Origin of the sequence: Agrobacterium sp. LY4 (assembly GCF_001526585.1) — a bacterium.
Taxonomy (GTDB): domain Bacteria; phylum Pseudomonadota; class Alphaproteobacteria; order Rhizobiales; family Rhizobiaceae; genus Agrobacterium; species Agrobacterium leguminum.
The window spans coordinates 57,672-100,576 of the sequence record NZ_ASYA01000016.1; the positions used below are offsets into that span (position 1 = coordinate 57,672).

39 protein-coding genes, 1 tRNA gene and 2 pseudogenes (1 of these 42 only partly in view) are annotated in these 42,905 nt (G+C 60.3%); 17 read left to right on the forward strand and 25 right to left on the reverse strand.

Annotation, left to right across the window (positions count from 1 at the left end):
* A protein-coding gene (locus L904_RS15650; RefSeq protein ID WP_020810165.1) for a GntR family transcriptional regulator crosses the window boundary here: on the reverse strand, positions 1–108 show its start. Its footprint begins 549 nt before the window's first position; 108 of the gene's 657 nt are visible here — the first part of the coding sequence; its start codon is at positions 106–108; the stop codon falls past the left edge of the window.
* 21 nt (positions 109–129) lie between these two features.
* Positions 130–1,014 carry a dihydrodipicolinate synthase family protein gene (locus tag L904_RS15655; protein WP_020810166.1) on the reverse strand — a complete coding sequence of 295 codons (885 nt, stop codon included), beginning with the start codon at positions 1,012–1,014 and terminating at the stop codon, positions 130–132.
* A gap of 306 nt (positions 1,015–1,320) precedes the next feature.
* Here L904_RS15655 and L904_RS15660 point away from each other — a divergent pair, with 306 nt between their 5' ends.
* From L904_RS15660 to rutF, 7 genes are all read left to right on the forward strand, one after another.
* Positions 1,321–1,932 carry a biliverdin-producing heme oxygenase gene (locus tag L904_RS15660; RefSeq protein WP_020810167.1) on the forward strand — a complete coding sequence of 204 codons (612 nt, stop codon included), beginning with the start codon at positions 1,321–1,323 and terminating at the stop codon, positions 1,930–1,932.
* Between the two features lie 462 nt (positions 1,933–2,394).
* Entirely contained in the window at positions 2,395–3,486 is a 1,092-nt protein-coding gene (rutA, locus tag L904_RS15665; RefSeq protein ID WP_003492073.1) for a pyrimidine utilization protein A, read from the forward strand.
* Positions 3,483–4,223: a pyrimidine utilization protein B gene (gene rutB, locus L904_RS15670; protein WP_003492071.1), complete on the forward strand. Its 741-nt coding sequence runs from the start codon at positions 3,483–3,485 to the stop codon at positions 4,221–4,223. Before rutA ends, rutB begins: the two co-directional genes overlap by 4 nt.
* A 25-nt stretch (positions 4,224–4,248) precedes the next feature.
* Entirely contained in the window at positions 4,249–4,635 is a 387-nt protein-coding gene (rutC, locus tag L904_RS15675; RefSeq protein ID WP_020810325.1) for a pyrimidine utilization protein C, read from the forward strand.
* 13 nt (positions 4,636–4,648) lie between these two features.
* Complete coding sequence (rutD, locus tag L904_RS15680) at positions 4,649–5,440, forward strand: pyrimidine utilization protein D (RefSeq protein WP_020810326.1); 792 nt, start codon at positions 4,649–4,651, stop codon at positions 5,438–5,440.
* A 16-nt stretch (positions 5,441–5,456) separates the two neighbouring features.
* Positions 5,457–6,047, forward strand: coding sequence for a malonic semialdehyde reductase (locus L904_RS15685; protein WP_020810327.1), 591 nt, complete (start codon positions 5,457–5,459; stop codon positions 6,045–6,047).
* 26 nt (positions 6,048–6,073) lie between these two features.
* Positions 6,074–6,598 carry an NADH-dependent FMN reductase RutF gene (rutF, locus tag L904_RS15690; protein ID WP_020810328.1) on the forward strand — a complete coding sequence of 175 codons (525 nt, stop codon included), beginning with the start codon at positions 6,074–6,076 and terminating at the stop codon, positions 6,596–6,598.
* Positions 6,599–6,870: 272 nt separating this feature from the next.
* Here the strand turns inward: rutF and L904_RS15695 are convergent.
* From L904_RS15695 to L904_RS15705, 3 genes and pseudogenes are all read right to left on the reverse strand, one after another.
* Positions 6,871–8,315: pseudogene (locus tag L904_RS15695) on the reverse strand (NAD(P)(+) transhydrogenase (Re/Si-specific) subunit beta).
* A 19-nt stretch (positions 8,316–8,334) separates the two neighbouring features.
* Positions 8,335–9,909 carry a Re/Si-specific NAD(P)(+) transhydrogenase subunit alpha gene (locus L904_RS15700; protein WP_035263686.1) on the reverse strand — a complete coding sequence of 525 codons (1,575 nt, stop codon included), beginning with the start codon at positions 9,907–9,909 and terminating at the stop codon, positions 8,335–8,337.
* A gap of 198 nt (positions 9,910–10,107) precedes the next feature.
* Complete coding sequence (locus L904_RS15705) at positions 10,108–11,991, reverse strand: MFS transporter (protein WP_020809333.1); 1,884 nt, start codon at positions 11,989–11,991, stop codon at positions 10,108–10,110.
* Positions 11,992–12,499: 508 nt separating this feature from the next.
* Here L904_RS15705 and L904_RS15710 point away from each other — a divergent pair.
* Entirely contained in the window at positions 12,500–13,534 is a 1,035-nt protein-coding gene (locus L904_RS15710; RefSeq protein WP_003522626.1) for an aspartate-semialdehyde dehydrogenase, read from the forward strand.
* 223 nt (positions 13,535–13,757) lie between these two features.
* Positions 13,758–14,573, forward strand: a complete 816-nt coding sequence (locus L904_RS15715) for a lytic transglycosylase domain-containing protein (RefSeq protein ID WP_003522625.1) — start codon at positions 13,758–13,760, stop codon at positions 14,571–14,573.
* Positions 14,574–14,746: 173 nt separating this feature from the next.
* Here L904_RS15715 and L904_RS15720 read toward each other — a convergent pair whose 3' ends face one another.
* Positions 14,747–15,388 (reverse strand): carbonic anhydrase, encoded by a 642-nt coding sequence (locus L904_RS15720; RefSeq protein ID WP_006312112.1) that lies wholly within the window; start codon positions 15,386–15,388, stop codon positions 14,747–14,749.
* Between the two features lie 175 nt (positions 15,389–15,563).
* Positions 15,564–16,439: a pyridoxal kinase PdxY gene (pdxY, locus tag L904_RS15725; protein ID WP_031233580.1), complete on the reverse strand. Its 876-nt coding sequence runs from the start codon at positions 16,437–16,439 to the stop codon at positions 15,564–15,566.
* A 225-nt stretch (positions 16,440–16,664) separates the two neighbouring features.
* On the opposite strand from pdxY, the gene L904_RS15730 reads away from it, so the two are divergent.
* Together L904_RS15730 and L904_RS15735 are read left to right on the forward strand one after the other, a co-directional pair.
* Positions 16,665–18,125, forward strand: coding sequence for a phosphatidylserine/phosphatidylglycerophosphate/cardiolipin synthase family protein (locus tag L904_RS15730; protein WP_031233581.1), 1,461 nt, complete (start codon positions 16,665–16,667; stop codon positions 18,123–18,125).
* Positions 18,126–18,174: 49 nt separating this feature from the next.
* Entirely contained in the window at positions 18,175–19,020 is an 846-nt protein-coding gene (locus L904_RS15735; protein ID WP_020809336.1) for an endonuclease/exonuclease/phosphatase family protein, read from the forward strand.
* A 57-nt stretch (positions 19,021–19,077) separates the two neighbouring features.
* Here the strand turns inward: L904_RS15735 and L904_RS15740 are convergent, their stop codons facing one another.
* The 4 genes from L904_RS15740 to L904_RS15755 form a co-directional block, all read right to left on the reverse strand.
* The gene (locus L904_RS15740; RefSeq protein ID WP_031233582.1) at positions 19,078–19,269 is read right to left on the reverse strand and encodes a hypothetical protein; all 192 of its coding nucleotides are present in this window, start codon (positions 19,267–19,269) and stop codon (positions 19,078–19,080) included.
* Positions 19,270–19,563: 294 nt separating this feature from the next.
* Positions 19,564–22,758: an efflux RND transporter permease subunit gene (locus L904_RS15745; protein WP_020809338.1), complete on the reverse strand. Its 3,195-nt coding sequence runs from the start codon at positions 22,756–22,758 to the stop codon at positions 19,564–19,566.
* A gap of 131 nt (positions 22,759–22,889) precedes the next feature.
* Positions 22,890–24,080 (reverse strand): efflux RND transporter periplasmic adaptor subunit, encoded by a 1,191-nt coding sequence (locus L904_RS15750; RefSeq protein ID WP_003522618.1) that lies wholly within the window; start codon positions 24,078–24,080, stop codon positions 22,890–22,892.
* A 181-nt stretch (positions 24,081–24,261) separates the two neighbouring features.
* Positions 24,262–25,068: an alpha/beta hydrolase fold domain-containing protein gene (locus tag L904_RS15755; protein ID WP_020809339.1), complete on the reverse strand. Its 807-nt coding sequence runs from the start codon at positions 25,066–25,068 to the stop codon at positions 24,262–24,264.
* Between the two features lie 249 nt (positions 25,069–25,317).
* Here L904_RS15755 and L904_RS15760 point away from each other — a divergent pair, with 249 nt between their 5' ends.
* Positions 25,318–26,217, forward strand: a complete 900-nt coding sequence (locus L904_RS15760) for a LysR family transcriptional regulator (RefSeq protein ID WP_003522616.1) — start codon at positions 25,318–25,320, stop codon at positions 26,215–26,217.
* A gap of 9 nt (positions 26,218–26,226) precedes the next feature.
* Here the strand turns inward: L904_RS15760 and L904_RS15765 are convergent, their stop codons facing one another.
* Complete coding sequence (locus tag L904_RS15765; RefSeq protein ID WP_020809140.1) at positions 26,227–27,126, reverse strand: LysR family transcriptional regulator; 900 nt, start codon at positions 27,124–27,126, stop codon at positions 26,227–26,229.
* Between the two features lie 221 nt (positions 27,127–27,347).
* Between L904_RS15765 and L904_RS15770 the strand changes: the two genes are divergently transcribed.
* Positions 27,348–28,529, forward strand: coding sequence for an MFS transporter (locus tag L904_RS15770; RefSeq protein WP_031233494.1), 1,182 nt, complete (start codon positions 27,348–27,350; stop codon positions 28,527–28,529).
* A gap of 61 nt (positions 28,530–28,590) precedes the next feature.
* Entirely contained in the window at positions 28,591–29,424 is an 834-nt protein-coding gene (locus L904_RS15775) for an aldo/keto reductase (protein WP_020809142.1), read from the forward strand.
* Between the two features lie 150 nt (positions 29,425–29,574).
* On the opposite strand, the gene L904_RS15780 is transcribed toward L904_RS15775, so the two are convergent.
* Positions 29,575–29,649: transfer RNA gene (locus L904_RS15780), tRNA-Gly, on the reverse strand.
* A 384-nt stretch (positions 29,650–30,033) separates the two neighbouring features.
* On the opposite strand from L904_RS15780, the gene L904_RS28160 reads away from it, so the two are divergent.
* Positions 30,034–30,255, forward strand: a complete 222-nt coding sequence (locus L904_RS28160) for a hypothetical protein (RefSeq protein ID WP_004443464.1) — start codon at positions 30,034–30,036, stop codon at positions 30,253–30,255.
* 79 nt (positions 30,256–30,334) lie between these two features.
* Here L904_RS28160 and dps read toward each other — a convergent pair whose 3' ends face one another.
* The 10 genes from dps to L904_RS15835 all read right to left on the reverse strand — a co-directional run bounded on the left by dps (position 30,335) and on the right by L904_RS15835 (position 40,084).
* The gene (gene dps, locus L904_RS15790) at positions 30,335–30,823 is read right to left on the reverse strand and encodes a DNA starvation/stationary phase protection protein Dps (protein ID WP_003522611.1); all 489 of its coding nucleotides are present in this window, start codon (positions 30,821–30,823) and stop codon (positions 30,335–30,337) included.
* Between the two features lie 122 nt (positions 30,824–30,945).
* Positions 30,946–31,704 (reverse strand): ABC transporter ATP-binding protein, encoded by a 759-nt coding sequence (locus L904_RS15795; protein ID WP_020809143.1) that lies wholly within the window; start codon positions 31,702–31,704, stop codon positions 30,946–30,948.
* Positions 31,701–32,669, reverse strand: a complete 969-nt coding sequence (locus L904_RS15800) for an iron chelate uptake ABC transporter family permease subunit (protein ID WP_020809144.1) — start codon at positions 32,667–32,669, stop codon at positions 31,701–31,703. Before L904_RS15800 ends, L904_RS15795 begins: the two co-directional genes overlap by 4 nt.
* A complete protein-coding gene (locus tag L904_RS15805; protein ID WP_031233497.1) occupies positions 32,662–33,627 on the reverse strand; it encodes an ABC transporter permease in 966 nt (321 codons plus the stop codon). The genes L904_RS15800 and L904_RS15805 overlap by 8 nt, the downstream gene beginning before the upstream one ends.
* A gap of 192 nt (positions 33,628–33,819) precedes the next feature.
* The gene (locus L904_RS15810; protein ID WP_020809146.1) at positions 33,820–34,758 is read right to left on the reverse strand and encodes a siderophore ABC transporter substrate-binding protein; all 939 of its coding nucleotides are present in this window, start codon (positions 34,756–34,758) and stop codon (positions 33,820–33,822) included.
* A 359-nt stretch (positions 34,759–35,117) separates the two neighbouring features.
* A complete protein-coding gene (locus tag L904_RS15815; protein ID WP_020809147.1) occupies positions 35,118–35,375 on the reverse strand; it encodes a hypothetical protein in 258 nt (85 codons plus the stop codon).
* A gap of 127 nt (positions 35,376–35,502) precedes the next feature.
* A complete protein-coding gene (locus L904_RS15820; protein WP_020809148.1) occupies positions 35,503–37,020 on the reverse strand; it encodes a tripartite tricarboxylate transporter permease in 1,518 nt (505 codons plus the stop codon).
* Between the two features lie 106 nt (positions 37,021–37,126).
* Positions 37,127–37,621: a tripartite tricarboxylate transporter TctB family protein gene (locus L904_RS15825; RefSeq protein ID WP_020809149.1), complete on the reverse strand. Its 495-nt coding sequence runs from the start codon at positions 37,619–37,621 to the stop codon at positions 37,127–37,129.
* On the reverse strand, positions 37,618–38,562 hold the full coding sequence (locus L904_RS15830; protein ID WP_020809150.1) for a tripartite tricarboxylate transporter substrate binding protein: 945 nt from the start codon (positions 38,560–38,562) through the stop codon (positions 37,618–37,620). The genes L904_RS15825 and L904_RS15830 overlap by 4 nt, the downstream gene beginning before the upstream one ends.
* A 424-nt stretch (positions 38,563–38,986) precedes the next feature.
* On the reverse strand, positions 38,987–40,084 hold the full coding sequence (locus L904_RS15835; RefSeq protein WP_020809151.1) for an ABC transporter substrate-binding protein: 1,098 nt from the start codon (positions 40,082–40,084) through the stop codon (positions 38,987–38,989).
* Positions 40,085–40,136: 52 nt separating this feature from the next.
* On the opposite strand from L904_RS15835, the pseudogene L904_RS15840 reads away from it, so the two are divergent.
* Positions 40,137–40,816: pseudogene (locus L904_RS15840) on the forward strand (response regulator).
* Positions 40,813–42,207, forward strand: a complete 1,395-nt coding sequence (locus L904_RS15845) for a sensor histidine kinase (protein WP_020809152.1) — start codon at positions 40,813–40,815, stop codon at positions 42,205–42,207. The pseudogene L904_RS15840 and the gene L904_RS15845 overlap by 4 nt, the downstream one beginning before the upstream one ends.
* A gap of 13 nt (positions 42,208–42,220) precedes the next feature.
* Here the strand turns inward: L904_RS15845 and L904_RS15850 are convergent, their stop codons facing one another.
* Positions 42,221–42,526, reverse strand: a complete 306-nt coding sequence (locus L904_RS15850; protein WP_035263682.1) for an addiction module antidote protein — start codon at positions 42,524–42,526, stop codon at positions 42,221–42,223.
* Between the two features lie 4 nt (positions 42,527–42,530).
* Positions 42,531–42,827 (reverse strand): type II toxin-antitoxin system RelE/ParE family toxin, encoded by a 297-nt coding sequence (locus L904_RS15855; protein WP_035263680.1) that lies wholly within the window; start codon positions 42,825–42,827, stop codon positions 42,531–42,533.
* Between the last annotated feature and the right edge of the window lie 78 nt (positions 42,828–42,905).

Sequence of the window (42,905 nt, forward strand, 5' to 3'; positions counted from 1 at the left end):
GCGGCGTTGCGAGATGAACTGCCCCGGGCGAACGTCGCGCGAGAGAAGGTGATGCGTAAAGCTTTCATACGCCCGTTCCCGCAATGTCTGTTCGCCGGTATCTTCCATGCTCAACCTTTCAAGGTCCGTTTAGGCGGCCTGTTTGCGAAACAGCGCGTCGAATGCGCCTTCGATCCGCCGCCGGTCTTCAGCCGAAATGGCGACGAGCGGCGCGCGTACATCCGCCCAGATATTTTCTCCTGTCGTGTGTGATACCAGCACCTTGACCGCTGGCGTAACCGGGAATTTCAGAAGTTCCACAACAAGATCTTCGACGCGCTTGTCGTCCTTGCCGTCAACAGCCATGGCGCGGACTTCCTGTGTCAGGAAATTGGCGACGCCGGAGATCGCGCCCTGGCCGCCGAGGCGAACACCCTTCGCCAGATCGCGCTCATCGCCGATCAGGATGGCGAGATCGCCATGTTCTTTCAGCAGGCGCTCGGTATGGCTCCAGTTGCCGGAGGAATCCTTGACGCCGGTGACGATGCCGGGGAATGCCTTTTTCAGCCGTCCAACCAGCTCGACCGACAATGTCACCATGGTCACGGAAGGGATGTTGTAGACGAGAATGTCGCGAGCGCCCTTGCCGATCTTCTCGAAAACCGCCGAGAACCAGGCAAACAGGCCGTCATCGCCGACATTCTTGAAATAGGAGGGTGGAGCAAGAAGAATATTGCGGGCGCCTGCCTTCAGGGCCTCGGCCGACTGGTCGGCCGCATCCTCGATGGAATCCACCAGAACGCCGGTGACCAGACGGGAAGGCGCAACGCCCGCCTCGATGAAGCGGGAAAGAATGACCTGCCGTTCACGGCTGCCGACGGAGCATCCTTCGCCCGTGGTGCCGAAGAGTGTCACGCTGTCGCAGCCATTTGCGAGGCAGCGTCGGGCATGGGCGATCATGGCGTCGATATCGACCGTTCCGTCCTTTTTGAAAGGGGTGGTCAGGGCTGCCGAAAGGCCGAATTTCTGGGTCAAGTAAGATGCTCCTCGAAGGTGATTGCGCATTGATAACGCACTGACATGTTAGTTGTAAAGAGGTAATTGCAGTTTGATTGTTCGGAAGATGGGAATCGAGGAATTCGCTTCGTCGTGCGTTGAGCGGCAATGCTGCGAGGCGTTGGGATGGAAGGGTTGTACATGGGCAGGGGGGCTGCTTTACCGTGGCGACAGCGGGCTTATGCTCTTTGCAGGGCGAGCGGATAAATGCGAAAATAAAATTTGACTGTTGGAGTAAAGATTTTTATCAGCAATCTGAATATTAGGGATAAAGGGACCATCATCATGACCATTGCGGAGCCGTCAGCGCCTGTAGCAGACATTGAGCAGAGCCGCGTCAAGCGCCTGAAAGCTGCGACGCGCGGCGCGCATGGCGATCTCGATGCTTTCATCATGGCATCGAAGCCGTTCGAGAGCCGGGAGAACTTCGGTAAATTCGTGGAAACGCAATATCTTTTCCATCGTGACCTCGATGTCTTCTTTTCAAATGCGACGCTCGATGGCCTGCTTCCCGATCTCAAGGGCCGCCGCCGTCTCTCCATGATCGAGCAGGACCTTGCCGATCTCGGCCTTTCCATTCCCGAAACGGCGGAGCCGCGCTTCACCGGTGAAACGCCGTTCGATCTGCCGGAGGCCATGGGTTGGCTTTATGTGGTCGAAGGCTCCAATCTGGGCGCTGCTTTCCTGCTGAAAGATGCGGCCAAGCTTGGTCTGAATGAAGACTTCGGGGCACGCCATCTGGCCGGTGCTCCGGAAGGACGCGGCCTGCACTGGCGCACTTTCACCGCTGCGCTCGATGAAATTTCGCTGACGGTCGAAGAGGAAGAGCGGGTCATCGCCGGTGCGGAAGCCGCTTTCCGGGCTGTGCATGCTTATGCGCAGCAGCGCCTCGTGTGAGATTTCGGCATAGCTTTGCGGCAGCTCATCTGAGAGTGCTTGGAATGCTGCGTGTGCATGGATGTTTGGCCGGGTTTTGGCACCCTCACGGCGTCACCCCGGACTTGATCCGGGGTCCAGCGCGATCAAGTCCTTGATCGCAAAAGACTCATTCCTCACGGCGCAGACGCGCCGTGGCTGGATGCCGGATCTAGTCCGGCATGACGGAGAAGAGCTTCCGGATTTTGTACGACGCTCCGCGACCGATGTAAGAGCCACCCATTCCCCGCAGATTGCGTTCGATATTTGCCGAATAAACAGGCAAATAATTTTATCGAATGATAAAATTTTTATCTTTTGGTAAAAATAATTCGCCTCCAAAATTTTATCCATTTGATAAAATTATTTTATTTGGTCTGGCACAGAACCTGCTACTCTTTTGCCAAGTCAGGAGACACCTGATGCAAAAAAGGGAACAGCAAGATGGAAGTTGGTGTTTTTATCCCGATCGGGAACAATGGTTGGCTGCTGTCAGAAAACGCGCCGCAATACAAACCGAGCTTCGACCTGAACAAGGCCATCACATTGAAGGCGGAGCAATATGGTTTCGACTTCGCTCTTTCGATGATCAAGCTGCGCGGCTTTGGCGGCAAGACCGAATTCTGGGACTATAATCTGGAATCCTTCACGCTGATGGCGGGCCTTGCCGCCGTCACCTCCAAGATCAAGCTGTTCGGCACGGCCGCTACGCTGGTCATGCCGCCGGCCATCGTTGCTCGCATGGCGACGACCATCGATTCCATTTCCGGCGGCCGTTTCGGCATCAATCTTATTACCGGCTGGCAGCGTCCGGAATATAGCCAGATGGGCCTTTGGCCGGGCGACGATTATTTCGGCGACCGCTACGAATATCTCGGCGAATATACCTCCATCTTGAAAGAGCTGCTGACGGAGGGCCAGTCGGACTACAAGGGCAAGTTCTTCCAGATGGACGATTGCCGCATGAAGCCGGTGCCGCAGGGCGACGTCAAACTCATCTGCGCCGGTTCCTCCAACTCCGGCATGGCGTTTTCGGCCAAGTTCGCCGATTACAGCTTCTGCTTCGGCGTTGGCGTCAATACGCCGAAGGCCTTCGCGCCCACCAATGAGCGGCTGCTGGCGGCAACGGAAAAGACCGGCCGCGAGGTTAAATCCGTCGTGCTGACGATGGTGCTCGCCGAGGAAAAATCCGAGGATGCCTGGGCGAAATGGGAGCATTATAAGGCAGGTGCGGATGAGGATGCGATCAAGTGGCTCGGCCTGCAAAGCGCTGTCGATACCAAATCCGGCTCCGACACCAATGTCCGCCACATGTCCAATCCCGTCTCGGCGGTCAACATCAACATGGGAACGCTGATCGGCTCCTATGAGGAAGTGGCGGCGATGCTGGACGAGATGAGCGAAGTGCCGGGAACGGGCGGCGTGATGCTGACCTTCGACGACTTCCTCGAAGGCGTCGAGAAATTCGGCAAATATGTGCAGCCGCTGATGAAGAGCCGCGCGCATGTTCAGGCTGCACTGGAGGCTGCGGAATGAGTGAAGCCGTTGTGGCGGGTTACAAGGGGCCGGAAAGCCGTTCGGAAAGCGTGACGCTTCCCGCAAGGCCGGAGCCGATCACCTTGAAGCCCAGCGAGACCGCCGTTGTCGTGGTCGACATGCAGAACGCCTATTCGACCGAGGGCGGTTATGTCGATCTGGCCGGTTTCGATATTTCCGGGGCCAAGGGCACTATTGCCAACATCAAAAAGACTCTGGATGCCGCGCGCGCGGCGGGCGTTCAGGTCATTTATTTCCAGAATGGCTGGGACAAGGATTATGTCGAGGCGGGCGGCCCGGGTTCGCCCAACTGGCACAAGTCCAATGCGCTGAAGACGATGCGCAAGAGGCCGGAGCTGCAGGGCCAGCTGCTGGCCAAGGGCACGTGGGACTATGCCATCGTCGACGAGCTGCAGCCGCAGCCCGGCGATATTCTGGTGCCGAAGACGCGTTACAGCGGTTTCTTCAACACCAATATGGACAGTGTTCTGCGCGCCCGCGGCATCCGCAATCTGGTCTTCGTCGGCATCGCCACCAATGTCTGCGTGGAAAGCTCGCTGCGCGACGCCTTCCATCTCGAATATTTCGGGGTGATGCTGGAGGATGCCACACATCATCTCGGGCCGGACTATATCCAGCAGGCGACGGTCTACAATGTCGAGAAATTTTTCGGCTGGGTCGCCACCGTCAATGATTTCTGCGGCGTCATTTCGCAGGCCGCACCCGTCAGCGCTTGATATCCAACCACAAGAGGAGAACGAAATGCCGAAGAAGATCGTCGTGCCCGCCGGCACCAGCAGACCCATCGCTCCCTTTTCGCCGGGAACCCTTGCCGATGGCGTGGTTTACGTTTCCGGTACGCTGCCTTTCGACAAGGACAATAATGTCGTGCATGTGGGCGACGCCAGCGCGCAGACCCGCCATGTTCTGGAGACCATCAAGTCCGTCATCGAGACCGCCGGCGGCACGATGGAGGATGTCACGATGAACCACATCTTCATCACCGACTGGGCGAATTACCAGGCCGTCAACACGGTCTATGCCGAATATTTCCCCGGCGACAAGCCGGCGCGTTATTGCATCCAGTGCGGCCTCGTGAAGCCCGACGCGCTGGTGGAAATCGCTACCGTCGCCCATATCGGCAAATAAGGCGAAACGGCAGATGATGCATTTCGAGGTTCATGGCCGGACTGATCCTGAGGCGCCCACAATCCTGCTGTCATCGGGACTGGGCGGATCGGGCGCCTATTGGACGCCGCAAATCGAAGCCCTTTCCGATCATTTCCGGATCGTCACCTACGACCATCGCGGAACCGGCAGGACCGGCGGCGAGATGCCGCTGGAGGGCGGCATATCGGCGATGGCGGATGATGTGCTGGAAATCGTCTCGGCGCTGAACCTCGAGAAATTCCACTTCATGGGTCATGCGCTTGGCGGTCTGATCGGACTCGATATCGCGCTGCGCCAACCCGGTCTCATCGACAGGCTCGTTCTTATCAATGCCTGGAGCAAGGCCGATCCGCATTCCGGGCGCTGCTTCGATGTGCGGATCGAGCTTCTGGAGAAATCCGGCGTCGAGGCTTTCGTCAAAGCCCAGCCGCTGTTTCTCTATCCGGCCGCGTGGATGTCGGACCATCAGGAGCGGCTGGCGCGGGACGATGCCCATGGCGTCGCGCATTTTCAGGGCAGGGCGAATGTGCTTCGACGCATCGCGGCGCTGAGGGCCTTCGATGTGGATACCCGCCTCGGTGAGATCGGCAATCCGGTTCTGGTGGTGGGCACGAAAGACGATCTGCTGGTGCCCTACACCCGCTCCCTGCGTCTCGCTGAGGGTTTGCCGCAGGGCGAACTCTGCCTTCTCGATTTCGGGGCGCATGCGGTCAATATTACCGAAGCTGACCTTTTCAACGCTCGGCTTTTGCAGTTTCTGCTACCGGCAACACGAACATTCTGACGGGATTTTTAAGACAATGACCACAGCACTCGACGACAAGGCACTTGCAGCACTTTTCACCGCGGCGCGCACCCATAATGGCTGGGCTGACAAGCCGGTCGGCGACGAGACGCTGAGAGAGCTTTACGATCTGACGAAGATGGGTCCGACCTCGGCCAATTGCTCGCCGGGGCGTTTCGTGTTCGTGCGCAGCCAGGAAGCGAAAGAAAAACTGCGGCCGGCGCTTTCGTCGGGCAATCTTGAAAAGACCATGGCAGCACCCGTCACCGTGATCGCCGCCATCGACCGCGAATTTTACGAGAAACTGCCGATGCTGTTTCCGCATGCCGATGCCCGTTCGTGGTTCACCTCCAGCCCGGCTGTGGCCGAGGAAACGGCTTTCCGCAATGCCACGCTGCAGGCGGGTTATCTCATCCTTGCAGCCCGCTCGTTGGGCCTGGATACCGGAGCGATGTCCGGTTTCGACAAAGGCAAGGTGGATACGGCGTTTTTCGCAGGCACGACGTGGAAGTCCAATTTCCTGATCAATCTCGGCTATGGCGATCCGTCGAAGCTTTTCGGACGGTTGCCCCGCCTTGGCTTCGAAGACGCCTGTGTGCTGGCTTGATGGCCTGTTAAGGAAGGATGGGTTAGATGCAGATGATGTCTCTTGAAAAGGAAGCGGATATGGAGACGAAGACTGCACAGCAGCGCAGCCTCGATTATAGAAACGCCATGGCGCGGCTCGGTGCGGCGGTCAATATCGTCACCACGGACGGGGCGGCAGGCCGTGCAGGCTTTGCAGCGACAGCGGTTTGCAGCGTTTCCGACAACCCGCCCACGCTTCTTATCTGCCTCAACCGCAATTCTTCCGCTTACAGGGTGGTGAAGGCCAATGGCGTCGTCTGCGTCAACACGCTCGCCGCCCATCACGAGGTGCTGAGCACGCTTTTCGGCGGCAAGACGCCGGCGGAAGAGCGTTTCGCCGCCGGGAGCTGGGGTGTGCTCGAAACCGGCGCGCCGGTTCTGGAGGACGCGCTTGTCTCTTTCGACTGCCGCATCCGCGAGGCGCATGACGGCGGCACGCATGATATTCTGATCTGCGATGTCGTCGATATGAAGATCAATGCGGGCGATGAGGCGCTGATGTATTTCAACCGGCGTTACCGGGTGCTTTGAGCGCGGTCTTTTGAAAGTTGGAAGTGGCGGCAGTCTATCGACAAAGTCCCGCGAAACGGTTCCGTTTGGCGCGGCCGTAGCATCCGCACACCGTCACCCCGGACTTGATCAGGGGTCTTACGCGATCAAGTCCTTGATCGCGTAAGACTCTTTTCACGGCGCAGACGCGCCGTGGCTGGATGCCGGATCAAGTCCGGCATGACGGACAAAACGTATCGTCGTTTCTCAGAAATTCGAAGGCGTTTCCGGCCTCCCGGAAACGCCCTTTTCATTTACTTGATCAGCGGCAGAAGATCGTTGATCGACTTCTTGGCGTCGCCGTAGAACATGCGGGTATTGTCCTTGTAGAACAGCGGGTTCTCGATACCGGAGTAACCCGTGCCCTGGCCGCGCTTGGAGACGATGACCAGTTTGGACTTCCACACTTCCAGAACCGGCATGCCGGCAATCGGCGAGTTCGGATCGTCCTGGGCGGCCGGATTGACGATGTCGTTGGAGCCGATGACGATGACGACGTCGGTATTGGGGAAGTCGTCGTTGATCTCGTCCATTTCCAGCACGATGTCGTAAGGCACCTTGGCCTCGGCCAGCAGCACGTTCATGTGGCCGGGAAGACGGCCTGCGACCGGGTGGATGGCGAAGCGCACGGTCTTGCCGTCAGCGCGCAGCTTGCGGGTCAGTTCGGAGACCGCCGCCTGCGCCTGCGCCACCGCCATGCCGTAGCCGGGAACGATGATGACGCTGTCGGCGTCATTCAGCGCTGCGGCCACGCCTTCGGCGTCGATCGCCACCTGCTCGCCCTCGATTTCCATCGCCGGACCCGTCGTACCGCCGAAGCCGCCGAGGATGACCGAGATGAAGGAGCGGTTCATCGCCTTGCACATGATGTAGGAGAGGATCGCACCCGAGGAGCCGACCAGCGCACCGGTGACGATCAGCAGATCGTTGCCGAGCGTGAAGCCGATGGCGGCGGCCGCCCAGCCGGAATAGCTGTTCAGCATCGAAACGACGACAGGCATGTCGGCGCCGCCGATGCCCATGATCAGATGATAACCGATGAAGAAGGCGGCCAGCGTCATCAGCACCAGCGTCCAAGCGCCGGCGCCGTTGCAATACATGATGAGCAGCACGAGCGACAGGATCGCAGCGCCGGCATTGAGCAGATGCCCGCCCGGCAGTTTCTTCGCCTTGCCGTCCACCTTGCCGGCAAGCTTGCCGAAGGCGACGACGGAGCCGGTGAAGGTGACCGACCGATGAAGACGCCAAGGAAGACCTCGACCTTCATGATCGCCAGTTCAACCGGCGTCTTGTGGGCGAGAATGGCGGAAAAGCCCGTCAACAGCGAACGCGCTGTCTCATCGAGCGAGGCGACATGCGCTTCCTCGATATGGGCGTTGAAGCCGATGAAGACGGCGGCAAGGCCGACGAAGGAGTGAAGGGCTGCAACAAGCTGCGGCATTTCGGTCATCTGCACGCGGCTTGCGACGAAATAGCCGAGAACGGAGCCGCCCGCCAGCATCAGCAGCACCACGAGCCACTGCCCGACGCCCTTGCTGATCTCAGGGCCGAAGACGGTGGCGACGATGGCGAGACCCATGCCGACAATGCCGTACCAGACGGCGCGTTTTGCGCTTTCCTGTCCGGAAAGGCCGCCAAGAGAAAGGATGAAAAGAACGGCTGCGGCAACATAGGCCGCGGAAACGATACCAATGGTCATTGAATGTCCCCTACACGGCTCAGGACTTCTGGAACATGGCGAGCATGCGCCGTGTCACGAGGAAACCGCCGACGATGTTGATCGTGGCGATCAGGACGGAAAGCGAGGCGAGGATCACCACCAGCCAGTTGCCGGAACCGATCTGCAGCAATGCGCCGATGATGACGATGCCGGAAATCGCGTTCGTCACGGCCATCAGCGGCGTGTGCAGCGAGTGGCTGACATTCCAGATGACCTGGAAACCGACGAAGCAGGCCAGAACGAAAACGATGAAATGGCTCATGAAGCTTGCCGGCGCGAAAGCGCCCACCAGAAGCAGGATCGCCGTGCCGATGGCGAGCAGGCCGACCTGGCTTTTCGTCTGCGCCTTGAAGTCCGCATGTTCCTTGGCGTGCTTTTCCTCAGGCGTAAGTTCTTTTGCTCTTTCCTTCGGCTTCTGCGCGGCAATCGCCTGAATTTTCGGCGGCGGCGGCGGGAAGGTAATTTCACCCTGATAGGTGACCGTCGCACCGCGGATGACATCGTCTTCCATGTTGTGAACCGGCTTGCCGTCCTTGGCGGGCGTCAGATCGGTCATCATGTGACGGATGTTGGTGGAATAGAGCGTCGAGGCCTGCGTGGCCATGCGGCTCGGGAAATCCGTGTAGCCGATGACGATGACGCCATTGTCGGAAACGACACGCTGGTCGGGAACCGTGAGATCGCAATTGCCGCCGCGCTCGGCGGCGAGGTCGATGATGACCGAACCCGGCTTCATCATCGCCACCATGTCGGCGAGCCACAGTTTCGGGGCGTCACGGCCCGGGATCAGCGCCGTGGTGATGACGATATCGATCTGCGGTGCAAGCTCGCGGAATTTTTCGAGTTGCTTCTCGCGGAATTCCGGCGAGGAGGGGGCGGCATAACCGCCGGTGGCGGCGCCGTCCTGCTGCTGATCGGCGAAATCGAGATAGACGAATTCCGCGCCCATGGATTCGATCTGTTCGGCCACTTCCGGGCGAACGTCGAAGGCATAAGTGATGGCGCCGAGCGATGTGGCCGTGCCGATGGCGGCAAGACCGGCAACGCCTGCGCCGATGACCAGAACTTTGGCGGGCGGCACCTTGCCGGCGGCGGTAACCTGGCCGGTGAAGAAGCGGCCGAAATTATTGCCGGCCTCGATGACCGCGCGATAACCGGCGATATTGGCCATGGAGGACAGGGCGTCCATTTTCTGGGCGCGGGAAATGCGCGGCACCATGTCCATGGCGATGACATTTGCGCCCTTTTCCTTCGCCTGCTCCAGAAGGTCCTTGTTCTGGGCGGGATAGAAGAACGAGATCAGCGTCTTGTCCGAAGACAGGCGATCAATCTCCGACGTTTCCGGCGGACGAACCTTGGCGATGATGTCGGAACCGGCGTAAAGCGCATCGGCGCTGTCGACGATGGTCACACCGGCTGCGCGATAGGCGTCGTCGGAAAAACCCGCCGCCTTGCCTGCACCGGTTTCAAGAATGCAATCATATCCGAGTTTCTGCAATGCCTGGGCGCTGTCGGGCGTCATGCCGACGCGCGCCTCGCCCTCATATAATTCCTTAGGTGTCCCGATTCTCAAAATGGCTCTCCCTCTGCCTGATAATATAGGGGGGTCATAACCTATTCAGGGGGGCTTTGTCTCCATATTGATTTTGTCTTGCCTGCGACGGAATGACAGCCCGCTGCGACAGTCTTGTTCGCTATGCGGACGTACCGCGCAATAAAAGAACCCGGCGCTGAAGCGCCGGGTTCCGAAAATGTCAAACAGGGGTATGGCTCAATCCATGGCGTGGATATCGCGATCCTTGGTTTCCGGCAGGAACAGCAGGCCAACGACCAGCGTGATGCCCGCGAAGATGATCGGGTACCAGAGGCCGTAATAGATGTCGCCCTTCGCCGCGCTCATCGCAAAGGCGGTGGCGGGCAGAAGACCGCCGAACCAGCCGTTACCGATGTGGTATGGCAGCGACATGCCGGAGTAGCGGATGCGGGTCGGGAACAGTTCGACCAGCAGGGCCGCGATCGGGCCGTAGACCATCGTCACGTAGATGACGAGGACGGTCAGGACTGCGATGATGACGACCCAGTTCACGGCGGCCGGATCGGCCACCATGGAGAAGGTGCCGCCGCCGGCTACGGTGTAGACGGCCATTTCCGCGGCACCTGCGGCTTCTGCCGGTGTCAGCAGCTTGTCCGCCACCAGCTTGTCGGTCGCGACCATCTTCTTGTCGGCAGCGCGAACGGCCTCGGCATTGAGGTTAAGCTCCGGGTTTGCGGCAATGAAGGCATCCAGTTTCGCGTCCGGCACCTGCGCCGCGCCGCGCACCAGCGGGTAGCCGCCATCGTGAAGCGCCATGTTGACCTGCTTCTGGAAGGCCTTGTCCTTGGCTGCCGCATCCGCGCCGGCGGCGGCCGCGTCGTAGCTGGCGATGGTCGCATCGCCGATCTTGATGCTGGCCGGCTGGCCGGCTGCTCCTGCAACCACGTCATAGGGAACGGAGTTGCGCGTCAGGAACGAGGTGGCGATATCGCAGGATGTGGTGAACTTCGCCGTGCCGGTCGGGTTGAATTGGAACTTGCAGTCGCCAGGGGCTGCGGTCACGGTGGCGCGAACGGTGGACTGGGCTTGTGCAAGCGCCGGGTTGCCGGCCCATGTCAGTGCCTTGAACAGCGGGAAGTAGGTCAGCATGGCAAGGATGAGACCGGCCATGATGATCGGCTTGCGGCCGATCTTGTCGGAAAGCCAGCCGAAGATGACGAAGAAGCTGGTGCCGAGGATGAGGGCCGCCGCTACCATGATGTTGGCGGACTGGCCGTCGACCTTCAGAATGCTCTGCAGGAAGAACAGCGCGTAGAACTGGCCCGTATACCAGACAACGGCCTGGCCGATGACGGCGCCGACAAGCGCGATGAGCGCGATCTTGGCGTTTTTCCACTGGCCGAAGGCTTCGCTGAGCGGCGCCTTGGATGTCTTGCCTTCTTCCTTCATCTTCTTGAAGGCGGGAGATTCGTTCATTTTCAGACGAATCCAGACCGATACGCCGAGCAGCAGAACGGAGACGAGGAAGGGAATGCGCCAGCCCCAGGCGGCGAAGGCTTCCTTGCCGAGTGCGAACTGCACGCCGAGAATGACCACCAGCGACAGGAACAGGCCGAGCGTCGCCGTCGTCTGGATCCATGAAGTGTAATAGCCCCTGCGGCCGTTCGGCGCGTGTTCGGCGACGTAAGTTGCCGCACCGCCATATTCACCGCCGAGCGCCAGGCCCTGCAGCATGCGCAGAACGATCAGGATGATCGGAGCGGCAATGCCGATCTGCGACGCGCCGGGCAGGACGCCGACGAGGAAGGTCGAAACGCCCATGATGAGGATGGTGATGAGGAAGGTATATTTGCGGCCGACAATGTCGCCCAGACGGCCGAATACCAGCGCGCCGAAGGGGCGCACGAGGAAGCCGGCGGCGAAGGCCAGCAGCGCAAAGATGTTGCGTGTCGTTTCCGGATATTGGCTGAAGAAGTTCGCGCCGATATAGATCGCGAGCGAGCCGTACAGATAAAAATCGTACCATTCGAAGACTGTTCCGAGAGAAGAGGCGAAAATCACCTTCTTCTCTTCACCCGTCATTGGACGGGCGGCGCCGCTCACGGCTGCAATATCTGCCATTGTCTGTCCTCCACAGATGTCCCAATTGGCGCATTGCGGAGCCCATCTCTCTCCTCCGGACTCCCCATAAGGGTGCAATGCGCGGAGTGTCAGAGTGACAGAAAATTAACTGCAATAAGAGCGATGCTTTCGGATTATGACTTTAGTCTAATGCAAGGCGTCCCGAAAATGTCGCGAAGCCGATTTGACGTCTTGCGCAAGGCGTCTCCAAACGCGCCTTTTTTCTTGACACAAACAAGAAACCTTCTAATAGCTTCTCGCGAAGAAGGAGCATCACCTTGCGTATGCATGTTGCAGACATGTTCGTCATGGAAGGACCGGCACAATCCGCCGGCGATGATCCGCGCCTTTCTCATTCTACCCGAATTACGGCCAAAACGACGATTAAAACCGTCTAACGTCTCTGGCCACCGCTCTCTCCCCGGTTTGGCTGGGGATCGAGGAAGCCGCGATCTGATGCGGGTTCCCACCTCACCAAAAAGAGGAGAGACAGAAAGAGAGCTTGATCATGGGTTTCAAAGTTGCAATTGCAGGCGCCACCGGCAACGTCGGTCGCGAAATGCTCAATATCCTGGCCGAACGCGGTTTCCCCGCCGATGAAGTCGTGCCGCTCGCTTCCGCCCGCTCGCAGGGCACGGAAGTCTCCTATGGCGACCGCACGCTGAAGGTCTCGAACCTCGAGAACTACGATTTTTCCGACACGGATATTTGCCTGATGTCGGCCGGCGGCGATGTTTCCAAGAAGTGGTCGCCGAAGATCGGCCAGCAGGGCTGCGTTGTCATCGACAACTCTTCCGCATGGCGCTACGATCAGGACGTTCCGCTGATCGTTCCGGAAGTGAATGCCGATGCAGTTGCGGGCTTCACCAAGAAGAACATCATCGCCAACCCCAATTGCTCCACGGCACAGCTCGTCGTCGCGCTGAAGCCGCTGCATGACTTCGCCAAGATCAAGCGCGTCGTCGTCTCCACCTACCAGTCGGTTTCCGGCGCCGGCAAGGAAGGCATGGACGAGCTGTTCCAGCAGACTCGCGCCGTCTTCGTGGCCGATCCGGTGGAAGCCAAGAAGTTCACCAAGCGCATCGCCTTCAACGTCATTCCGCATATCGATGTCTTCATGGAAGACGGCTACACCAAGGAAGAGTGGAAGGTTCTGGCCGAAACCAAGAAGATGCTCGATCCGAAGATCAAGGTAACCTGCACGGCCGTGCGCGTTCCGGTCTTCATCGGCCATTCGGAATCGGTCAATATCGAGTTCGAAAACGAGATCACCGCCGATCAGGCGCGTGACATCCTGCGCGAAGCGCCGGGTTGCCTCGTCATCGACAAGCGCGAAAACGGCGGCTACATCACCCCGGTTGAATCCGCCGGTGAGGACGCGACCTATATCTCGCGCATCCGCGAAGATGCGACGGTCGAAAACGGCCTCAACCTGTGGGTTGTTTCCGACAATCTGCGCAAGGGTGCGGCTCTCAACGCCGTCCAGATCGCCGAACTGTTGATCAATCGTGGTTTCATCAAGCCCCGCAAGGCGGCAGCCTGATCCACGATACGATTTTTTAAGGTTCGTTAAGTATAACCCGTCTGTTCTGTGTGGGGCAGGCGGGTTTCATAATTGGCGACGATCACGGCCAGTTTATTTGCAGGCCTTGCTGCCGAAAGGCAATTTAGGCCGCCAAAAGACAGTTTTGGCACCTGAATCATACAGTATTGACGGTTTGGTTCTCGGGAAAAATTCCCCCAAAGGATATCGAAGGCAGATTTTGATGCGGGCAATGAAGGTAATTCTGGCTGGTGTGGCCATGGTTTCGGTTCTGGCAGCGACGCCGGTTATGGCTGCGCAATGCGGCAACACTTCGGCGGGCTTCGATGCCTGGGTCGGCGCCTTCAAGCAGGAAGCGGCGGGCCGCGGCGTCAGCGCCTCGGTGCTCGACCGTGCTTTCTCCGGCGTCTCCTACAACCAGGCGACGATCCGCGCAGACCGCGGCCAGCACAGCTTCAAACTCTCCTTCGAACAGTTCATGCAGAAGCGTGGCGGTCAGACGATCATTTCGCGCGGCAAGACCATGAAGAAGAACAACGCTTCTCTCTTTGCTTCCATCGAGCGCGCCTATGGCGTGCCGGCCGGTCCGCTGCTCGCCATCTGGGGCATGGAAACCGGCTTTGGCGGCTTCATGGGCAACCAGCACACGCTTTCCGCCGTGGCGACGCTCTCCTTCGATTGCCGTCGTTCGGATTATTTCACCGAGCAGCTTTATGCGGCCCTCAAGCTCGTCGGCAGCGGTTCGCTGAACGTCAATGCCAAGGGTGCGGCCCATGGTGAAATCGGCCAGACGCAGTTCCTGCCGCTGAACGTCGTGCGTTACGGCGTTGATTTCGACCGCGACGGCCGTATCGATCTCGTCGGCTCGCGCGCCGATGCACTGGCCTCCACCGCGAACTTCCTTGTCGGCCATGGCTGGCAGCGTGGCGCCGGTTATCAGCAGGGACAGGCGAACTACGCCGCCATCCAGGGCTGGAACGCCGCAAGCGTCTACCAGCAGGCCATCGCCTTCATCGGCAAGGCGATTGACGGCCAATAAGGCCGCTTTCCACGGACTGAAATTTCACTTCCGTCATGCCGGTCCCCGGAACAAGCCCGAGGATGATCCGGCATCCAGCCACGGCGCGTCTGTGCCGTGGACAAGTCTTGCCCGATCAAGGGCTTGATCGCGCTGGACCCCGGATCAAGTCCGGGGTGACGAGGCTTTGAAAATCACAGATCCGGGCGACGAAAATCGCCCGTTTTGCTGTCCATCACCCACAATTCGCCGGTCGAAATATCGAACCATGCGCCGTGCAGCTTCACCTTGCCGGCGGTTTCCTGCGCCTTGACGAAGGGGAAGCCGCGCAGATTGGCGATGGAGTTGCGGATGGAAACCCGTTCCAGCGCGGTCTGGCGCTCGGAAGCGGTCATGACATCGTTGCTCTGGATCTGCTCGGCCGCGGACTTGACCATGTTCATCCATTTGCCGATGAAGTCGCCCGGCGACAGCGGTTCGAGATTGGGATCGAGCGCTGCCTGAATGCCGCCGCAGCGGCCGTGGCCCATGACGACGATATCCTTCACCTTCAGAACCTGAACGGCGTATTCGATGGCCGCCGAGGTGGCGTGGTACTGCCCGTCCGGCTCGAAGGGCGGCACCATGTTGGCGACGTTGCGGACAACGAAAAGCTCTCCCGGTCCGCAGTCGAAAATGGTTTCCGGCGCGGAGCGGGAGTCACAACAGGCAATGAACAGGGTCTGCGGTTTCTGTCCGGTGTCGGCCAGAACGCGGTATCTTTCGCGCTCGTCGACATAGCGGCCGCTCATGAAGTTCTTGTAGCCGTTGAGAAGGGTTTCCGGAAAATCTTTCATCTATCGCAGTACCGTTGTGGTTGGACCGAGATCAAGAGAAGAACTCGGTGCGTTGAAGACCAATCCTTTGGAGCATTTTCGCTTTTCTTCGAACCGCGAAACCGCTCCAACTCCTTTTTTGTCGCATTTCCGGACGGAAAACCGAGGGCCACTTTTCCTGGAAATGCTCTAGCCGCTATTTGCGCTTGCTGCGCGAAGGATGCAAGAGATGGCGCATCTGCACCATGGCCATGGGTGTGGAGAGACTTGAAGAGTCCGTCTCCAGCGTCAGTTCGTTCATGTCGCGTTTTTTGGTGCGGGCCAGAATTTCGAACACGCTGGCGGTTGCGAGCTGCAGCGCCTTTTCGTCATCCATGCCTTCCAGCAGGCGGGCGAGGAACAGCGCCGACATCAGGTCGCCGAGGCCGTTCGGCGCATTCTCAATGGCGCGGTGTTCGGCAAGCAGCGCGTGGCGGCCGCTGAGATAAAGATTGCCGGTGCCGCCCGTCATCATCGGCACGGCTGAGGTGACCAGCATTTTCGGCGGGCCGAGGGCGAGCGCGGCATCCATGATGGCATTGTTGGTCTCGAGCTCCGCGCCGCTCATCCATGCGAGTTCATAACGGTTCGGCGTGGCGACGGTGGCAAGCGGAATGAGGTGATCGCGGATGGCTTCTGCGGTCTCGAGCGGAATGTAAAGCCCGCCCAGATCGCCCATGACCGGGTCGCAGGCGTAAATCAGCGACGGGTTCTTTTCCTTCAGATTGCGGATCAGCCTTGCGACGGAGCGCACCTGTGCGGCACTGCCGAAATAACCGGTCAGAACAGCCTTGACCTCGCCGATCCATTTGGCGTTTTCGAGGTCGGTCATGGCCTTGTCGAAATCGTCGTCCTGAAAGCGCATGCGGGTGGAAGGGCCGTGGCCGGGATGCCAGGGCATGACGATGGTGGGAACCGCCCAGACGGGATAACCGAGTGTCTCCAGCGCAAAGACAGCGGCGCGATTGCCGACGGAACCACGCATGACATGGCTGGAAATGACGATGACGGCGCCCTGTGTATTTTCCTGCATCACGGCCTTCTTGCTTTCAAACGAGGCAGAAAGCCCGCAAGTGCACCCCGCCTTGCCACTGCCCAAAGATCAAGATGCGCTCTCATGACATATCGCAAGGCCGGTTTCCACCGTTAATCCCGCAAGGGTCTGTCCCGCAAAAGCATGGCGCGGTCAGGTTCTCTGTCTCTGCCAGCGCTACCTGCCTGTCATTGCGAGATTGCCGAAGTACTCTATAGTTGTACCATGCTCGATCTCGTCATTGCCTATTGGCCGCATATTCTTGCCGTTCTCTCGATTTTGATGGGAACCGTGGCGGCCGTGCATGCCACGATGACGAAGGAGGAGGTCCGCTCCGCGCTCGGTTGGGTCGGCGTCATCGTGCTGTCGCCCATCGTCGGCGCGGTCATCTATGCCATTGCCGGCATCAACCGCATTCGCCGGTCCAACATCACCCAGCAGCGGTCCTTCATGCAGGACGAAATCATGGATCGCGTGGCGCGTCTGGATGCCAGCGGCGAGACGATAGCCGCGCGTTTCGGACGCCGGTTCGAGGCGATGAAGACGCTGGGCGACCGGGTGACGCGCCATGCGCTGACGACCGGCAACGGCATCGAGCCGCTGGTGACGGGGGATGCCGCCTATGCCGCCATGCTGGAGGCCATCGACGAGGCGAAGCGGTCGATCATTCTCGAAACATATATTTTCGACAATGACCGGATCGGCGCCCGCTTTGTCGCGGCGCTCGAAAGGGCGAAGTTTCGCGGCGTGGAGGTGCGGGTGCTGGTGGATGCGGTGGGTGCGCGTTACTCGGTGCCGAGCATCCTGCCGACGCTCAGGGAAAAGGGCATCGTCTGCGATGTCTTCAACGGCAATGTCATCATGGGGCTGCGGCTGCCCTATGCCAATCTGCGCACCCACCGCAAAATCCTCGTGGTGGACGGGCGCATCGCGTTCAGCGGCGGCATGAATATTCGCGAGGGTTTTACTCAGGAATTCGGCGGCGAAAGCCAGTCGCACGATACGCATTTCAAGATCACCGGGCCGGTCGTATCGGATTTTTTCTCCATCGCGGCGGAGGACTGGCGCTTCACGACAAGGGAGCTTCTGGATGCGCCGGTCTGGGATATCGCCATCCCCGATGGCGTGCCGGGCTCGCAGATCGTCGCCCGCGTCTGCTCCTCCGGGCCGGACAAGAGCATCGAGACCAGTCACAAGATGCTGATGGGCGCGTTTTCCGTCGCGCGTTCCTCCATTCTCATCATGTCGCCCTATTTTCTCCCCGATCGGGAGCTTATTTCGGCGCTCATAACCGCAGCAAGGCGGGGAGTCGTGGTGGATATCATCGTGCCGAAAAGCAACAATCTGGTGCTTGTGGACAGGGCGATGACGGCGCAGTTCGACCAGATGCTGAAGAATTACTGCCGCATCTGGCGGGCGACGGGGGCTTTCAATCATTCCAAGCTTCTGGTGATCGACGGGCGCTGGAGCTACATTGGCTCTTCCAATCTCGATCCGCGTTCGCTGCGATTGAACTTTGAGATCGATCTCGAAGTTATGGATGAGGAATTCGCCGCGACAATCGGCGAGCGCATCCGGGATGCACGGGCAACCGCCTTGCCCGTGCGGCTCAGCGAACTGAATGCGCGGCCATTCGTTGTCCGTTTTGTGGAGCGTGTCCTGTGGCTCGCTTCGCCTTATCTTTAGAGTGCGGTGCGTCCGGCAGGGCGCTGCGCGAGACCGGAGGCATCGACGCGTGAAAAAGAACGGTTTGCTGGATGATGAAAAAACGGCTTTGACGAAAAACACCAGCCTGTCCGCCTTCGTCATGCAGTCGCTGCGCGACCGCCGCCAGCGCCAGAATACGGCGCCAGCGACGAAAGATCATTCCTTCCCCGTCATCGCCTCCTACAATGTGCATAAATGCGTCGGCCGCGACCGCAAGTTCGATCCCGATCGCACCAGCCGCGTCATTCAGGAAATCGGCGCTGACATCATCGCCCTCCAGGAAGCGGACAGCCGTTTCGGCGAGCGCACCGGCCTGCTCGATCTCGCACGGCTGGAGCGGGAAAGCGGCCTCATTCCCGTGCCCGTGCAGGCCGGCGTGAAGGCGCATGGCTGGCACGGCAATGTCGTGCTGTTCAAGGAAGGGGCGGTGAGGGATGTGCATACGCTGAAATTGCCGGGGCTGGAGCCGCGCGGCGCGCTCGTCGTGGAGCTGGATCTGAAACGCGGCGGCACGCTGCGGGTCATCGCCGCCCATTTCGGGCTTCTCAGACATTCCCGCGCCCAGCAGGCGAAAGCATTGATCGGCCTTCTGGAAGCACGCAACGAATGCGCGACCATCCTCATGGGAGACCTGAACGAATGGCGTCTCGGCAACGGGTCGTCGCTCAATACGTTCCGGGATGCTTTCGGCGCTTTGCCGCCGGCGGTGCCGAGTTTTCCGTCCAACCTGCCGGTGCTCGCGCTCGACAGGATCATCGCCAATCGTGAAGGGCTGATCGAGCAGGTGGAGGCGCATGACAGCGCGCTGGCGCGCATCGCCTCGGATCATCTGCCGTTGAAGGCGGCGGTGCGGACCGACCTGCTTCCGGTCTGATACCGTTGCGGATGATATGCCGCAAGCAGGAGACCGGAGCCGAGCAGTGGGAAGTCGTTACGCTGCCGTCAGATGGCTGCGCGAACGGGCTTCCAGCAACGATGTGCGAATGGCTTCCATCAGCCGCTCACGGTTGTTTCTGGTCTTGCTTCTGTCCAGGTTCTGCGCGGAAAGCGCCAGATCCAGACCTTCATGCATCACTATCGAATAGGCAACGGTCGTTGCCCAGTTTTCGTATTCCTGCTCCATCGTGCAGCCCCTGAACTAAATCATTTAGTCCGAATCACCCTGTTCTTGAGAATTTACCACAAAATACAAAGCATAAAATAGCATCGTTTCTTGCTGATCCGTCGAGTTGGTTTGGATATATTGATTTTTGGCAGGTTCAATGCGGAACAATATAGGCGATTTTCCCGCTTAAGCATTTGAAACTGATTCTATTTCAGTGAAGTCGCATAGACATTTCCAGCCATAAAAAACGCCGCGCATCGAGGGATGCGCGGCGGGCTTGCTTCGAAGGTGGCGGTGGATGGGAGTGCGGTCTCAGCCGGCCTTTTCGAGCTTGTAGTCCGAATTGGCCGGTTCTTCCTGCTTGTGCTGGATGAGCGGACGATTGCCCGCCAGCCTGCGCACCAGCACGTAGAAGACCGGTGTCATGAAGATGCCGAAGAACGTTACGCCGATCATGCCGGAGAACACCGCGACACCCATGGCCGCACGCATTTCCGCACCTGCGCCGGTGGAGACGACCAGCGGCACCACGCCCATGATGAAGGCGAGCGAGGTCATCAGGATCGGGCGCAGGCGAAGCCGGCTTGCCTCGATGGCCGCCTGAAGCGGCGTTCGTCCCTCGAATTCCAGCTCCCGGGCGAATTCCACGATCAGGATCGCGTTTTTCGCCGAGAGGCCGACAAGGACGACAAGGCCGATCTGCGTAAAGATGTTGTTATCCCCTCCCGTCAACCAGACGCCCGTGAGGGCCGCAAGCACACCGAGCGGGACGATCAGGATGATCGCAATCGGCAAGGTGAGGCTTTCATATTGCGCGGCGAGCACGAGATAGACGAGCAGCAGCGCCAAGGGGAAGACCACGATGCTGGAATTGCCGGCCAGAATCTGCTGGTAGGTCAGGTCCGTCCATTCGTAGTCGACACCTGCGGGCAGGGTTTCGGCAAGGATTTTTTCAATCGCCGCCTGCGCCTGTCCCGAGGAGAAGCCCGGCGCCGGACCGCCGTTGATATCGGCCGCAAGGAAGCCGTTATAACGGTTGGTGCGCTCCGGCCCCGTCGTCGCATTTACCTTCAAGAGCGTCGACAGCGGGATCATTTGACCCGATGCGGAGCGAACCTTCAGGCGACCGATATCTTCGGCGTGGGCGCGGAACTGGGAATCCGCCTGGACCCGCACGCTGTATGTCCGTCCGAAGGCATTGAAGTCGTTGACATAGAGCGAGCCGAGATAGATCTGCAGCGTCTGGAAGACGTCGCTGACGGAGACACCCAGCTGTTCCGCCTTGGCGCGGTCGAGATCGGCGAAGAGCTGCGGCACGTTGATCTGATAGCTGGAGAAGATGCCCGCAAGTTCCGGCGTCTGATACGCCTTGCCGATCACTGCCTTCGTCGCTTCATCCAGCGTCTGATAGCCGTAGCCGGCGCGGTCTTCGATCTGCAGCTTGAAGCCGCCCGTCTGGCCGAGACCGTTTACCGGCGGCGGCGGGAACATGGCGATGAAGGCATCCTGAATGCCCGCATATTTCTGGTTCAGCTGCATGGCGATGGCGCCGCCGGACAGTTCCGGTGTCTTGCGCTTTTCGAAGTCATCGAGAACCGCAAAGACGATGCCGGAATTGGAGCCGATGGTGAAGCCGTTGATCGACAGGCCCGGGAAGGCGATGGCGTGGCTGACGCCGGGTGTTTCGAGCGCGATGTCGCTCATCCGCTTGATGACGCTTTCCGTGCGGTCGAGCGTTGCGCCGTCCGGAAGCTGGGCGAAGCCGATCAGGTACTGCTTGTCCTGCGCCGGCACGAAGCCGCTCGGGACGGTGGTGAACATGCCGTAGGTGGCGGCCACCAGCGCCATATAGACCATCATGACAAGGCTCTTGCGCGTTACCAGCCCGCCCACGGTTTTGCCGTAGCCGTTGGAGGCTGCGCCGAAGGCGCGGTTAAAGCCGCGGAAGAACCAGCCGAGAATCTTGTCCATGAAGCGGGTCAACCAGTCTTTCGGTGCGCCGTGCTCCTTCAGCAGCAGGGCTGCAAGAGCGGGCGACAGCGTCAGTGAGTTGATCGCCGAAATGACGGTGGAGATGGCGATGGTCAGTGCGAACTGCCGGTAGAACTGGCCTGACAGGCCAGAGATGAAGGCAAGCGGCACGAAGACGGCGACCAGAACCAGCGCAATCGCGATGATCGGGCCGGAGACTTCGCGCATCGCCTTATAGGTGGCGTCACGCGGCGAGAGCCCGTTTTCGATGTTTCGTTCGACGTTTTCGACGACCACGATCGCGTCATCCACCACGATGCCGATGGCGAGCACGAGCCCGAACAGCGTCAACGCGTTGATGGAAAACCCGAAGGCATACATGACGGCGAAGGTGCCGATGATCGAGACCGGAACGGCGATCAGCGGAATGATCGAGGCGCGCCAGGTCTGCAGGAAGAGGATGACGACAAGCACCACGAGGCCAACGGCCTCGAGGAGTGTATCGACAACCTTTTCGATGGAGGAGCGCACGAATTTCGTCGTGTCGTAGACGATTTCGTATTTCACACCGTCAGGCATTGCCAGCTGCAGATTGTCCATCGTGGCGCGGACATTGTCGGCGATTTCGATGGCGTTGGAGCCGGGGGCCTGAAGCACCGCGACAGCCACGGCAGGTTCGCCGTCGAGCAGCGAGCGCAGCGTGTAATCGGCCGCGCCGAGTTCGATGCGGGCGACATCGCGCAGGCGGGTGATTTCACCGTTGGCGCCGCTCTTGACGATGATGTTGCCGAATTCCTCCGGCGTCGTCAGACGGCCCTGGGCATTGACGTTGAGCTGCAGGTCGACGCCGTTCGGGCTTGGGGAAGCGCCGATGACGCCGGCTGCGGCCTGAACGTTCTGCTGGCGGATGGCGTCGGAAACGTCGCTGGCTGCCAGATCATGCTCGGCCACCTTCTGCGGGTCGAGCCAGACGCGCATGGAATAGTCGCCTGCGCCGAAGACCTGCACCTGGCCGACACCTTCGATGCGGGCGAGGCGATCCTTGACGTTCAGCGTCGCATAGTTGCGCAGATAGGTGATGTCATAGGCGTCGGTCTTCGAGACGAGGTTGACGACCATGATGAAGTCGGGCGAGCTCTTGACGGTGGTGATGCCGAGTGCGCGCACTTCCGCCGGCAGGCGCGGTTCGGCCTGCGACACGCGGTTCTGCACCAGCTGCTGCGCCTTGTCAGGGTCGGTGCCGAGCTTGAAGGTCACGGTCAGCGTCAGCACGCCGTCAGACGTCGCCTGGCTGCCCATATAGAGCATGTCCTCGACGCCGTTGATCTGTTCTTCCAGCGGTGTCGCGACGGTTTCGGCAATAACGGTCGGGTTCGCACCGGGATAGGTGGCGCGGACAACGACGGATGGCGGAACGACTTCGGGATATTCCGAAATCGGCAGGGCGCGCATGCCGAGTAGGCCTGCCACCACAATCAGGATCGACAGAACGCCGGCGAATACCGGCCTGTCGACAAAAAATCTGGAAATATTCATATCCAGTCCCTCTCCGGGTCTTTGGGAATGCGAAGGCCGTTCCGGCGGCAATCCTGCCGCCGGTGAAGGCCGGTTCTGTCTGAAGGGGCGTCTCGCGAAAGCGCGGGACGCTTGCTGATCAAAGAGGCGGGTTACTGCGAAGCAGCAACCTTGTCTTCCGCCTGCGGTGCGATGGTCGCGCCGGGGCGAATGCGCTGCAGACCGTTGACGACGATCGTATCACCGGCGGCGAGGCCGCTTTCGATGATGCGCTGGCCATCGGCCGGTGCGCCCGGCTTGATCTGGCGGTAGCTCACCTTGTTTTCGGCATCGACCACGAAGACGAAACGCTTGTCCTGATCCGTGCCGATGGCCCGGTCGCTGATGACGATGCGGTTCTCCGGCTTCGGTTCACCCATGCGTACCCGCACGAACTGGCCCGGAATGAGCCTGCCGTCCGGATTTTCGAAGACGGCGCGGACACCGATGGTGCCGCTTGCCGAATCCACCTGGTTGTCGATCAGGTGCAGCGTGCCCTTGATCGGCGTGCCTTCATCCGAAAGCGTGCCGATTTCCACCGGGATCTGTTCGAGGGCGGGCAGGGCGCCGTCCGTCTGCGGCAGTTCGGCAAGCGCCTTGGCCACGACGCCTTCGCTGGCGTTGAAGCTGGCATAGATCGGGTTGACCGATACCAGTGTCGTGAGCGCCGGCGAGGTCGAGCCGGCGGCGACGAGGTTGCCGGCGGTGATTTCGATGCGGCCGACGCGGCCGGAAACCGGGGCGAGGATTTCGGTATAACCGAGATCGAGCTGAGCCGTGGTCAGGGCTGCGCGGGCGGCGCGAAGCTGGGCTTCGGCATCCGCAAACGAGCTTTGCCGCTGGTCGAGATCGCTCTGGGAGATGGTGCGGTTATCGGAAAGCCTGCGGCCACGGTCGAGTTCGGTCTTCGCAAGGCTGACCTTGGCTTCGGCCGAAGCGACCTGTCCTTCAGCTCCCGCAACGGCGGCCTGATAAGGGGCCGGGTCGATGGTGAAGAGAGGATCGCCTTCCTTCACCAGCGCGCCTTCGCGGAAATGTACGGCCTTGATCTGGCCGGCGACGCGGGAGCGGATCTGCACCCGGTCAACGGCTTCGAGACGGCCGGAAAACTCTTCCCAGCGCATGACGTCGCGGCTTTCCACCTTGGCGACGGTGACCGGGATTGCCGGCGTTTCGGCAGGCGTGGAGGCGGCCGTTGCATCGCGGCTGGTGGGGAGGTCGAAAAACAGTGCTGCTGCTGCAACGGACATGGCAAGTCCGATGCCGGCACCCGTCAGGGCCCGGCGCTTTGTGTTCAGCGTCATGGGTTTCTCCTTGGCTCCCGATCAGGAGCCGGTCAGTTTCTTTATCTCTTTGCTTTTTCGCATTTCCGGACAGGAAACCGGGGTCCACTTTTCCTGGAAATGCTCAAACTCTTTAGTTCTGTCGCATTTCCGGACGGAAAACCGGTGGCCACTTTTCCTGGAAATGCTCTCGATGCGGTATTCAGTGTTTCAACTGGTCAACGAAGGTCTTGAACTCCGAACAGACGGATGAGACCCATCCGCCGCCCTCTCCTTGATAAAGCCCCGTCCAGCCGACGCCGGCGGGGAAAACATGCTGCCGGACGCTGACACCGGAGGCGATGAGGCGGTCTGCATAATTGACCGTTTCGTCGCGCAGAGGGTCGTCCTCGGCAGTAAAGATCAGCGCCGGCGCCACCCGGTTCAGCCGCGTACACTGGCAGGGCGCGGCATAGGGGTGGAAAAACCCGCACGCCTTGGCAAGGTAATGGCTCCAGCCATCGGCCCAGCGCTGGCGCATGCCGATCCTGTCCGCGTCGCGGAAGGATTCCGTCGTCATCATCGGGTCGATCATGGGCGACAGAAGAATCTGGCCTGCGAGTTTGCCCGGCATGCGGTCACGGGCCTTCAAGGCAAGCCCCGCCGCCACATTGCCGCCAGCCTCTTCGCCGGCCACGAACAGCAGCGATTTCGCGCCGCCATAATGCTTGCGGTCCCGGCTCAGATGATCGAGCGCCTCATAGGCGCAGTCGATGACCATCGGAAACTCGTTGCCGGACGGCTTGCTGTAGTCGGCTTCCACGACCACTGCGCCGCTTTCCGCAAGCGCGCGGGCCACCGGAAGCTCGGGGCAATTGCCGCCCGGCTCAAGGCCGGGTTCTAGAAACGATCCGCCGCGCAGATAAAGCACGACAGGCGGATGGCTGCAGAGGCAGGAACCTTCATAACGGCGCACGGAGAGCTTCGACGCGGACGTCTCGCTACCCATATTTTCCCAATGCGCGTTCATGACTCCAGATCCTTTGCGCCGCCACTTAAAGCGTGTTGCGATCCTTCGGATACGCTCCTGCGCTTTAAGTTTTTATCTTGCCGCATGTCGTCACCGCAAAACCGCAACGCACTTTTGCGCGACATGCTTGAAGGCGGATCATATTGCAAAATCTGAAATCCATATTATTGTTCGGATCGAAACGATCAAGCATGCAAATTTGAAAACACTATTCCGAAATCACGGATAATCATATCTCCGAGGCAGTGAATGGATCAGCTCTCCGCCATGCGGGTTTTTACGCGGGTCGTGGAAACCGGCAATTTCAGCCGCGCCGCCACCGCGCTGAACATGCCGAAAACCACTGTTACCAATATGGTGCAGGCGCTGGAGGCGCATTTGCACACCACACTTCTCAACCGCACCACGCGCCGGGTGATGCTGACAACGGACGGCGCTCTCTATTATGAGCGGGCCTCACAGATTTTGTCGGAAATCGAAGAACTTGACGGCAGCATGTCCAGCGCTCAGGTTCAGCCCTCCGGCCGGTTGCGGGTGGAAATGGCCGGTGTCTTCGCGGACCTCGTGGTTATCCCACATCTTTGCGAATTTTACCAGCGTTATCCGCAAATCCGTCTCGATCTCGGTGTCGGTGACCGTCTGGTCGATTATATCGCGGAGAATGTCGACTGTGCGCTGCGGGTCGGTGTGCTGCGCGATCAGTCGCTGATTGCCCGTAAAGTGGGCGAACTCCGGTTCGAGACATTCGCCTCGCCGTCCTACATCGAAAATTTCGGCATGCCGCAAGAACCGGAGGATCTGGAGAAGGAGCATTATTCGGTGGGTTACCTCAATGCCACCACCGGCCAGATCATGCCGGCTTCCTTCGACAATGGCGTGCGCAGCGTCGAGCTGACCCCGAATTATGTCGTCTCGGTCAATGACAGCCGCACCTATCTCAATGCTGCGCTGGCCGGCATGGGCATCGTGCAGCTTCCCGTCTTCATGGTGAAGGATGCGCTTTCGCGGGGAGAACTGGTGCCGGTGCTTTCCGAATGGCGGCGCGAGGCCATGCCGATCTATGTGGTCTATCCGCAGACCCGGCATGTAACCAACAAGGTCCGCGTTTTTGTCGACTGGCTGGCCAAGCTGGTGCACGGTCTGGTGTGAGGCGACCAGTCACCGCCCGACCCTTGCCGCGACAAAATCGATGAAGGCGCGCACGCGGGCGGCCAGGTGTTCGTGGCCGGCATAAACCGCGTGGATCACTTCCATCTCCTCGGCATTGTAGTCTTCCAGCACCGGCACGAGCAGGCCCGCCTCGATATCCGGCTCGATATGAAATTCGCCGACCCTTCCCAGCCCCAAGCCCGTCAGGCAGAGCCTTCGCATGGCCATGCCGCTGTTGACCGAGACATTGCCCGTTACGGGCAGTCGGTAGACCTCCGTAGAACCGGGGTTGCGAAACGGCCATTCGTTGAGGCTGCGGCTGAAATTGAAGCTGAAGCAATTGTGCCGCGCCAGATCCTGCGGTGTTTCCGGCATGCCGTGTCGTTCGATATAGGCGGGGGAGGCGACGATGACGCGACGGACTTCCTTCAGCTTTCTCGCCTTCAGGGATGAATCTCCCATCGCGCCCGAGCGGATGGCGATATCGGTGCGTTCCTCGATCAGGCTGATGACGCCGTCGGTCAGCGAGATATCCAGCTCGATTTCCGGATAAAGCGACAGGAATTCCGGCGCAAGCGGCAGGAGATAACGTTCGCCGAAGCCCAGCGTGGCGTTGACGCGCAAAAGGCCGCGCGGCACCACCTTGCCGCCGCTCGCCACGATCTGCTCGGTCTCGGCTATGTCGGCGAGAATGCGCCTTGCCCGCGCAAGATAGACTTCGCCCTCCGGTGTGAGCGTGACAAGCCGGGTGGAGCGGGCAAGCAGCCGGGTGCCGAGGCGGTCTTCGATACGTGTGACAAGCTTGCTCACCGCCGAGGGTGAAAGCTTCAGCCTGCGCCCGGCGGCGGAAAAACTGCCGAGTTCGGCCGCCGCCACGAAGACTTCCATTTCTCCGGCCCGATTGTCCATCGCCGCACCACCTGTGAAATCAATTCAAAGGTATTTATCCGACCTTGCCGATTATCATGCAAGTCCCCTTCGCCCATATTGCGTCCATAGATTTGATCCAACCGGACAGCATCGCTGTCCAAACGATGCAAGCCGACAGCATCGCTGTCCAAATGATCCAACCGGACGGCGTTGCTGTCCAGAACGCCCGCGATCCCGCTCCGGGCGAAGAGGTATTTGTCATGCCATTGGCCATATTTGCCTTGACGATCGCGGCCTATGCGATCGGCACCACGGAGTTTGTGATTGTCGGCCTTCTGCCGACGGTCGCGACCGATCTTCACATCACCCTGCCGCTTGCCGGCCTCATCGTCAGCGTTTATGCGCTGGGCGTTACCTTCGGTGCGCCGATCCTGACGGCGCTGACCGGCAGGATCGAGAGAAAGCCGCTGCTGCTCGGCCTGATGGCCCTGTTCGTCATCGGCAACAGCGCGGCGGCCCTGTCGCCCAGCTATGAGATGCTGCTTGTCGCCCGCGTCATCGCCGCCTTCGCCCATGGCGTCTTCTTCTCGGTCGGCTCCACCATCGCCGCCGATCTCGTGCCGGAAAATCGTCGCGCCTCGGCCATTGCCATGATGTTCATGGGGCTGACGGTCGCCATCGTCACCGGCGTTCCGCTCGGCACCTATATCGGGCAGGTCTTCGGCTGGCGTGCGACCTTCTGGGTCGTTGCCGCCCTTGGCGTCATCGCCTTCTTCGGCATTGCCACGCTTCTGCCGAACACGCTCAAGAAGGCGCCGCCGGCGAGCCTCTTCGATCAGGTCCGTGTTCTCGGCTCCGGTCGCCTGCTCATCGTTTTCGCCATGACCGCGCTCGGCTACGGCGGCACCTTCGTCGCCTTCACCTTCCTTGCGCCGATCCTGCAGGATGTCACCGGCTTTTCGGAAAAAAGCGTCAGCCTGATCCTCGTGCTTTATGGCATCGCCATTGCAGCCGGCAATATCGGCGGCGGCAGGATCGCCAACCACAACCCGGCCAGGGCGCTGATCGGCCTCTTCCTGGCGCAGGCCATCGTGCTGCTCGTCTTTTCCTTCACCGCCTTCTCGCCGGTGCTGACGCTCATCACGCTTGCCGCGCTCGGTTTCCTGTCCTTCGCCAATGTTCCCGGCCTGCAGCTTTATGTGGTGCAGCTTGCCAAGGAACATCGCCCCGGCGCTGTCGATGTCGCCTCGGCGCTCAACATCGCCGCCTTCAACCTCGGCATCGCCATTGGCGCATGGCTTGGCGGTCTGGTGGTGGAATCGCCGATGGGTCTTGCCGCAACCCCGTGGGTCGGCGCCATTCTCGTCGCCGTGGCCCTGCTCTTGACCCTCTGGAGCAGCACGCTCGACCGCCGCGCCGCGCTGACCCTGAAAACCGCCTGAACTTTTCATAAAATTCCCGGCCGCTCCCAAGTCGGCCGGGCCACTTCAAAGGAGAAAATATATGTTTGATGTCACCGCAAATGGCGCTTCGATCCCGGCGCTGGGTTTCGGCACGTTTCGTATTCCCGGTGCCGATGTGCTGCGCATCGTTCCCCATGCGCTGAAAGCCGGTTTCCGCCATATCGATACCGCCCAGATCTACGGCAACGAAGCTGAAGTCGGCGAAGCTATCGCTGCCTCGGGTGTGGCCCGGAGCGACGTGTTTCTGACCACCAAGGTCTGGGTCGAGAACTACAGGCACGATGCCTTTCTCGCCTCCGTGGATGAGAGCCTGAAAAAGCTGAAGACCGATTATGTCGACCTGCTGCTGCTGCATTGGCCGAACGAGGCGGTTTCGCTTTCCGAACAGATCGGCGCACTGAACGCGGTGAAGGAAGCGGGCAAGGTTCGCCATATCGGCGTTTCCAATTTCAGCACGGCGCTGATGGCCGAGGCGGTGAAGCTGTCCAAGGCCCCGATCGTGACCAACCAGATCGAATACCACCCCTATATCGATCAGGACGTGGTTATCGCCGCGGCAAAGGCCGCCGGCATGTCGGTGACGGGTTATTACGGCATGGCCGACGGCAAAGTGTTTAACGATCCGGTGCTGAAGGAAATCGCCGCAGGCCGTGGCAAGTCGGTGGCGCAGGTGGTGCTGCGCTGGCTCGTGCAGCAGCAGGGTGTCATCGCACTGTCGAAAACGGTCAGCGAAGCCCGCGTCGATGAAAATCTCGCCATCTTCGATTTCGAGCTTTCCACCGATGAAATGGCGGCGATCCGCGCGCTTGCCATGCCGGGTGGCCGCATCGTTTCGCCGGAAGGGCTTGCACCCGTCTGGGACAAGGCTGCCTGACAATTAGGACCGGGGAGGGAACGCCCTTCCCGGTTTGCCCATGCGTGGGAAATCCTCGCGCATTTCGCGCGGCGATGCGCGTCACAGCCCATGGAAACGTCGCGTTTCACATCGGGTGCAGTGAAGATTTATCCGCCTGTTCTGGAAATTTGGAGCGGGCGAAGGGATTTGAACCCTCGACCCCAACCTTGGCAAGGTTGTGCTCTACCCCTGAGCTACACCCGCTCAAATCCACCGGTCCGGGGTAGTTCGCTGAACCGTGGGCCGCCGAAGCGGCGACGGGTGCTATATCGCTCAATCGTTTTTGGAATGCAACAGTTTCTTTTGCGGTTTCGGTGGAAATCCGCCTGTGCGCGGATTTATCTGAAATCTGGCGGCCATCACGGGCTGAAGCGCAGGGAATTTCCGCTGAAGATATTGTTTCAGCTGGTTTTATCTCCCTGTCACGGGAGTGGCGGCCGGCGGGAAGGCCAGAAAATAACCTATTTACATTTGGTTAAAATCTGATTCGACAAGTGATTCGTTCGGGTGTACAAATTTCCTGTCCACGAAAAAATCGAAACGATATTGGGAACGATACTTGGCATATCATCATCGGGAGGATGAGCCTTGTCGTACGCAGCTTTTGAAAGAGTTGGCGCACAATTGTCGCCAGAGCAGATCACCGATCTACAGAATATTTTCGATGGCGTATGTTTCGAGTGCCTTCAAGATCGCAGCAGCCATGTTGCCAATGAGTGCGCAGCGGTTTTGATCCGAAGCGCCCAGCGCGGCATTCTCGACCATGAAATGTTGCGCGATATAGGGCTTGCGGTCTTACGTCGGCATTGATTGCGCCATTCCGTTAAAAAAAAAGCGCCCGGGTGTCTCGGGCGCTTTGCTGTTTGGGCAGGCGAGAGCCGTTTTCCGCTCAGCTCTTTTCCTGCACATGCGCTTCGAGGAACCAGAGCGACTTGTCGAGATCGCGCGAGGCGGCGGTGAAGATATCCGCCGTCGTCGGGTCGCCCGCCTCGTCGGAATCGTCGATTGCCTTGCGGATCATGTTCGCGACTTCGCCATAACGCTCGATCAGTTCGTCGAGATGGTCGTGGATTTTGTAGATATCGGTCGGATAGGCCTTGAGCTTCGTCGTCGAGGAAACCGATTGCAGGCTGCCGAGCGCCGTGCCGCCAAGCTGGACCACACGTTCGGCGATGGTGTCGCCGTGATTGTCGAGCTGGGTGCGGAAAGTGTCGAGAAGTTCATGCACGGCGATGAATTGTGGGCCCTTGAGGTTCCAGTGCGCCTGCTTGGTGATAAGCGCAAGGTCGATCACCGAGGCCAGCGATTCGTTCAGAATGCCGATCACGGTCGACTTGGCGTTGGAAGGCAGGTCGTTCTTCGTCTTGTGCGTCTTCATCGATGTCTCCTGAAGTTGCGGACGGAATGCCGCTTTGGAAAAGTCCGTCGTTTAACGTCCGGGCCTGTGGCCCTGTTCCATGCTAAGCACCGGGACAGCAAAAATCCTGCACAATCATCATGTCATTCGTAAAACAGGCAGATGCGCCGGCCGTCTATTTCATTGACGCGGATCGGCATGTCGTAGATCTCCTTGAGGACGTCCGGACGGATGATCTGTTCCGCCGGCCCCTGATGGCAGATGCGGCCTTCGCGCATGGCGATGATGGTGTCTGAATACCAGGAGGCGAAGTTGATGTCGTGCAGCACCAGAACCACGGTCTTCTTCAGCTCGTCGGCGGCCTTGCGCATGATCTTCATCATGCTGGAGGCGTGTTTCATGTCGAGGTTGTTGAGCGGTTCGTCGAGCAGCACGTAATCTGTATCCTGGCACAGCACCATGGCCACGAAGGCGCGCTGGCGCTGGCCGCCGGAAAGCTCGTCCAGAAACCGGCCGGCAAGGGCTTCGAGATGCAGATATTCCAGCGCCCGGTCGATATGGACCTTGTCTTCGATGGTGGGGCGGCCCTTGGAATAGGGGTAACGGCCGAAACCGACGAGATCGCGCACTGTCAGGCGTGAGGAGATGTGGTTGTCCTGCCGCAATATGGAGAGCCGCTTTGCCAGCGTGTCGGAAGGGGTTTTCGTGACATCCAGCCCGTCGACGGTCACCGTTCCGGCATCCATCGACATCAGCCTTGCGACGATGGAAAGCAGGGTCGATTTTCCCGCACCATTCGGCCCGATGATGGAGGTGACGCCGCCTGCCGGAATGGAGACGGAGACGCCATCGACGACGAGGCTGTCGCCATAGGATTTGCTGATCTGACTGGCGATGATCATCGCGCACCCCGCTTCAAAATAAGACCGATAAAGACGATGCCGCCGAGAAATTCGATGATGATCGAGAGCGCCGTATCGAAGGCGAAGACCCGCTCCAGCACCACCTGGCCGCCAACGAGGCAGATCACGGCGATGAGGATTGCGGCCGGCAGCACATAGGCGTGTTTGCCGTTGCCGGTGAGATAATGGGCAAGGGCTGCAACCAGCAGCCCGAAGAACATGACCGGGCCGACGAGGGCGGTTGAGACGGCGACCAGCACGGAGACCAGCACGAGGATGATGGTGACCGTGCGCTTATATTCGACCCCGAGGCTGATGGCCGTTGCGCGGCCGAGCGAGAGGACGTCGAGCGTGTGCATCAGCCTGAGCCCGATGATGGTCACCACGCCGATGATGACGGCGGAGACGGCAAGAAGCGTCGGATCGATGGAGTTGAAGCTGGCGAACAGCACATCCTGCAGCACCGTATATTCATTGGGGTCCAGCACGCGCTGCATGAAACCCGAGAGGCTGCGGAAGAAGACGCCGAAAACGATGCCCACCAGCACGAGAAGATGCAGGCTGCGTTCCGCGCCGACGAAAAGCCAGCGATAGAGCAGGGCGGAAAAGGCGACGAGCAGGCTGGTTTCAGTGAGAAATTTCAGCTGCGGATCGATCATGACGACGGTTGCCGAGCCGAAAACGAAGATCAGCCCGGTCTGCATCAGCACATAAAGCGAATCGAAACCCATCACCGAAGGGGTGAGGATGCGGTTGTTGGTGACCGTCTGGAACAGCACGGTGGAGACCGCGATGGCATAGGCCACCAGCAAGAGCGACAGAAGCTTGATGCCGCGAAACGGCAGCACGAAGCTCCAGCTGCCCTTGGCGCCCAGCGTCATGAAGGCGGCCATGGAGATGAGTGCGAATGCCGCAAGCACGAGTAGAACGGCTTTCGCACGCCGGTCGGGATGTCTCTCACGCATGGTGGCGTTTCCGCAGCAGGAGATAGAGGAACAGCGCGCTGCCAATGACACCGACCACGGTTCCGATGGGTATTTCGTAAGGCGCGCGCACGGCTCGGCCGATGATGTCGCAGGAAAGCACGAAGACCGCGCCGAGCGTCGCCACCCAGGGCACGGAGCGGCGCATATTGTCGCCGATCATCAGGCTGACGACATTCGGCACGATCAGCCCGAGAAAGGGGATCATGCCGACGGTGACGACGACGACTGCGCTGACCAGCGAGACGATGGTGAGGCCGAGCGCCATCACCCGGCGATAGTTCAGACCGAGATTGGTGGTGAAATCGCGGCCCATGCCGGCCACGGTAAAGCGGTCGGCGGCGAGATAGGCGGCGATGGCGAAAAGGAAGCCGACCCACAGCAACTCATAACGGCCACGCAGCACGCCGGAAAAATCCCCGGTCATCCATGCGCCCAGCGACTGCAAGAGATCGAAACGATAAGCGAAGAAGGTGGTGACGGCGGAAATGACGCCGCCTAGCATGATGCCGATCAGCGGCACAAGCAGCACGTCGCGCAGCGGCACTTGCCTCAGGATACGCAGGAAAAGCGCGGTGCCGGCGAGCGCGAAGACGGCGGCCACCAGCATCTTGCCGAAGATCGGCGTGTCCGGCGCCAGAAGGGTGACGATGAGAAGGCCGAGGCCGGCGGATTCGGTGGTCCCCGCCGTCGAAGGTTCCACGAAGCGGTTACGCACCAGCATCTGCATGATGAGCCCGGCAATCGCCATCGAGCTTCCGGCCAGGATCAGCGCCAGCGTGCGCGGAATGCGGCTGACGAGCAGCACGCGCAGCGCGTCTGCACTCGTGTCCGGTGCGAAAAGCGTTGTGAGCGAAACGTTGCTCACGCCGACGAACAGGCTGACGATGGCGAGCGTCAAGGCCAGAAGAAGGGCAAGGATGAGAGACAGGGATTTCACGTTGGCGGTTTTTCGAAAATGGTGAAAGCTCCCGTGGCTTGGCAGGCTGCCGAAACAGGTGTCCGACCTCTCCTTGGTCATCCTCGGGCTTGACCCGAGGATCCAGAACCTGACGCGCGATGGATCCTCGGGTCAAGCCCGAGGATGACGTCGAGTATGGAGCAGCCTTCAGAAGCGGATGCCTAGAGGCTTTTACGATTTCTTCTCGGAAACGGCCTTGTAGACCTGATCGAGCAGGGTGGAGAGCGCCGTATAACCGCTGCTGACAATATAGGCCGCCTGCGGATCGAGATAAACGATCTGCTTTTTTTTCCAGGCATTGGTCTGGTGCACCAGCTCGTTATCCAGCACCTGCGCGGCCGCCTTGCCGGGGTCGGTGGCGCGGCCGATGCCGGCATCGCGGTCGATCACGAACAGCCATTCGGGGTTGACCTCGGCCAGATATTCGAAGGAGACGACATCGCCGCGGTCGAAACGGTCGTCGATGTCGGCGGCGACCGGCTTGAAGCCGATTTCGGTGTGCAGCCAGCCGGTGCGAGAGCTCGGGCCATAAACGCCGACCTTGCCGGCATTGGTGACGAGGATCATCGCCGTGCCGGAATTGGGTGCGATTTCCTTCAGCTTCGCCACTTTTTCATCGATGGCGGCGTCGAGCTTCTTGGCCTCTTCCTGCTTGCCGAAGATATCGCCGAGCTTGGTGATGTTGGCTTTCACGCTGCCGATGAATTCCTTGGAATCCACCGACATGTCGATAGCGGGCGTGATCTTCGCAACGTCCGGATATTTCGCCCGCGAACGGCCGCCGACGATGACGAGATCGGCCTCGGCCGCATTGATCGTCTCATAATCGGGCTCAAACAGCGTGCCGACCTTCAGATATTTGCCATCGGCATATTTCTGCAGATAGGTGGGCAGGTTGGAGCCAACGACACCGGCGGGCTCGACGCCGAGCGCATCGAGATTGTCGAGCGAGGGAATATCGAGAACCAGAACCTTCTTCGGCGCCGCCTTCAGCACGGTTTCGCCCTGCGCGTGCTTGATCGTCATTTCTTCGGCAATTGCCGTCGTCGCGCCGAGGCTGAAGGCCGCTGCCGCCAGCAGCCGAACGGGGAAGGTGAAGTTGATGGCCACTTATATGTCCCTTGCACTATGTTCCGAGCCGGCGGAAACGATCCCACCGGGTTAACTTGATGTTGATGATCAGCTTTATTGGCAAGGTCGGCGGAAATCAAAATTATGTTTTAGAACGGTTCTGAATTGCGGTGAGCGGGAAAGGGGGAGCCGCGTATAGCAAGACTCGTTGTGATCGCCGGACGTAGGACGCAGCCTAGCCACGACATCCGTCATGCCGGACTTGATCCGGCATCCAGCCGACGCGCGTCTGCGCGGCGATGAGGGTTCTTTCAGCCCAAGGACTTGGGCTGGCTGGATGCCGGATCAAGTCCGGCATGACGGGGTCTCAATAGCAGCAACAGGTAGGCAGGTTCCCCTCACTCCGGCGGCCAGTCGCCGACGATTTCGCGCCTCTCCAGTTTCAGCGACCGATCCGGTTGCACGCGGTAGGTTTCGATCGCCAGCCGCCCGTCGCCCATTACGAATTCATTGCTAAGCGTGCTGCCGATGGGGGACTTGGTCAGTTTGGTGCGCGGCTGCCCGCCATAGGTGATGCTGCCGGGAATGGGCTCGACATCGGGGGCGGTGGTGCAGCCGGCAAGCGCCAGAACCATCATGATCGCAATCGTGCGCATGTCTTTCTCCTGCGGTTGGCGCAATTCTATCATGGGCGTGCGTGCATCACACATCCCGTTGGCGTGAATAAAAAAGGCCCCGCATCCGGAGATACGGGGCCAGTTGCCTTGGGAGGCTCTTGGTTTCTCAGTCCTCGTTGGCGGCAAGCTGCGTCAGCACCTCGCCACGGCCGCGGATACGCATGATAAGCGGGATGATGAAGGCGGCGGCTGCCACGATGAAGAGGCCAACGGCAATCGGCGAGGTGAACAGCACCGTCGGATCGCCCTGACCGATGGCGAGCGCGCGGCGCAGCTGCTGTTCGGCGAGCGGACCGAGGATGAGGCCGACGACCGCAGGCGCAATCGGATAACCGAAGATGCGCATGATATAGCCGAGGATGCCGAAGGCAAGCAGCATGCCGAGTTCGAAGACCGACGGGTTGGCGCCGATGGTGCCGAGCGTCGCAAACAGCAGGATGCCCGCATAAAGCCATGGCTTCGGAATGGTCAGCAGCTTCACCCAGAGGCCGACGAGCGGCAGGTTCAGAACCAGCAGCATCAGGTTGGCGATGAACAGGCTGGCGATCAGGCCCCAGACGAGCTGCGGATTGGTTGCGAACAGCAGCGGGCCGGGCTGAAGGCCATATTGCTGGAAGCCGGCGAGCATGATGGCGGCCGTTGCCGTCGTCGGCAGGCCGAGCGTCAAGAGCGGAACCAGCGTACCGGCGGCGGACGCATTATTGGCGGCTTCCGGACCGGCCACACCTTCGATGGCGCCATGGCCGAATTCTTCCGGATATTTGGTCAGCTTCTTTTCGGTGGCATAAGACAGGAAGGTGCCGATTTCAGCACCGCCCGCCGGCATGGCGCCGATGGGGAAGCCGATCAGCGTGCCGCGCAGCCAGGCTTTCCAGGAGCGTGCCCAGTCCTGCGCGCTCATCCAGACGGAGCCTTTCACGGCTTCGACCTTGTCCGGGCCGGTGCTGCCCTGGGCGACGATGAACAGCGTTTCGCCGATGGCGAACATGGCGACCGCAAGCGTCGTTACTTCGACGCCGTCGAGCAGGTCGGGAATGCCGAAGCTCATGCGGGTCTGGCCGGTCAGCTGGTCGATGCCGACGATGGCAAGCGCAAAGCCGATGAACAGCGAGGTGAGGCCGCGCAGCGCCGAATCCCCGAAGGCGGAGGAAACCGTGACGAAGGCGAGCACCATCAGCGCGAAATATTCACGCGGGCCGAAGACCAGCGCCAGCTTGACGATATAGGGCGCGATGAAGGCGAGAGCGATGGTGGCGATGAGGCCGGCGACGAAGGAGCCGATGGCGGCGGTGGCCAGCGCCGGACCGCCTCTGCCCTTGCGGGCCATCTTGTTGCCTTCGAGCGCGGTCACGATCGAGGCGCTTTCGCCCGGCGTGTTGAGCAGGATCGAGGTGGTCGAGCCGCCATACATGCCGCCATAATAGATGCCGGCGAACATGATGAGCGAACCGGCGGGATCGAGCCTGTAGGTAACGGGCAGAAGCAGCGCCACGGTCAGCGCAGGGCCGATGCCGGGCAGGACGCCGACGGCGGTGCCGAGCGTGACGCCGATCAGCGCATAGAGCAGGTTCATGGGTTGGGCGGCAACCTCAAGACCGTGCAGCAGGAATTCAAAGGTACTCATGGACAGATGTCCCCCAAGTGGACCCGATGGGCGGGCGGAACGACTGGCTTTTGCGTCATCGCGCGCCAATTGTTCCTGTGATCTCGAATTTTGGTCGGAATGGCTGTTAGAAGAGCAGCCGTTCCAGAGGCCCGGCGGGCAGTGAAAGCTGCAGCAGCCGCGCGAAGATGAACCAGATGAAGAAGCTCAGGGCGATGCCGATGGGGATCGAATACCAGAGCTTGCGTTTGCCGAAGGCGCGCGCCGTAAAGGCGAAAAGCAGGCCGGTGGCAATGGAGAAACCCGCGACGTTGAGCAGCAACATCTGCGCGGCAAGGCCGGCCACGACCCAGATAACCGGGGCGATTTCCTGTTTGTCGCGTTCGGGAAAATCGCCGCGCCAGGCCTCAACGGCCGTCCACAGCGCCAGGCCGACAAGACAGAAGCCGATGGCATAAGGCACGGTTGCCGGGCCGACCGGCGAATAACCGGTGACGCTGGCGAGACGGGCGCTGTCCCAGAAGATCACCGAGGCGATGATGACGAGGAAGATGGCGATCGCCAGCGCCGCCCAGTCAGGGCGGCGCTTTTGATGCTGCGAAGGGTTGGAACCCTGGCTCATTTTACCAGTCCGATGTCTTTGAGGATGGCGGCGGTGGCGTCGGTATCCTTGGCGAGCTGCGCCTTGAATTCGTCACCGGCGAGATAGGTGTCCATCCAGCTCTTGGTCTTCAGGGTTTCCTGCCACTTGGCGGACTTCACCAGCTTTTCGATGTCGGCATTGACGGCCTTTTCCTGCTCCGGCGTCAGGCCGGGAGGAGCAGCGACCATGCGCCAGTTCTGGACGACGACATCAAGGCCGCTTTCCTTCAGCGTCGGCGCATCAACGCCTTCCAGCTTCTCTTCACTGGAAACCGCGAGCAGGCGCAGCGTGCCGGCCTTTACCTGGCTTTCGAATTCGCCGTAGCTCGAAATACCGGCAGTCACCTGCGAGCCGAGGATCGAGGCAAGCGCTTCGCCGCCGCCGGAGTAAGCGATGTAGTTGATCTTGGTCGGATCGACGCCGGCCGCCTTGGCGATCAGGCCAACGGCGATATGGTCGGTGCCGCCGGCGGAGCCGCCGCCCCAGGAAACGCTGCCCGGATCCTTCTTGAGCTGGTCGACGAGGTCGCCGATGGTCTTCAGCGGCGAGGATGCCGGAACCACGATGGCTTCATATTCGCCGGTCAGACGGGCGATCGGCGTTACTTCCTTGAGCGTGACGGGCGCGTTGTTGGTGAGGATCGCGCCGACCATCACGTAACCGCCGACGATGAGGGCGTTCGGGTTGCCCTTCTGCTGGCTGGCGAACTGTGCAAGACCGATGGTGCCGCCGGCGCCCGGTACGTTCTGCACCTGAACGCTCTTGGAAATGCCTTCTTCCTGCAGCACGGTCTGCAGGGAGCGCGCGGTCTGGTCCCAGCCGCCGCCGGGATTGGCCGGGGCGATGATGGTGTAATCCGCTGCAACCGCCGGAAGCGCGATCACGCCCGCCAGGAATGTGCCGATAAGAAAATGCTTCACTTGGAAAACCCTCCTCAGGATGCCCTTTTTGGGCGTCGTTTTTCGTTTATGCGGGGGGCTTTTCGGACGCGTCTGCGCCGGCGCTGAATGCTCAGCGTGGGGCCTTGGCAATCCTGGATTTCCTCCCGCATCTTCTTCCGCCTCCACGGAATGAAGAAGAATTGCAGAGCATCACAGAAAGCTGTCATCTAACTGACGCTACGCAAGTCCTTGCGCATTTACTCTCTATTAATTTGTATCGGACGTCTACTGTGGCGTGTGGGTCAGCGCCTTCAAAGCTTGTCGCTACCTCATCCCTGTGCCTGTCACAGGGATCCAGCCGGCGCGCGTCTGCGCGGCGAGAGGAGTCCTTTCAGCCCAAAGACTGGGGCTGGCTGGATTCCTGTGACAAGCACAGGAATGAGGGATGGTGGGGCGCTCAAATCTACTGCGACCGCAACGCCTGGTTCCAGCGCTCGATCAGGCGGCTGCGCTTGACCTGGTCCAGATAGACCATCAGGCCGGGGCTGACGGGCACGGGGCGCAATTGTGCACCGTGGATGGCCTGCATGGTATTGGCGGTGTTTTCTCCCGCCACTTCCGGGCTGACGGCGGGGATCTGCAACTGCCGGGCCATGATCGTCTGGCCCTCCTTCGACATGAAGAATTCCAGATAACGGCGGCCGAGCGCCGGGTTGGCGGCGGCTTCCGGCACCAGCCCGATGCGCGACATGACGACGGTATAATCTTTCGGTAGCACGATGCCGACATCGGGGTGGCGCGAGGCCCAGTCCGCCGCATAGGAGCCGAGAATATTGTAGCCCAATACGAAACGGCCGTCGGAAACACGCTCGAGAATGGCCGAGGAGGTGGAATAGACCTTCACGCCCGCCGCACCCATGGCCTTGATGACGTTCCATATATCGCCGAACTGCTCCTGATCGCGCGACATGAACAGGAAACCGACGCCGGAGCGTTCGATGTCGTAAGTTGCGATACGGCCATGCACCTCCTTGGCATGACGTTCGAGATATTCGACGAATTCGGCGCGGCTGGCTGGCGGTTCTTCGGTGGTGAAGCTCGGCTTGTGATAAACGAAAACCGCCGGCTCGAAGGTCAGCGCGTAAGCGGTGTTGCGCCAGTTGGCCCAAGCGGGCCAGCGGGCGCTCATGGCGAGGTCGGAACGCTGGGCATAACCGTCATTGCTCAGTTTCACCTGCAGGTCCATGGCGGAAGAGAACGCGAAATCGGCAGTCTTTTTGCCGGCGTCGGTTTCCTTCACGATGCGGTCGTAAATCTCGCCCGTCAGCATATCTTCGTAATGGACGGCGATATCGGGATTGGCCTTCTGGAAGCCCTCGATCATCGGCGTCGCCAGCGGTTCGTCCAGCGAGGAATAGACCACCAGCGTCTCGGCATCCGCCTTGCCGGAGGGTGCCGGAAAGATGGCGACTTGCGCAAGCGCTGGCGAGGCCGTGCAAAGACAGAGACAGAGAAGAAGGCAGATACGCATGGAAAAGATCATGCAGCAGGCGCTGGCCATTCACAAGCGGTAAGGGTCTGGTTAAACTCGGCAATGCTGTGGGAGGGAAGATTTGCGTATTTTGCTGGTCGAGGACAATCAGGTGCTGTCGGAGGGGCTGTCGGCGCTGCTGCGCGGCAGCGGTTATGCGGTGGATGTGGTTTCCGATGGCGCTTCCGCCGATGCGGCAATTGCGGCTGAAAGTTTCGATCTGGTCATTCTCGATCTCAACCTGCCGGAAATGGACGGTATCGAGGTGCTGCGCTCCATGCGCTCGCGTCAGGACAAGGCGGCGGTGCTCATCCTGACGGCGCGCGGCACGCCGGAGGAAAAGGTCAAGGGGCTCGATCTCGGCGCCGACGACTACATGATCAAGCCTTTCGATATCACCGAATTCGAGGCGAGGGTGCGGGTGTTGCTGCGCCGCAATGCCGGTCTGCGCTCCTCGGCGCTGAGTTTCGGCAAGGTGCTTTTCGATCTCAATTCCCGCACCTTTTCGGCGGACGGGCGCCCGCTCGATATTCCGGCGCGCGAGGTGGCACTCTCGAAGTGCTGTTCATGCGGGCCGGCAAGGTCGTCGCGAAGGAAGCCATCGTACAGTCGCTGACCGGCTTCGATGACGATATTTCCGCCAATGCCATCGAGCAATATGTCAGCCGCCTGCGCAAGCGGCTCGCGCCCCACGGGCTGACGGTGAAGACGGCGCGCGGCATCGGTTATTATCTCGAAAAGCTGCCGGAGATGGCTGAATGAGACAGGCCGCCTATTCGCTCAGGCGGCGACTTTTAGGCTGGCTTCTCATTTCCACCGCCATCATCGGCTGCGTTGCGCTGACCGATACCTGGCGCGAGGCGGTCAATACCGCCAATGTCGTTTCAGACCGGGTACTATCAGGTTCCGCACTTGCCATCGCCGAGCGGGTGGTGGTTGCAGAAGACGGCTCGCTGGAAGTCGACATTCCCTATGTGGCGCTGGAAATGCTGACATCGGCCGCACAGGACCGGGTGTTTTACCGTGTCGACGGGCCGAACGGGCAATTCCTCACCGGCTACCAGAACCTGCCGACGGTGGAGAACCCGAAGGGCGATACTCCCGCTTATCGCGATGCCGTGTTCCGCGACGAGCCGATCCGCATCGCCGCCATCCGCCGTTTCGCTTCCACCGGCATCAATTCCGTGCCCTTTTCCGTAACGGTCGCCGAAACCACCATTGCCCGCAGCCAGCTGGCGCAGGCGATCATCCTGCGCTCGGCGCTGCGCCTGCTGTTGATGATTGTGGGGGCGGCGATCATCGTCTGGATCGCGGTGACGATTTCGCTCAGACCGCTTTACCGGCTCAGCGAAGCGATTGCCGAGCGCAGCCCGAATGACCTGCACCCCATCCGCCAATCCGTGCCGGTGGAGGTGGAAAACCTGGTGGAAACGGTCAATTCCTTCATGGTGCGGCTGCAATCGGCGCTCGATGCGCTCCGGCATTTCACCGGCAATGCCAGCCACCAACTACGCACGCCGCTCGCCATCATCAGCACCCAGCTTGCGCTTTCCGCCCGTGCGGGAAGTTTAGAGGAAGCGCAGGCCGCGGCGCTGAAGGGTGGGGCGTCTGTGGCCCATGCCGAACATATCCTCGCCCAGCTGCTGCGCATGGCCAATATCGATGCCGCCGGTTCGAGCGAAAAGCATGATTTTTCCGTGATCGATCTCGTGGCCGTTGCGCAGAATGTCACGGCCGATTTCGTGCCGCGTGCGGCGGAAGCCGGCATCGATCTCGGTTTCGAAGGCGAGGGCGAGGTCGCCATTGCCGCCGAGCCGCTCCTGATCGGCGAACTGATCGGCAATCTCGTTTCCAATGCCATCAACTATGCCGGGCGCGGGGCGGAAGTCACCGTGCGTGTCGGCAGGGAGACAGGCGCCGTCTGGTTGGAAGTGGAAGATAACGGCCCCGGCATTCCTCCGGAAAAACGCGCCATGGTGCGCCAGCGCTTTGCCCGCGGCGAAGCCAGCGCCGCCCCCGGCGCCGGCCTCGGCCTTGCCATCATCGAAGAGATCGCCGGGCTGTTCGACGGGCGGCTGACATTGGAGGATGGCGCGGAGGGGCGTGGGCTGAGGGCGCGGGTGGTGTTCGGTGGCGTGGAAAAGGCGCCGTAGCCCGCCGGGTTTATCAGGCGGCCGTGTCCGCAGGCGATTTCGCCACCAGCGAGAGCCTGTAGCCCAGCGCGTCGGCGACCTTGGCAATCGTCGCCAGTTCCGGATTTCCCTCGCCGCTCAGCGCCTTGTACAAGGTCTGGCGGGGAAGGCCGGTTTGTCTCGAAAGGTCACTCATACCCTTGGCCCGCGCCACGACGCCCAGCGCATGGGCAAGTTCCTGTGCGTCGCCGCTCTCTGTGGCGTCGGCGATGTAAGCGGCAAGCGCTTCGTCACTATCAAGGTAGCGGGCAGCATCGTAATCGCGTGTCACAAGTGGCATGGTCTCACTCCTTGAGCGCTCTGGCCAGTTTCTTGGCTCTGGCGATGTCGCGGGACTGTGACGCCTTGTCGCCGCCACACAGCAATATAATGACGACATCGCCGTGCCGGACAAAATAGACCCGATATCCGGGTCCAAGGTCGATCCTGAGTTCGCTGACGCCTTCGCCAACCGGTTTCACGTCTCCGGGATTGCCATCCGCCAGCCGGTAAATGCGGCGTGCGATGCGCGCGCGCGCCTGCACATCGCGCAGACCCGCCAGCCAGTCGGCAAACTCGCTTGTTTCCCGGATCGTGAGCATGGTGCAATGTAAACTGTGGTTGTCATTTCGTCAATGACGAAGGGTTCACCCCATCCGCTCGGAAGCATAACTTCCCGG

Bases quoted from the DNA above. Each gene is read 5' to 3' on its own strand.
- L904_RS15715 (WP_003522625.1), top strand. From the start codon at position 13,758: ATGCGGGCAATGAAGGTAATTCTGGCTGGTGTGGCCATGGTTTCGGTT.
- rutC (WP_020810325.1), top strand. From the start codon at position 4,249: ATGCCGAAGAAGATCGTCGTGCCCGCCGGCACCAGCAGACCCATCGCT.
- L904_RS15740 (WP_031233582.1), bottom strand. From the start codon at position 19,269: ATGGAGCAGGAATACGAAAACTGGGCAACGACCGTTGCCTATTCGATA.
- rutB (WP_003492071.1), top strand. From the start codon at position 3,483: ATGAGTGAAGCCGTTGTGGCGGGTTACAAGGGGCCGGAAAGCCGTTCG.
- L904_RS15775 (WP_020809142.1), top strand. From the start codon at position 28,591: ATGTTTGATGTCACCGCAAATGGCGCTTCGATCCCGGCGCTGGGTTTC.
- L904_RS15795 (WP_020809143.1), bottom strand. From the start codon at position 31,704: ATGATCATCGCCAGTCAGATCAGCAAATCCTATGGCGACAGCCTCGTC.
- rutD (WP_020810326.1), top strand. From the start codon at position 4,649: ATGATGCATTTCGAGGTTCATGGCCGGACTGATCCTGAGGCGCCCACA.
- L904_RS15730 (WP_031233581.1), top strand. From the start codon at position 16,665: ATGCTCGATCTCGTCATTGCCTATTGGCCGCATATTCTTGCCGTTCTC.
- L904_RS15755 (WP_020809339.1), bottom strand. From the start codon at position 25,068: ATGAACGCGCATTGGGAAAATATGGGTAGCGAGACGTCCGCGTCGAAG.
- L904_RS15720 (WP_006312112.1), bottom strand. From the start codon at position 15,388: ATGAAAGATTTTCCGGAAACCCTTCTCAACGGCTACAAGAACTTCATG.
- L904_RS15820 (WP_020809148.1), bottom strand. From the start codon at position 37,020: ATGAGTACCTTTGAATTCCTGCTGCACGGTCTTGAGGTTGCCGCCCAA.
- L904_RS15855 (WP_035263680.1), bottom strand. From the start codon at position 42,827: ATGCTCACGATCCGGGAAACAAGCGAGTTTGCCGACTGGCTGGCGGGT.
- L904_RS15745 (WP_020809338.1), bottom strand. From the start codon at position 22,758: ATGAATATTTCCAGATTTTTTGTCGACAGGCCGGTATTCGCCGGCGTT.
- pdxY (WP_031233580.1), bottom strand. From the start codon at position 16,439: ATGCAGGAAAATACACAGGGCGCCGTCATCGTCATTTCCAGCCATGTC.
- L904_RS15685 (WP_020810327.1), top strand. From the start codon at position 5,457: ATGACCACAGCACTCGACGACAAGGCACTTGCAGCACTTTTCACCGCG.
- L904_RS15845 (WP_020809152.1), top strand. From the start codon at position 40,813: ATGAGACAGGCCGCCTATTCGCTCAGGCGGCGACTTTTAGGCTGGCTT.
- L904_RS15835 (WP_020809151.1), bottom strand. From the start codon at position 40,084: ATGGCCAGCGCCTGCTGCATGATCTTTTCCATGCGTATCTGCCTTCTT.
- L904_RS15815 (WP_020809147.1), bottom strand. From the start codon at position 35,375: ATGCGCACGATTGCGATCATGATGGTTCTGGCGCTTGCCGGCTGCACC.
- dps (WP_003522611.1), bottom strand. From the start codon at position 30,823: ATGAAGACGCACAAGACGAAGAACGACCTGCCTTCCAACGCCAAGTCG.
- L904_RS15710 (WP_003522626.1), top strand. From the start codon at position 12,500: ATGGGTTTCAAAGTTGCAATTGCAGGCGCCACCGGCAACGTCGGTCGC.
- L904_RS15760 (WP_003522616.1), top strand. From the start codon at position 25,318: ATGGATCAGCTCTCCGCCATGCGGGTTTTTACGCGGGTCGTGGAAACC.
- rutF (WP_020810328.1), top strand. From the start codon at position 6,074: ATGCAGATGATGTCTCTTGAAAAGGAAGCGGATATGGAGACGAAGACT.
- L904_RS15770 (WP_031233494.1), top strand. From the start codon at position 27,348: ATGCCATTGGCCATATTTGCCTTGACGATCGCGGCCTATGCGATCGGC.
- L904_RS15850 (WP_035263682.1), bottom strand. From the start codon at position 42,526: ATGCCACTTGTGACACGCGATTACGATGCTGCCCGCTACCTTGATAGT.
- L904_RS15800 (WP_020809144.1), bottom strand. From the start codon at position 32,669: ATGCGTGAGAGACATCCCGACCGGCGTGCGAAAGCCGTTCTACTCGTG.
- L904_RS15825 (WP_020809149.1), bottom strand. From the start codon at position 37,621: ATGAGCCAGGGTTCCAACCCTTCGCAGCATCAAAAGCGCCGCCCTGAC.
- rutA (WP_003492073.1), top strand. From the start codon at position 2,395: ATGGAAGTTGGTGTTTTTATCCCGATCGGGAACAATGGTTGGCTGCTG.
- L904_RS15750 (WP_003522618.1), bottom strand. From the start codon at position 24,080: ATGACGCTGAACACAAAGCGCCGGGCCCTGACGGGTGCCGGCATCGGA.
- L904_RS15705 (WP_020809333.1), bottom strand. From the start codon at position 11,991: ATGGCAGATATTGCAGCCGTGAGCGGCGCCGCCCGTCCAATGACGGGT.
- L904_RS15660 (WP_020810167.1), top strand. From the start codon at position 1,321: ATGACCATTGCGGAGCCGTCAGCGCCTGTAGCAGACATTGAGCAGAGC.
- L904_RS15765 (WP_020809140.1), bottom strand. From the start codon at position 27,126: ATGGACAATCGGGCCGGAGAAATGGAAGTCTTCGTGGCGGCGGCCGAA.